The organism is Bradyrhizobium sp. WSM3983, from assembly GCF_000473045.1.
Classification (GTDB): Bacteria; Pseudomonadota; Alphaproteobacteria; order Rhizobiales; family Xanthobacteraceae; genus Bradyrhizobium.
In genome coordinates, this window is record NZ_AXAY01000032.1 from 56,859 (window position 1) to 107,134 (window position 50,276).

The window sequence follows — 50,276 nt, forward strand, 5'->3', positions numbered from 1 at the left end:
CGCATGCGCTGGCCTACAACGCACCGGCCGTGCCCGACGCGATGGCGCGGATCGCGCGCGCGATCGGTGCAGCCGATACGGCGCAGGGTCTCTACGATCTCGCCAAGCGATTAGGAGCCAAGGTCGCGCTGCGCGACATCGGCATGCCCGAGAGCGGCATCGACAAGGCGGCTGATCTCGCGGTCACCAACGCCTACTGGAATCCGCGCCCGCTCGAGCGCAACGCTATCCGCGACCTGATCGCGCGCGCCTGGGCCGGCGAGCCACCGGTCGCAACCCAAGCGGCGGCGTGACCGAGATGAAGCGCACCCTCATCCAGTCGGCGACGATCATCAGCATGGACGACCGCATCGGCGATCTCCGTGTCGGCGATGTGCTGGTGGAGAACGGGCGGATCGCCGAGGTGCGTCCCGGCATTGAAGCCGCTGATGCCGAGACCGTCGACGGTCGGGGACGCATCGTCATCCCAGGGCTGATCAACGCGCATATGCACACCTGGCAGACGGCGCTGCGCGGGTATGCTGCGAACTGGACGCTGCTCGAATATTTCCGCCGCATGCATGCCGGGCTCGCGACCCTGTTCGCCCCCGACGACGTCTACATCGCCTCCCTCGTCGGCGCGCTGAACCAGATCAATTGCGGCGCCACCACGCTGGTCGACTGGTGCCACAACAATCCGACGCCTGCTCATACCGACGCCGCCGTGCGCGGCCTGATCGAGAGCGGCATCCGTGCCGCCTTCTTCCATGGCTCGCCAAAGCCCGAGCCGAAGCCGGGCGAGCCGCACTTCTCGGAGGTGCCGCATCCTCGCCGCGAGGTCGAGCGGCTGCTGGCGGGCCCCCTCGCCGACCGCGACGGCCTGGTCACTCTCGGGCTTGCCATTCTCGGTCCGCATTATTCGACGCTCGACGTGTGCTTGCATGACTTTCGTCTGGCGCGGCAGCTTGGCCTGATCGCCTCGATGCATCAGGGTGGCGGGCCGGCGAAAACTCCCGGCGGCTGGGAGAAGCTGATCGAGGCCGGCCTCGTCGGCCCCCACGTCAACATCGTCCATGGCAACGATCTGCCCGATGATCTCCTGCAGAAGCTAATCGACCTCGGCGTCACCTTCTCGGTGACACCCGAGAACGAGATGATCCAGGGCCACGGCTTTCCGATCACCGGACGGCTGCTCGAGCGCGGCGTCCGCCCCACCATCGGCATCGATCTGGAGTCCGTGCTGGCCGGCGACCTCTTTTCCGCGGCGCGCGTTGCGCTGTCGATGCAGCGCGCGCTCGACAATGCGGAGATGCGCAAGAGCCAGGGCACGATCCCGGCGACGACCACGATTCCCGCGCGTGAGGCGCTGGCCTGGATCACCACCGAAGGCGCCCGCATGCTCGGCCGCGAGAGCCAGATCGGCTCGCTGACGCCTGGCAAACTCGCCGATCTCGTCGTCATCAACGCCGACGATCTCAACCTCTTCCCGGTCCACGATCCCGTCGCCACCGTGGTGATGCAGACGAGCCTCGCCAATATCGAGTCGGTGATGATCGGAGGCCGCTGGAAGAAGCGGAACGGACAATTGCTGACGGACGGGCTCGACCGGAAGAAGGAACTGCTCTCCCAATCCGGCCAGCGGCTGGTGCGGGGCATCGAACGACAAGGGCACGCCGCGAGGTAGCGGCCAACGGACAACAAGAAATGACTGATACAAGCAAACAGGTCGCCTTCATCGGCATCGGCAAGATGGGCCTGCCGATGTCGATTCTCGTCGCCAAGGCTGGCTTCAGCGTCACCGCATTCGACCAGAGCGCGGCGCGGCTGAACGAGGCACGCAAGCACGGTATCGCTGTCGCAAGCTCAGCGGCCGAGGCCGTCAACGGCCGGCCCGTGGTCATCACGTCGCTCCCCGACGACGCCGCCTTGCGCGCGGTGATGCTCGGCCCGAGCGGGCTGATCGGCGCGATGGCGCCGCAGGCAGTGCTGATCGAAACCAGCACGGTCAGCGCCGAAGCCTCGACCGAAGTCGATGCCGCCGCACAGGCCCGTGGAATCGCCTATCTGCGGGCGCCGGTCTCCGGCAATGCCAGCATCGTCCACACCGGCGCGCTGAGCTGCTTCGTGTCCGGCCCCAAGGACGCCTTCGAGAGCGCCAAACCGCTGTTTGCGAGTTTTACCCGCGCACAGACCTATCTCGGCGCGAGCGAGGAAGCCCGCTACGCCAAGCTTGCGGTCAACCTCATGATCGCGGTCTCGGCGGCGATGATGGCCGAGAGCCTGGCGCTGGCGCGCAAGGGCGGGATCGGCTGGCAGGACATTTTGAAAGTGCTGGACGAGAGCGCGGTCGCCTCCCCCATGGTGAAGTACAAGACCGCGCCGCTGCGCACCCGCGACTTCGAGTCCAGCTTCTCCTGCAAGCAGATGGCCAAGGACCTCGATCTCATCCTCGGCGCCGGCCATGCCGTCGGCGTGCCGCTCCAGCTCGCCGCCCAGGTGCGCGAAACCTACGGCGCGCTGGTCGCGCAAGGCGACGGCGAGACCGACTTCATCGCGACCGTCAAGCATCTCGAACGGCTGTCCGGCCTTGGCGAGCCCAAACTCTGACCGACGGAGGCGAATTTGCGTAATTTCAGCGAGACCAACATCACCGACGCCGTGCTCGAGCGCATCGCCGGCGCGGCCGATCCCCGGATCAAGCAGGTCAGCGAAGCCCTGGTGCGCCATCTCCACGCCTTCGTGCGCGAGATCCGGCCAACCCAGAAGGAATGGGAATACGGCATCGACTTCCTGACCCGCACCGGCCACATGTGCGACGACAAGCGGCAGGAGTTCATCCTGCTGTCGGACACGCTCGGCGTCTCCATGCTGGTCGACGCGATCAACCATCCGGTGCCCGAAGGCGCGACCGAGACCACCGTGCTCGGCCCGTTCTTCGTCCAGGCCGCGCCCGAGAAGCAGCACGGCGACGATATCTCAGGCCCCATGGAAGGCGATCCCATGATCGTCACCGGCTCGGTCTCGACGGTCGACGGCAAGCCGCTCGCGGGCGCCGTGGTCGATGTCTGGCACTCCGACAATGACGGCTATTACGACGTGCAGCAGCTCGACGAGATCGGCGATCTCGCGATGCGCGCCCGCTTCCACACCGACGCCAACGGCCGCTTTCATTTCTGGTCGATCAAGCCCGCGGCCTATCCGATCCCGCATGACGGCCCGGTCGGCGAGATGCTGGAGGCGCAGGGCCGTCATCCCTGGCGTCCGGCGCATGTGCATTTCATGATTTCGGCGCCGGGATTCGAGCAGCTCGTGACGCATGTGTTCGTCGCCGGCGACAAATATCTCGACAGCGACGTGGTGTTCGGCGTCAAGGACAGCCTGGTCCACGACTTCGTGCACTGCCCGGCCGGCCGTGCGCCGGATGGCCGGATGGTGGATGCCGCCTACTATCACCTCAATTATGATTTCGGCCTGAAGCAGGCCGCAAGTAACGCGCAGGCAGCGTAAGCCGAACGTCGGATCGACGGACTGACAATAGTCCGCGACAAGGATGGACGACAGGGAGAGACGATGGGACCGCGGGTCAGCAGTGCCGCTTTGGCTGAACGCCTTACAGGCGTGATCGGTCCGCGCGCGACCACCGCGCGCGGCGTGCTCGATCAGCATGGCCAGAGCGAGTCCTATTATCGTGCCCTGCCCCCCGACATCGTCGTGTTTCCGGAGACCACTGCGGAAGTCGCCGAAATCGTCAAGCTCTGCGCCGGCGCAAACATGCCGATCGTGCCGTTCGGCGCCGGCACCTCGCTCGAAGGCAATGCGTCCGCGATCGCAGGCGGCGTCTGCATCGACTTCGCGCGCATGAACAAGGTGCTGACGGTCCACGACAGCGACATGAATGTCGTGGTCCAGCCCGGCATCACCCGCAAGCAGCTCAATGCAGAGCTGCGCGGCACCGGACTTTTCTTTCCGATCGATCCCGGCGCGGATGCCTCGATTGGCGGCATGACGTCGACGCGCGCCTCCGGCACCATGGCGGTGCGGTACGGCACCATGAAGGACAACGTCATGGCGCTCGAAGTCGTGCTGGCCGACGGTCGCGTGATCCGCACTGCCCGGCGCGCCCGCAAATCCGCGGCAGGCTACGATCTGACACGGCTGTTCGTCGGCGCCGAAGGCACGCTCGGAATCATCACCGAGATCACGCTGAAACTGCATCCGCTGCCGCAGGCGATTTCGGCCGCGGTGTGCAGCTTCGACGCCCTGCACAACGCGGTCGATACCGCGATCGGCATCATCCAGGCGGCCATTCCGGTGGCGCGCGTCGAGCTGCTTGACGACGTCATGATCCGCGGGATCAACGCCTACGCCAAGCTCGGCTATCGCGAGGCGCCGACGCTGTTCTTTGAATTCCACGGATCGGAGAGCGCCGTTGCCGAGCAAGCCGAGCTGGCCCAGGCAATCGCCGCCGAGCATGGCGGCCGCGGTTTCGAATGGGCCAAGGCGCCGGAGGACCGCAGCCGGCTCTGGCACGCCCGCGACAACACGCTCTATGCCGGCCTCGGCCTCCGGCCCGGCGCGCGGGCCGTCATCACCGACGTCTGCGTGCCGATCTCGCGGCTCGCCGAATGCCTGACCGACACGCGCCGCGACGCCGACGAGCACGGCTTCACCGCGCCCATCGTCGGCCATGTCGGCGACGGCAATTTCCACATGCTGATCCTGGTCGATCCCGCCAAGCCGGAAGAGATCGACGGTGCCAAGGCGCTGCAGGCCCGCATGGTCGCCCGTGCCATCGCGATGGACGGCACCTGCACCGGCGAGCACGGCATCGGGCTCGGCAAGATCGATTATCTCACCGATGAGCTCGGCGAAGCCGTCGACATCATGCGGTCGATCAAGACCGCGCTCGATCCGGAAGGCCTGATGAACCCCGGCAAGATATTTGCGGGAGCGCGGTCATGAACACCCCCGACGAGACCACCGCGACGCCGCTGCTCGAGCTGCGCGGCATCAGCAAGACATTTCCGGGCGTCAAGGCGCTCGACGACGTGTCCTTTGCGCTCTATGCCGGCGAAGTCCACATGCTGCTCGGCGAGAACGGCGCGGGCAAGTCGAGCCTGATGAAGGTGCTGTGCGGCGCCTACAGCGCCGACGCAGGCGAGTTCTTTTACAAAGGCGAGAAGGTCACGATCGCCTCGACGGCGGACGCGCAGAAGCTCGGCATTGCCGTGATCTTCCAGGAATTCTCGCTCGTCCCCTATCTCGACATCGCCCAGAACATCTTCCTGGGCCGCGAGCCGAAGGGTCGCATCCCCGGCACCATCGACCGCCGCAAGATCCTGGCTGACGCCAAGCGCCTGCTCGACACGATCGGCTTCGACATCGATCCGTCCGTCGTCGTCAACACGCTCGGCGTCGCCCAGCAGCAGATGGTCGAGATCGCAAAAGCCATCAGCCAGAACGCGCGCATCCTGGTCATGGACGAGCCGACCGCCGCGCTGTCCGATCGCGAGACCGAGCTCTTGTTCGCGCTGATCGCGCGGCTGAAGGCCGATGGCGTCTCGATCGTCTACATCTCGCACCGCATGGCCGAGGTGTTTGCGCTCGGCGACCGCATCACGGTCCTGCGCGACGGCCGCCGCATCGACGGCGTTCGCCCGGCCGACGTCACGCCCGACCAGCTCGTCCGAATGATGGTCGGTCGCACCGTCGACATGACCTATCCGCGCAATTTTGCCGACAAGCCCGGCGAAGTGCTGCTTCACGTCAAGGGCCTGACCTCGCCGAGCGGAATCTCCGACATCAACATCGAGGTCCGCCGCGGCGAGATCGTCGGCCTCTGCGGCCTGGTCGGATCCGGCCGCACCGAGGTGGCGCGCGCGATCTTCGGCGCTGATCCGGTCGCCGCGGGCGAGATCATGTTCGACGGCAAGCCGATCTCCGGCGAGCCCGACATCGCCGCCCGCCGCGGCATCGCGCTGATCCCGGAGAGCCGCAAGAGCGAGGGTCTCGCGTTGCTGCGTTCGGTCGGCGACAATCTCGTGGTCTCGGCGCTGCGAAAGCTGTTCCCGAGCGGGCTGTTCGATCCGCGCAGCGGCCAGCGCACCGCCGACGGACTGATCCGGCAGCTCCGCATCGCCACCCCGAGCGCACGCCAGACCGTCGGCCTGCTCTCAGGCGGCAACCAGCAGAAGGTCGTGATCGGCAAATGGCTGGCGGCCGGTGCGAAGCTCTTCATCTTCGACGAGCCGACGCGCGGCATCGACGTCGGCGCCAAGTCCGAGATCTTTGCGCTGATCGACCGGCTGGTCGCCGAAGGCGCGGCGGCTCTGATGATCTCCTCCGAGCAGGTCGAGATCTGCCATGTCTGCGACCGCGCCTATGTGATGCGCGAGGGCCGCGTCGCCGGACATCTGACGCGCAACGAGCTGACCGAGGAGAACATCGTGCGATTGGGGATGCATCATGCGTGAGACCGCGGTCGTATCTCAACCCAATCCGCTGCAGCGCATTCCCGGCGTCGCCATCGTGCTCGCCGCACTGATCGTTCTGTTCGGTGCGATCGCGCCCGGTTTCCTGACCCCGGCCAACCTGTCCAACGTGCTGGTGCAGTCGACCATCCTGACCATGCTGGCGCTGCCGATGACGCTGATCATCATGACCGAGGGGCTCGACCTCTCGATGGGCGCGGTGCTGACGCTGACCTCGCTCTGCGTCGCCATCGTCTCGCTCGCGACCAAGTCGATGCTGCTCGGTCTCGGCGCCGGCGTCTTGGTCGGCGCGGCCTTCGGCACCGTCAATGGCTGGCTGGTCGCGATTTTGGGCATCCCGCCCTTCGTGGCGACGCTCGGCACGCTGGGCATGGCGCAGGGCCTGTCGCTGATCGTCTCCGACGGCCAGAGCGTGGTCGGCATTCCCCACAGCGTCCGGGACATCTACTCGGCGACGCTGCTTGGCATCCCCCTGCCGATCGTGGTGGCGCTCGCGACTTACGCAGCATTTCACGGCCTGCTCTATCACACCCGCTTCGGCAGCTACGTGTTCGCGCTCGGCGGCAATCGCGAGGCGCTCAGATATGCCGGTCTCTCGCCCAACAAGCTGCTGATCGCGGTCTACGCGCTCGGCGGCACCATGGCCGGCGTCGCAGGCCTCTTGATGACCGCCCGGATGAATTCGGGGCACCCGACCGCGGGGCTCGGGCTCGAATTCGATGCGATCGCGGCTGTCGCGGTCGGCGGCACCTCGTTCGAACGCGGCAATGGCTGGCTGCTCGGCACGCTCCTTGGCGTCATCGCCGTCGGCGTGCTGCGCAACGGGTTGAACCTGATCTCGCTGCCCTCCTCGGTGCAGGTCGCAAGCGTTGGCGTCCTCGTCATCGTCGCGCTGTTCCTCGACGGCCTCAGGAGCCGCGCATGACCGACATCACCAAGGAGGCCTTGTCGCCGCCACGTTCGTTCCTGTCCCAGGACGCGATCCAGCTGTTCTACCGCCTGCTCGCGGTTTTCCTGATCTGCGCTGTGCTGGCGGTGCTGAACGATTCCTTCCTCAGCCTCGGCAACATCCTCAACGTCCTGCGCCAGGCGAGCCTCACCTTCTTCATCGCCTCGGGCCTGACGCTGGTGGTGCTCACCGCCGGCCTCGATCTCTCGGTCGGCGCCAATGTCGCCTTGTCCGCCTGCATCGCCGGGACGGTGATCCACACCACGGGATCGCCCGTGCTCGGTATCCTGACCGGACTTGCCTGTGGTGGCATCGTCGGACTCCTCAACGGCATCATGGTGACGGCGCTGCGCATCCCCTCCTTCATCGCCACCTACGGCATGCTCTGGGTGCTAAACGGCCTGACCTATTGGTACATGGCGGGCGAGACGCTGCACGGTTTCCCGGCGGGCTTCCGCCAGATCGGCAGCGGCTATCTGTTCGGGCTGCCGATCCCGGTCTATCTGCTGCTGGTGTTCCTCGGGATCGGAACGCTGTTTGCCCAGCGCACGATCTGGGGCCAGGAAATCTATGCGATCGGCGCCAATCCGGTCGCCGCCCGCCTCTCCGGCATTCCGGTCACGCGGCGGCTTCTGCTGGTCTATGCGGTGTCCGGCACGATGGCCGGGCTCGCCTCGATCATCTTCCTGTCGCGGTTGAATTCCGCCGAGGCCGACATCGGCGAAAGCCTGACCTTGCCGGCGATCGCGGCGGTGCTGATCGGCGGCACCTCGCTGTTCGGCGGCGTCGGCACCGTGTTTGGCACCTTCGTCGGCGCGCTGATCCTGACGCTGGTGCTGAATGGCATGAACCTGCTCTCGGTCAGTGCCAATTGGCAGCCGCTGGTCACCGGCATCATCGTCATTCTCGCGGTCTGGCTCGACATGAAGACCCGCCGCCGCGCGCAATGAAGCTCTCAAGTAATCCAACAAATCAAAATGGGGATGGAGACGACATGAAACAGAGACTGGGCTATCTCGCACTGCCGCTCGTGATGGCCGCCGCGTTCACGACGCAGGCGCGCGCCGACGGCGAGACCATCGCCGTGTTCACCAAGAACCAAACCAACCCGTTTTTCCAGACGGTGCGGGTCGGCGCCGACAACATGGCGAAGACGCTGAACGCCAAGACGCTTCAGTACATCCCGACCAAGCCGGACTCGATCCCCGAGCAGCTCAGCCAAATCGAGGACGTCGTGGTGAAGAAGCCGAGCGCGATCGTCTTCACGCCGGTCGACTACAAGGCGATGGTTCCCGGCGTCGAGAAGATCAACGACGCCAAGATTCCCGTCGTCAACATCACCGACCGCTCCGCCGGCGGCAAATTCCTCTCCTTCGTCGGCGCCGACGATTACAGCCTCGGGCTCGAGACCGCGCGCTTCATGCTCAAGACCTTGGGCGGCAAGGGCAACATCGTCATCATCGAGGGCGTCAAGGGCTCGCTCACCAATGTCGACCGCGTCCGTGGCTTCAACGATGCGCTGAAGGAGAGTCCGGGCGCCAAGCTGCTGGCCTCGCAGCCCGGCAACTATCAGCGGCTCCAGGCGCTCCAGGTGATGGAGAATTTGATGCAGTCGAATTCGCAGATCGACGGCGTGCTCGCCGCCAACGACGCCATGGCGGTCGGCGCGATCGAGGCGCTCGACGGCGCCAACCGCAAGGCCCAGGTGATCGGCATCAACGGCACCAAGGAGGCGATCGATGCCATCAAGTCCGGCAAGCTGCTAGCGAGCGGCGACTACAACGGCTTTTTCCAAGGCTGCCTCGGCACCATGATGGCGGTCCGCAGCTTGCGCAACCAGCCGATCATCAATGAGATCGTGCTGAAGCCGACCGTCATCACCAAGGACAATTACCAGCCCTTCGATCAGCCGCTCGAGCAGCGCACCTGCCCGATCTTTGAGGAAGCCAGCAAGCTCGGCGCGAAGTAACCGCAGCCTGTTCTGATCAAACACCGGGACGGTTGCGATGACAGCCGTCCCCAAGACGTCCCGGAGACATCATGCTGTTTGCCATCCATGCGATCGACCGCACTGGCGCATTGCCGACGCGCCTAGCCAATTACGATGCCCACAAGACGTTCCTGAGCGACACTTCGCGCTTCGGCGTCAAGATCGTGATGTCGGGACCGCTGGTCGCTGACGACGGTGCCACGATGATCGGCAGCCTGTTCCTGATCGAGGCCCCCGGCCGCGCCGAGGTCGAGGCCTTCAATCGCGCCGATCCGTTCGCGGCGGCCGGCATTTGGGAGAAGGTCACGATCACGGGATTCCTGCGGCGGCAAGGTTGACAGACAGGGCTGACCAATCCGGTTCGCCTCTCGCCGATCGCGAAAAACCCCAGTGCGTGTGGGCACTGGGGCGTTTTCAAGGAAAATGAATTGGTAAGGCAATGACGCCTCTATAGCAGCTTGATCAGCGACGGCTTGTGAACTGGTTCACACATGCCGCGCGGGGGTGATTGGACTATTTGTCACACCCCGCTAGCTCCGCCGCTGCTTCCTCGGAAACAGGCGATCGCGGATGTAGCGCGAGGTTGCAGTTAGGCGGACCCCGCGCGGCTTCTGCCAGGCTGCGCGGTCGAGCTCCTTCTTGTCGCCGATGGCGAGCCGGCCCTTGGCGCTCTTGGCAATGAAGATCGCGTCGCTCATCTTGCGTCCCGAACGCTTGTTCTTGGCCGTCACTTCCTTCCAGAGGCTGATCCGGCCGAGCTTCAGCTTCGGCAGTTCTTCCCTGATCTCGCGCCGCAGGCAGTCCTTGTCGGATTCGCGCGCGCGCTTGCGCCCCCCGGGGAACATCCACAGGCCGTCCGACCGTCGCCTGACCAACAGAACCTTGCCGCGCTTGGCGGCAACCAGCTTGGAAGACTTCGCCATACCTGTCGCAAACCGAGAAAAGAATCTGGCTGCATCGTAACTTGTCTATTTCATTAGACAAGTTCGATGGCCGTTCCGGTCGACGCCGCCACCTGCACTTGTCCACATGCTGCGAGGCGCGGCCAATCTCTCAGATGGTCTCCGGCGCGCGACGCGCGATCAGGTCTCGTCGGATGTGGGCAATTCGGCTGCCCGCTTCCCCGCCGTCCCGATCCACGCCGCCGCCATTTCCCACGCCACCGACAGGATGATCGGCCCGATGAACAGGCCGACGATGCCGTGGGCAAGCGTGCCGCCGATCACGCCGACGAAGATCACGATGGTCGGCGTGTTGAGACCGCGTCCCATCACGAGCGGCTTCAGCATGGTGTCGATGAAGCCGACAAGGACGAAGAACACGGTGAGCACGAGCGCCGTGGTGACGTCCTTGGCGGTCCAGATCCAGATAATCACCGGCAGCAGCACGAGGAAGGCGCCGATCTGCACGATCGACAGCAGCAGCACGATGAAGGCGAGCAGGCCCGCGCTCGGCACGGCCGCAAGCTTGAAGCCGACGCCGGCCAGCAGCGCCTGCACGATGGCGACGCCGATCACGCCTTGCGCCACCGCGCGGATGGTGGCGCCGCCAAGCACGAGAAAATGCTCACTCTGCTCCGGCACGATGCGCGACAGGAAACCGCGCCCGGCCGCAACCAATCGCGGCCCGTGCGGAAACAGGAAACCGGCCACGAACACCGAGACCAGGAACTGGAGCGTGCCGAGGCTGGCATCGCCTGCGAGCACCAGAAGCGGTCCCGCCAGCGGCTGGAGATAGGGCGCCACCTCGCGCAGCACGGCGCGGATGTTGTTGTAGGCCTGGTCCCAGACCTCGTAGAGCGTCGGCCCGATCAGCGGCCACGACTTGATCTGCTCCGGTGCCGACTGGAGCGCGAGGTCGCCGGTGCCAAGCTCGTGCGCGAGCTCCTTCGCCCCCTCCACGGCACTGAGGCCGAGCCAGGTTGCGGGGCCGAGCACGATGCCGAGCGTGATCAAGGTAAGGATCGCGGCCGCGGTCTTGGGCCGCCCGCCGAGCACTTTGGAGACCCAGCTGAACGCCGGATAGAACGCCACCGCGAGCACGCCGCTCCAGGCCAGGATCGGCACGAACGGCCGGATGATCAGGAATGTCCAGATGATCAGCAGCGCCAACAGGCCGAGCCGGATCACGAGCTGGATGACGTCCTCGCCCGTCAGGAGCTGACGCAGACTTTTCACAGGCACGGCTTTCCTTGCGGCATCAACGCGGGTTCCGGCACTTCCGCGGGCTAGGGTTATTGCCAGCCAAGAGCCGGGCGTCAAGACGAGCGGGCGCGCGCCCGGCCCGTCGGGGACCGACCGCGTTGTGCTTCAAGATGAAACCGCTGTGACGAAGGCGCCCGAACGCGCCCTCAGAAGTGATAGTTGACGCCCACCGTGCCGGTCTGGATGTTCAGCTTCACATTGGCGGGCGAGGCCACCAGATTGCCCGTCGTCACCGGCTGCTCGGTGATGGCGCCGAAGCCCAGATAGTTGTACTCGGCCCGCACCGACCAGTTCGGCATGAACATCCATTCGACGCCGCCGCCGGCGAGCCAGCCGGTGCGGTTGAAGCTGCCCGAGGCTGAGCCCGCGAGCGCACCCGCCAAACCGTTATTGGCGCTGTATTTGTCGCGGGTGAAGGCCGCGCCGCCCTTGGCGTAGAGCAGGACGCGGTCGAAGGCGACGCCGAAGCGCGCGGCGACCGTCGCGATATAGTCGTTCTTCAGCGACAGGTTGAAGCCGGCGCCGCCCCCGAACGGGCCGCCGGCATTGAGCGTGACGCTGGACCAGGCGCCGGTGCCCTCGAGGCCCAGGACGAAATTGCCGATCTGGTAGTTGCCGCCGATCTGGCCGCCGACCACGCCGCCGCTGGCCGTCACCGAGCTCCAGGTCGCCGCGGGATCGGTCGGGTCGATGCCGGTCCACTTGCTCCAGGCGCCGCCGCCATGGGCGCCGACATAGAATCCGGTCCAGGTGAAGATCGGAGCCGGCGCGATCGGCGCCTTGACCACCGGCACGGGTTCGATGATGTCAGCCGCAAAGGCCGGCGTTGCCAGTGGCAACAACGCGACCGTCAAAATCAGCTTCTTGCCCATGATCTCACCCCCAATGACTTTCGCCCGTCCCGACCGCGGCGATGGGGTGAAATCTAGCTGTCCGAGCAAGGAGGCGCTTGGACCGACCGGCGGCGCGGTTTGGACTGACGGGCGCTGCGAGTATCGGGAAAGCCCAGCATAATCGCGAGCAGAGACGGGTTTGCCTAACGGCGATTAACCGGATTTCCGCCGACCGGTTTACGCCGATGCAAAGGCTCGCACCTACGCTTCCGCCAGGTCCCCAAAACACTTGCGGTGCAATGGCCAACAGCATCTGGACGATCGAAGAATTCACCTGCCCCGGTTGCAGCATGAACTACACCGCGACAAGGGAGGAGCACGCCGAGCCGCATTCAGGCCACTTCAAATGCAGCATCTGCAGCGGCGTGGTGCACAGCTGGTCCGGCAAGCATCACTTCTTCGGCTGGTCGGCGGTGAAGACCAAGCCGCCGGTGTTCGGCCGGCGATGGGCGGGGGTTGGGTGGTAGGCTGAGACGACGGCGCCAATGTCGCAACCCAGATGGAGCACAGCGAAATCCGGGGCAGCTACTGCGTCATTCCATGATTCTCGGATTACGCTTCGCTCCATCCGGGCGAACCGTCATTGCGGTCTGCGTGAGCGATGGCTTCTACGACGCTGCGGCACGGGCTACACTCCCCTCCCCGCAACTGAAGTCGATACGCAATGACCGCTCCCTTCGTTCCGCAAATCGCCCTCTATCGCGACTGGCTCGCCGAGCAGCGCGGCCTGACCTTCTCGAATTACGAGGAGATGCGGCAATGGTCGGTGCGCGATCTCGACGGCTTCTGGCGCAGCATCTGGGATTATTACGATCTGCAATCCCCGACGCCGTTTGCGGCCGTCATCACCGAGCGCAAGATGCCCGGCGCGGTGTGGTTTCCCGGCGCGCAGATGAACTATGCGCGGCAGGTATTCCGGCATGTCGACGCGGCGCACGCGGCCGGTCTGCCGGCCATCGTCAGCGGCGGCGAGGATGGCAAGCTCCACGAGACGAGCTGGCCGGAGCTGCGGCGCAAGGCGGCGGCGGTCGCGCTGCATCTGAAAGATAAGGGGATCAAGCCCGGCGACCGCATCGCGGCCTATCTGCCCAATATCCCCGAGACCATCATCGCGTTTCTCGCCAGCGCCAGCATCGGTGCGGTCTGGAGCGTCTGCGCGCCCGACATGGCCGCGCCCGCCGTGATCGACCGCTTCAAGCAGATCGAGCCAAAGGTGCTGATCGCCTGCGATGCCGTCACCTATGCCGGGCGCCGGCATGATCGCAAAGATGTCGTCGCGGAGCTGCGGCGATCACTGCCGAGCGTCACACATGTCATTTTGCACAGCGACGCCATGGCGCCCGCCGCGCCGGACGCCCTGCTCTCCGATATCACCGCAAGGACGGGGGCTGGGATCGACGCGTTCGAGCCGATGTGGCTGCCGTTCGATCATCCGCTCTGGATCGTCTATTCCAGCGGCACCACCGGCCTGCCGAAACCGATCGTGCACGGCCACGGCGGCATCGTCATCGTGGTGCTGGCGCTGCTGGGCCTGCACAACGACATCGGCTGCTCCTATCACCAAAACTCTTTCGGCGAGCGCTATCACTGGTACTCGTCGACCGGCTGGATCATGTGGAACAGCCAGGTCGGCGGCCTGCTCAGCGGCACCACCTGCTGCATCTTCGACGGCAGCCCCGGCGGCACCAAGGACAAGCCGGACTGGACCACGTCGTGGCGCTTCGTGGCGCAATCGAAAGCGACCTTCTTCGGCGCGGGCGCGGCGTTCTTTGCGAATTGCGCCAAGGCGGAGATCGATCTTGCTGCCGCCGGCGATCTGTCACGGCTGCGCTGTCTCGGCTCGACCGGCTCGCCGCTCAGCGCCGACACGCAAGCCTGGTTCAACGCGCGCTTCGCAGCGCTGTCGAAGACCAACGGCAGCGAGGCACAGGCGAATATCTGGTGGGCGAACATCTCCGGCGGCACCGATTTCGCTGGCGCCTTCATCGGTGGCAACCGCGAATTGCCGCAGACACCGGGCGCAATGCAATGCCGCCTGCTGGGTGCAGCGGTGGAAGCCTTCAACGAACAGGGCCGCGCCGTGATCGACGAGGTCGGCGAGCTCGTCTGCACTGAGCCGATGCCGTCGATGCCGCTCTATTTTTGGAACGACAAGGGCAACGCGCGCTATCTCGCCAGCTATTTCGAGACCTATCCGGACAATTTCGACGGCAGCGGGCGCGGACCGGTATGGCGGCATGGCGACTGGCTCAAGATCAATCCGGATGGATCATGCGTGATCTACGGCCGCAGCGATGCGACCATCAACCGGCACGGCCTGCGCATGGGCACGAGCGAGCTCTACTCCGCGATCGAGGCGCTGCCGGAGGTGCTCGATAGCCTCGTCGTCGACCTCGAATATCTCGGCCGCGACAGCTACATGCCGCTGTTCGTGGTGCTGCGTGAGGGTGTCGCGTTCGATGGCGCGATGCAGGCCAAGATCAACAAGGCGATCGAGGCCGGTCTATCCCGCCGCTTCCTGCCGAACGAGATCTTTGCCGTCGCAGAGATCCCGCGCACGCTGTCGGGCAAGAAGCAGGAGCTGCCGATCAAGAAGCTCTTGCTCGGCCAGCCCGTTGAGAAAGTCATCAACAAGGAAGCGATGGCCAATCCAGCCTGCCTCGACTGGTATCTCGGCTTCGCGCGCGACTATCTGGCGCGAACCGCGGCCTGAACTCGGCGAACCGGACAGGCCATGGGTGCGCCAGATCGGCCCAATTGCACCTTCGGCATTTGCACTCCGTTCACCGATCGCCGCTAGACGGGTCAGGATCCATTGCAATGAACCGCAGCCATGGCCGACCTCAACGCCGTCCTCACCAGGCTCAACGACCGTCTGCTCCGCCTCGAAGGCGAGCTGTTCGTGCTGCGCTCGCTGGCGCGCGCGACGCTGACGGCAGGTGACGATCACGCCGTACGCATGCGCAAGCTGGTCGAAGCCGCCAAAATCGCGCTCGACGACGAGGCGAAGCGCGAGCTCGACAAGCCCACGCGCAAATATGTCGACGCGGCGACAGCGCTGGTGGAGGAATTGCTGGTCGAACCGACCCCGGCGCGGCCGCTGTTCACCGTGATCGACGGCGGAAGGCGCGACTGAGCGCTGTTAGCGGAACTGCGTCGCGCCAAGCCCGGGCGCATCCGCCGCGAGTCTGCTCAGTCCGGCTTCGATGATCGCGATCTCCTCGTCAATCTTCCCGATCGGCAGACTGAAATCGTAAGCGCCTGACCTGCTCTTCAGATCGACCGCGAGCCGCTGTCTGTGCATCATCAGCTCGTCGAGCCCACGGCGGTTCTTCAGCCGCACATAGGCGTCCACGATCTGCTCAATTGCGTTCGGCATGACATCGGTCCCGGCAAAAATGCCCGCGCAGCGCACCTGCGCCGGCGGGACATTTTTGGTGTCGCGGTACGCAATACAAATCCGCGACGGATTCGTCGATACGACAGCGAGGTTGAGAACGCGTTACCGTTTGATGATTTCCGCGACGCGCGGCATGAAAAAGCCGCTGGCATTTGCGCCAGCGGCCGATGCCGGGTTCGAAAATGGATCCGGAATGAAAATATCGCCAGCCCCGGTACGAGCCATTCTAACCGCACGGGGCGATGTCGTTCTGTCGGAATTCAAACACAGGAACCGGCGCATTCACCACTTGCGATCTCACCGTGGCCGTACGGCAACGCTAGTCGGTGACGCAGAAATAGGTCCGCGGCCATCTGCGATAGGCGCTGTAGCGGTAGTACGGCCTGTAGGCATAGCCGCGATAAATCGCCGGCGGCTCCTCGCCGTAATAGGCGCCGTGGTAAAAATTGTAGGGCACCCCCTCAGTGCAGCGATAAGCGTCCCAGGTCGGGCCGATGAAGGGCGCTACGCCGATTTCGGGCGGCACCGCCGGGTATGGCCCGCCGGCGTAGGCCGGAGTTGCCGCGATCAGTGCGGCGAGAAGAAACCATGCGCTGCGCATTCGCTCGCTCCGAGCCTCGGGATCTCCCCATGGAAACACTGGGCCGGGCCGCTGTGCAATCGTGGAGTTCGTCGCAGCCCCGCAGCGGACGCATTGTTGATAACCGGCGCAAACGCCGCGCGGGTGGGTGACAGGGCGGCCTGACGTGTTATCGGGGATGACGCAGCTGCGAGACGGATCGGACACCCATGCGCATTACCCTCGTCGGCTCCCGCCATTTCGGCGTGACCACCCTGAACATGCTCCGCGAGCACGGCGTCGGGGTCGTGCGGGTCGTGGTGGCCGACGCCGATGACCGCCTGGCCGCGACCGCCAAGACCGCCGGCATCGAGGTGGTGGTGCAGGCCAATCCCAAGCTCGTGGTCGCCTCCGAGATCGCGCCCGATACCGATCTGATCATCACCGCCCACAGCCACGCCCGGATCGGCAAGGACGCGCTGGCTGCGGCGAAGCTCGGCGGGATCGGCTATCACCCCTCGCTGCTGCCGCGCCATCGCGGCAAGGCCGCGGTGGAATGGACCATCAAGGAAGGAGATCCGATCGCCGGCGGCACGATCTATCACCTGGCCGACCGCATGGACGCCGGCGCCATCGCCGCCCAGGACTGGTGCTTCGTCAGGAAGGGCGAGACCGCCCGCGAGCTCTGGGAGCGTGCGCTGGCCCCGCTCGGGCTCAAGCTGCTGGCAGACATGATCGACTACGCCAAGATCCACAAGGCATTGCCGTCGAAAGCCCAGGACGAGCAGTTCGCGACCTCGGCGCCAAGCCTCTCCTGACGTGAGTCCCTCCTGACGTTAACGATTAACGTGAAGCCGCATTGATCTTGCTTCAAAAATTGGAGCCAAGAACGCAAATAAACCATTGTTCCTACAGGAACAATTTTCGGTTTGGCATCGCAACAAATTTCCGTCACATTTCGCCCGAATAAGCGTCAGCATATCAGACAAATTCAAGGACGGAATTCATGCGTTTTGGTCGCATCGCGGCGTTCTGTGCCGCTTCAGTTATTACCACCGCTCCGGCGCTCGCCCAGACCCCGTATGACGGCAACTGGCAGGTCACCATCGTGACCAAGACCGGTTCCTGCGAGCCGAGCGCGAGCTCGATGCTGACTGTTGCCGACGGCAAGATCAGCGCACCCGGCGCTAACGTTTCCGGCACCATCGGCAGTGGGGGTCTTGTGAAAGTTTCGATCAATGGTGCATATGCCAACGGTCAACTCAGCGGCAACGCCGGATCGGGGAAGTGGAATGGAGCATCTGCAGGCATACCGTGCAGCGGGCGGTGGGAAGCATCGCGCCAATAAGCAATTCGGGACGAACCTCCTCAACCGGCGGCTGCTGATGGCGGCCGCCGTTTTGTTGGTGACAGCTGCCGCCAGCTCGGAGAGCAAGGCCCAAGCCAGCCCGTTCGCGCCCATGGCGGGCACGTGGAGCGGCGGCGGCACGGTCGTTCTCGATGACGGATCAACCGAACGGATCCGCTGTCGCGCCAAATATGCGCCGATCGGGCCGACCATGGAGCTGTCGCTGACCTGCGCCAGCGATGCCTACAAATTCAACCTGAGTGCCAACGTCCGCTCGGAAGGCAACGCCATCACCGGCAGCTGGTCCGAGGCCAGCCGCAACATCAGCGGCTCGCTCCAGGGCCGTGGCGGTGGCGGCAACTTCGAGGTGGTCGCCTCCGCCGCCAGCTTCAACGCCAACATCGCACTGAGGACGAGCGGCAACAAGCAGACGGTGACGATCCGCGCGGACAGCCAGTTCCGCGGCGCCAACATCTCGATGGTCAGATAAGACAATACGGTGACACGACAATCGATCCGGCGACCTCGCCGGGTCGATTTTTTTATGCGCCTGGCACGAACGCAGTGACCTCGATCTCGACCTTTGCGCGGTCATCCACGAGGCCGCCGATGTAAAGCAGCGTCGAAGGCGGGAAATTACGCCCGAGCGTTTCCTTCCAGGCCGCACCGATGCCGGCGCCTGCCGCCTCATATTCGCTGCGGCTGGTCAGATACCAGGTCAGGCGCACGATGTGCTCGGGGCCGGCTTCAGCCTCCGCGAGAAGCTTGATGATCCGCTTCAGCGCGGTCGCAACCTGGGCCGCCATATCAGGCTCGTAGTGGCCGGCCTCGTCGCCGCCGGTCTGCCCGGCCAGCACGACCCATCGGCCCGGCCCCTCCGCCACCACGCCATGTGAGAAACCGCGCGGTTTTTTCCATTGGGCTGGCTGCAAGATGCGCATGAGCGGAGATCTCCCGATTTTCTTGTTGATCTGTAGTTACCTTATCACGTCGCCGTGCATCGCTGCACCGGCAGATTTGGCTGTTGCAAACAGCGGCGATGTTGCCGATACCCGGCCCTCCCCCAGGATTCCTGCTTCCCGCATGAGCACGACACCGTCCAAATCCATGGCAGCCTTCTGGATGGCCGGCTGGCTGTCGCTGATGCTGATCATGGCGGTAGCCGGACGCGAAGCCACGCGCGAACTGAACGTCTTTGAGATCATGGAGGTGCGCTCGCTGGCAGGCTTCGTGCTGCTCTTGCCGATCATCTACCGCGCCGGCGGCTTCAGGGTGCTGAGGACGCAGCGCCTGCCGCAACATATCGCGCGCAACTTCGTGCACTACGTCGCCCAGCTCGGCTGGTTCTTCGCGCTGACACTGATCCCGATCGGCCAGGTGGTAGCGATAGAATTCACCATGCCGATCTGGACGGCGATCCTCGCGGCGAGCTTCCTGTCCGAGCGCATGACCCCGTGGAAGATCACGGCCATCGTGCTCGGTCTCGTCGGCGTGATCGTCATCGTCCGGCCCGCCACCGGCGAGATCAATCCGGGCCAGCTGATCGCGCTCGGCGCCGCCATGGGCTTTGGCGTCTCGATGGCGCTGGTCAAATCACTGAGCCGCACCGAAAGCGCGCTCTCGATTCTGTTCTGGATGATCGTCGTGCAATCGGTCGCAGGCTTCGTGCCGACGCTGTTGGTCTGGACCTGGCCGTCGGCCTATGTCTGGGCCTGGATGGGCGTCATTGCCGTCTGCGGCACTTTCTCGCACTACTGCCTCGCCAGCGCGATGCGCTACGCCGACGCCACCATCGTCGTTCCCATGGACTTCCTGCGGGTTCCCCTGACCGCGACCGCCGGCTGGCTGCTCTATTCCGAGCGGCTCGACGCCTGGACCGTGCTTGGCGCGGCGCTGATCCTGTGCGGCAATCTCCTGAATTTGAAGCCGGCCGCCCCGGTTGCCGCCCGCGCGCGGTGAACCACGCCGCCGTCTCACGCGACAAATCGGAGTGGTTGAGCGTGATTTGGATCACGTTGGCGGGGCATGCCATCGTGCACACTCGGTCGCAGAGCAGCGGGTTGGGTGAGTTGGGTGAACTGTCGGTTTGCTAGCGCGAAGCCGGTCGCCTTAGTGTAAATTCGACGCCAATTTGTTGCTGCCAGTCATTCGATTCTGTTGGGGATTTCAGATGCGCACTCTCACCATCATCGTTTCGCTGATGTGCATGGCGTTGTCGGTCAGTGCCGCCAAGGCCGACCGCCGCGTCGCCTTCGTCGTCGGCAACGGCGCCTACAAAAACGTCGCACAATTGCCAAACCCGCCGATCGACGCCAAGGCGATGGCGGCGACGCTGCGCAATGTCGGTTTCGAGGTAATCGAAGGGTCCAACCTCACCCGCGACCAGATGACAGAGAAGCTGCTCGACTTCGGCCGCAAGGCGCAGGGCTCCGATGTCGCGGTGTTCTATTATGCCGGTCACGGCATCGCTGTCGGCGGCAGCAACTATCTCTTGCCTGTCGATGCCGACATCAAGTCGGAGATGGATGTGAAGCTGGGGGCCGCCATCAATATCGACCTGACGCTCGACCAGACCATGGGCGACGCCAAGGTGAAGCTGGTGTTCCTCGACGCCTGCCGCGACAATCCCTTTGCCGCCAAGATCAAATCGAACTCGGCGACCCGCAGCGTCAACGTGCAAAGCGGCCTCGCCGAGATGAAGTCGGGTGAAGGCACGCTGATCGCGTTCGCGACCGGTCCCGGCCAGACCGCGCTCGATGGCCAGGAGGGCAACAACAGCCCGTTCACCCGTGCGCTGATCGACAACATCACCAAGCCCGGCGTCGAGATCCAGCAGGCGATGACCTCGGTGCGCGCCCAGGTCAACGAAGAAACCCACAAGGGTCAGCTACCCTGGGGCCACACCAATTTGATCGGCGCCGTATATCTCAACCCGGCGCAGCAGACCCAGCAGGTCGCCAACGCGGCACCGACCGCCTCGAGCAGCACGCCGGCGGCTGTTGCCAGCAGCAGCTCCGACGGTGTCGAGCTGGAATACTGGCGCTCGGTGAAGGAAACCAACAAGCCGGAAGAGCTCAACGCCTACCTCTCGGCCTATCCGAACGGCCAGTTCAAGGCGCTGGCGCTGGCGCGGCTCGCTGCGATCCAGAACGGGCCGTCGACCACGACCCGCAACCTCAATGCCGGCGTCGATCCCGCGACCTTCACCGATGACGCCAGCCAGCTCACCGAGGACCAGATCGGCCTCGACAAGGGTCAGCGCCGCGACGTGCAGCGCCGCCTCAACGGGCTCGGCTTCGACACCAAGGTCACCGGCGCATTCAACGACGAGACCCGGACAGTGCTCAGGCGCTGGCAGGCCGCCCGCGGCTATCCCTCGACCGGCTTCCTCAACAAGCTCCAGCACAAGGCCCTGCTCTCCGAGATCGTCGCCTCGACGCCGACCGCGAGCGATGACAGCGCGAAGCCGGCCCGGCGCGCCAGCGCTCCGGCCCAGAGCGCACCCGCGCCCCGCCATAGCGGTGGCGGCGATGCCGGCGCGGCCTTCATGGGCGGTGTCGTCGGCGGCATGATGGGCGGCATGTTCCGCCGCTGAGACGAGACCGAACTCTCAGAACACAAAAGCCCAGCTCGCGCCGGGCTTTTTCGTTGGTACGGCGGTGCCGCCGCATACTCCGTCAGAGGCTGGCTACTTCCCCGCAGCCTTCCGCAGCGCCTCGTTGATGCGGTCCTGCCAGCCGGGACCGCCCGCCTGGAAGAACTCCAGCACGTCCTGGTCGATCCGCAGCGTGACCTGCTCCTTGATCCCCGGCGCGACGTTCGGCTTCGGCGGCGCCACGGCGACCTTGGCGGTCACCTTCTTGAACGCTGCCTCGGCCTCCGACCGCGCATCGCCAAGCGTGCGCGGCCGTCTCGGTTGATCCGCCATCTCTCAGATTCCTTCAAACAGAGCCGTCGAAAGATACCGCTCGGCGAAGGACGGCACTATAGCCAGGATGGTTTTTCCCGCAGCTTCCGGCCGCTTGCCGATCTGAAGCGCGGCGGCGATCGCAGCACCGGACGAGATTCCGCCCGGAATACCCTCATGCCGCGCCAGCGCCCGCGACATCTCGATCGCCGCGGTCGAGTTGATCTTCACGATCTCGTCGATCACGGAGCGGTCGAGAATATCAGGCACGAAGCCCGCGCCGATGCCCTGGATCTTGTGCGGCGTGTGCTGGCCGCCTGACAGCACCGGGCTCTCCTCGGGCTCGACCGCGACCACACGCAAGGACGCCTTGCGCGGCTTCAGGACCTGACCGACGCCGGTGATGGTGCCGCCGGTGCCGACGCCGGCGACGAAGAAGTCGATGTTGCCGGCGGTGTCGTTCCAGATCTCCTCCGCCGTGGTGCGCCGATGCACCTCGGGATTGGCGAGGTTCTTGAACTGCTGCGGCATCACCGAGTTCGGCGTCGTCTTCAAGAGTTCTTCGGCCGCGGCGATCGCGCCTTTCATGCCTTGGGCTGCCGGCGTCAGCACCAGCTCGGCGCCGAGGAAGGCCAGCATTTTGCGCCGCTCGATCGACATGGATTCCGGCATCACCAGCTTGAGCCGGTAACCGCGCGACGCCGCGACAAAGGCGAGCGCGATGCCGGTATTGCCGGAGGTCGGCTCAATCAGCACGGTGTCCGGCTTGACGATGCCCGCCTTCTCCATCGCGATGATCATGGCGGCGCCGATCCGATCCTTCACGCTGGCCGCCGGATTGAAATATTCAAGCTTTGCCAAAATTGTCGCGTTCACGCCGTGCATACCCGGCAACCGTCGCAAACGTACGACCGGCGTGTCGCCAAAAGCCTCGACAATCGAGTCATAGACCCGGCCGCGGCCGGGTTGGTGCGCTGCACCCGCGGTGGACGATGCGTCCATGATGAACTCCCTCTGGCGACAATTTGCGCTTCTATCGCTGCACTTGCGCAGTTACGAACAGCTTGTGACGACACGCAAGCAACAATGCAGCACATGTTAAATACGCTGCATCGCAAAATCGCGTGAGCTCTAGTTATCAGAAAACCAACGCATTTGTGTTGCGACCTCGTCAACTGATTCTGCTTATGTTAGACCTAGTCTCGAAGCAGGAGGTCACCACGATGTCAGCAGTTGCTGAAGTGTTGTCGACCGTCGCACCAAGGCGCGATCCGCGTTGCAGCGAGTTGCCCACCTGCCCCGTCTGCGCCGACTCCATGGTCGCCGCCGAAGCTTCCGCCTACATCTCGGACCACGTGATCAGCTATCTCTGGACCTGCGACACGTGCGGCTACGGCTTCGTCACCAAGCACGCCGTCAAGCAGCGGATCGTCTGCAACTAGCGTTGTTGTTTGGGCATGATCTTGTCGGAAAACCGCTTCACACTTTTCCTCATCGTGTTCTAATCTACCGTGGGGCGATATCGCCCCTCGCCCAGTCCTCGCGCGTACGCTGATAGAACTCGTCGAACCTTCCGTGTGCGATCGCGTCCCTGATGCCCTGCATCAGGAACTGGTAGTAAGCGATATTGATTTCGGACAGCAGCATCGCCCCCAGCGTCTCGCCGGCCTTGACGAGATGGTGCAGATAGGCGCGCGCGTAATTGCGCGCCGACGGCCATGAGCTGTCGTCGTCGAGCGGGCGCGGATCGTCGGCGTGGCGCGCGTTACGCAAATTGACCTGGCCGAAACGCGTGAAGGCCACGCCGTGGCGGCCATTGCGCGTCGGCATCACGCAATCAAACATGTCGATGCCGCGCTTCACCGCCTCGAGAATGTCGTCGGGCGTACCGACGCCCATGAGGTAGCGCGGTCGGTCGGTCGGAAGTGCCGGCGCGGTCTCGTCGATCATCGCCAGCATCACCGCCTGCGGCTCGCCGACGGCAAGGCCGCCGATCGCATAGCCGTGGAAGCCGATCTCGACGAGGCCCTGCGCGCTGGCGTGGCGGAGCTGAGGGATGTCGCCGCCCTGCACGATGCCGAACAGCATATAGCCGTCGGGCGCGCTCTCGAAGGCGCGCTTGCTTCGCTCGGCCCAGCGCAGCGACAGCCGCATCGCGCGGTCGATGTCGTCGCGCTCGGCCGGCAGCCGGACGCATTCGTCCATCTGCATCGCAATGTCGGAACCGAGCAAGCGCTGCACCTCGATCGAACGTTCCGGCGACAGCTCGATCTTGGCGCCGTCGATATGCGAGCGGAAAGTGACAGCGTGCTCGCTGATCTTGCGCAGGTCCGACAGCGACATCACCTGGAAGCCGCCGGAATCCGTCAGCATCGGCCCGTTCCAGCCGGTGAACTTCTGCAGGCCACCGAGGGCGTTGATGCGCTCCGCGCCGGGCCGCAGCATCAGATGATAGGTGTTGCCGAGCACGATGTCGGCGCCGGCATCGCGCACCTCGCGCCAGTGAATGCCCTTCATGGCGCCGGCGGTGCCGACCGGCATGAAGGCCGGGGTCCGCACCACGCCATGCGGCGTGGTCAGGCGGCCGGCGCGCGCTGCGCCATCGGTGGCGAGCAGTTCGAAATGATTGGGTAGGCCTGTGTCAGGAAGACTCATGGCGGTGCTTATTGCGTGTCGGGACATGTCGATCAACCCGCCCGGACCGCGATGCCCCAGACTGGGACACCGCTGACGCGGACGTGATAGCGGTCACGCTTGATGAATAAAACGATACAGTATAGTTTAGTAGCGGGGACTGGACGGGACGCCGCGGCAAATTGCCGGTGGCCGTAGATGCGTGATCGTCAGCCACCGACCGATGCCCCTCCCAAATTGCCCCACTGACATATCCGCCCTCCCCGATGGCCGGACGAAGCGGACCGGCGCCCGCCTGGTCAGATCGCTGGCGCTCGCGTGCAGCCTGGTGCTCGCCGCCTGCACCTCGCTCCCCCGCACGCCCTATACCGCGGCCGATGCGAGTGCCTCCCGCGTGCTCGATATCGACGGCCTGCGACGCTACGCCGACGAGCCCATCACGAAGTTCAGCTTCGAGCAGGACAAGGCGACCGGGAGCAGAACCTATCTGGCACTCTCCGGCGGCGGTGCCGATGGCGCCTATGGTGTCGGCGTGCTGAACGGCTGGACCGTGGCGCGTAACCGCCCGACCTTCTCCGTCGTCTCCGGCGTGAGCACCGGCGGCCTGATTGCGCCCTTTGCGTTCCTCGGATCGCAATATGACGACACGCTCCGGGAGCTCTACACCAGCGGCATCGCCGAAAGCCTGCTGAACGATCCCAGCATCGTGCGCGTGCTGTTCGGCTCCGGCCTGTTCGGCAATACGCGGCTGCGCGAGCTCGTCGCGCGCTATGTCGGGCCGGAGATCATGGCGCAGGTCGCCCGCGAGAACGCCAAGGGCCGGCGTCTCCTGGTGGTCACCACCGATCTCGACACCCAGCGCACCGCGATCTGGGACATGGGCAAGATCGCCGCGGTCGGCACGCCCGAGGCGCTGAAACTGTTTCGCGACGTGATGGCGGCCTCCGCCAGCATTCCCCTGGTGTTTCCGCCAATCCTGATCGAGGCCGAGGGCCAGGGCCGCAAGTTTCAGGAGATGCATGTCGACGGCGGCGTGACGGCGCCCGTGCTGACGCTGCCCGAAGCTTTGCTGTTCCAGGGGCGCCTGCCGGGCAACGCGAAGATGGACATCTACATCCTCGTCAACAAGAAGATCGAACGCAACTTCGAGCTCGTCGCCAACAGCACGATCGATGTCGCCTCACGCAGCCTGTCCTCGATCACGCAATCGCAGACGCGCTCGATCATCTTCTCGACCTATGATTTCGCCCAGCGCAACCACCTCGGCTTCCATCTCTCCTACATCGAGCGCGATTATCCGGCACCGCCGTCCGAAGGGTTCGACACCGGCTATATGCGGGCGCTCTACCAATACGGATACGAGAAAGCGGCAGCCGGTCAGGCCTGGACCTCGCGGATGCCGTGAGGTCCGCGCGGCGGAACACCGTTGGTGCGAGACCGTTGACGATACGGCCAATTCGGCCAGATTGGCGATGACGCCCCGGTTGCTGCGCGTTATACAGCAATGAGCACTGGCACGACCGCGCAGGAATCATTGGGCATATCATTGGGCATGGGATTGGCTGCGGCCAAGGCAAGAACGGCAGCACCTCGGCGCGAGGCCTCGAAATCGCGCGGCGGCCGGCCGACCAAGAGTGCTGCGATCGAGCGCGATCAGCGGCTGATCGAGGTCGCCACCCGCCTGTTCCTCGACCGCGGATTTGACGCGACCTCGCTCGACGCGGTGGCGGAAGCGGCTCGCGTCAGCAAGCCGACCGTCTATTCCCGTTACGGCGACAAGCGCGGGCTGTTCACGGCTGTACTGAGGCGCGAGATCGCGCGCTGGCTGGCGCCGCTGTCGGCTGCGGCCGAGACGCAGCTCGGCAGCTCGTCCGACATTTCGGTCGAGCAGCGGCTGGTGGAAATCGGGCGCGAAATGCTTACTTTCACCTGCGGGCCCGACGCCATGGCGTTCAGCCGCATGATGACGTCACAGGCCATCAACTTCCCTGACATCGCCAAACTCGGCAAGGAAGAAGGCTGGCTCAAGGCCGTCGCTACCACCACGCGCTTCTTCGATCATCTGGCGGCGCAAGGTGCGCTTGATGTCGACGACACCACGATCGCGGCTGAAGTGTTCCTCGACGTCGTCGTCGGCCACACCCACCGCATGGCGACGTTCGGCACGCCAATGGAATTCAAAGCCGCCGAAAAGCGGATGCGTGCGGCAATCAAGCTGTTCCTGGCCGGCGCAATCGGTCCGGCTGACCGGGTGCAGGCAACGTCAAAAGACACGGCCAAAGCCCCCCAACGGCGCCGCCCCTCCCGCTGACATTTCCGTGAGACTGGCGATCTGTCCCCAGCGGACGAGGGTCTTTCCGTTGACCGAAATAAAACGATACGGTATGGTTTTGTTTATTGAGCGGTGCGGGCCACTTTTTTCACCAGCCCCAAAAGAGGACCGGACCGCTTAGATCGCCGCGACGGGTACAGCCCGCCACAGCGCTCCGCGGCCGGCCGTTGCCCACGGTCGGCCGCGATTTCTTTACGAACATCCGGCACACTTGCCAGCCGAGGGTTTGGACCATGAGCGCATCGAGATCAGGGATGTACGGGTTGGCGATTGCCCTGTCGGGGCTGCTCGTCGCAGCGCCGGCCCGCGCGATCGTCTCAGCGGACAGCACACCCACCATCCTCCACAGCGAGACAGATGGTGATGCCACGGCGGACCGCCAGGCCGTCAGCCGCGAGATCGAGCGCTTCCGCAGCACGTCGATCTCGATCAGCCAGGCCATGGCGATTGCGGAAGCCCGTCATGCCGGCGCGACCACCGCGGATATCAGCTTCGACGGCGGCTCGGGCGTGCCCGTCTACCGGGTCAAGACCCTGCACAACGACCGGATCTGGCGCCACACCATCAACGCCGCGACCGGCGAGGTCATAGGCGGCGAAGCGGCCCTCCCCCTGGCCGAGTTGGACCACGAGGATCGCAGCAACCTCGCAGCGCTCGGCACCATCAGGCACCGCCTCGCGGACGCGGTGCGCGTCGCCGAGCGGGCGGCGTCCGGCAAGGCCATCAGCGGCGGGCTGGTGCGCGAAGGCGGCCGGCTCAATTTCGCGATCGTCGTCATCAGTGGCGACGACCTCAAGGAGGTCATCCTCGAACCGCCGGGCGCTCGGGGAAAATAGCACAGGCCACAATCCCGCCCAAAGCCATTGACGGGCGCCAGACTCTCCCGCATAAGTCGCCACCATGTTCACGACCACCAAACGCACGACCAAAACCACCACGGCCTTCGGGGCCCGGGGAGGCGTGTGCGCATAGTCGTCGACTAAAACGCATCAGCTCGACCGAAGCCCCGCCCTCGAAGGTCCGGGGCTTTTTTGTTGTCTAAATCGCAATTCAATGGAGGACACAGTGAGTAACGATCCCGTCGTCGCGATTGTCGGCGTCACCGGTGCGGTGGGCGCCGAGTTCATCGCCACCATGGACAAGCGCGGCTTTCGCATCAGTCAGCTCAAGGCGCTCGCCAGCGCTCGCTCCGCCGGCAAGACGGTGTCGTTCCGCGGTCAGGACGTCGTCATCGAGGAGCTGACCGAGCGCGCCTTCGAGGGCGTCGACATCGCGCTGTTCTCCGCCGGCAGCGGCATCTCCAAGAAGTTCGCGCCGATCGCGGTCAAGGCCGGCGCCGTCGTCGTCGACAACTCCTCCGCCTTCCGGATGGACCCGAACGTTCCGCTGGTGATCCCCGAGGTCAACGGCAACCGCATCCGCGACCACAAGGGCATCATCGCCAACCCGAACTGCGCCGCGATCACCGCGCTGGTGCCGCTGTGGCCGATCCATCAGAAGAACCGCATCAAGCGCCTCATCATCTCGACCTACCAGGCCGCCTCCGGCGCCGGCGCCGCCGCGATGGAGGAGCTCGTCGAGTCCACCCGCGCCAATCTCAACGGGCAGGTCTATACGCCCAAGGTGATGCCGCACCCCTACGCCTTCAACCTCTTCAATCACAACACGGCGATCGACCCCGAGACCGGCTACAACGACGAAGAGACCAAGGTCATCAAGGAAACCCGCAAGATTTTCGAGGACGACAAGATCGCCATTGGCGTGACCTGCGTCCGCGTGCCGGTGCTGCGCGCGCATTGCGAGGCAATCACTTTCGAGTGCGAGAAGGAGATCACCGAGGACCAGGTTCGTGCCATCATGGCGCAGGCTCCGGGCGTCAAGATCATCGACGACCGCGTGAAGAACTACTTCCCGATGCCGATCGACGCCTCGGGCCAGGACGACGTCCTGGTCGGCCGCATCCGCAAGGACCTCAGCGATCCCTCCGGGCATTCGATCTCGATGTTCGTCGCGGCCGATCAGTTGCTCAAGGGCGCCGCGCTGAACGCGGTGCAGATCGCCGAGCTGTTGCCGCAGCGGGTGATGGCGTAGCCGGTATCGACGTTCCGTAGGGTGGGCAAAGCGAAGCGTGCCCACCTTTACGTCCCGTGCACTTGATGGTGGGCACGGCGCTATGCGCCTTTGCCCACCCTACGGCACTGCCCGAAACAGCAGACAGGCATCGCCGTACGAATAGAACCGGTAGCCGCTCGCAATCGCATGCGCATAGGCCTGCTTCATCGTATCCAGGCCGGCGAACGCCGACACCAGCATGAACAATGTCGACTTCGGCAAATGAAAATTCGTCATCAGGACATCGACGGCACGGAAGCGATAGCCGGGCGTGATGAAGATCGAGGTCTCGGCGGTGAACGGCTGAATCGTGCCGTCCTCGCTGGCGGCGCTTTCGAGCAGCCGCAATGACGTGGTGCCGACGGCGATGATGCGGCCGCCGTTTTCTCGCGCGGTGTTGAGCTGCTCCGCCGTCGCGGCCGAGATCGTGCCCCACTCGGCATGCATCTTGTGGCCGTCGGTATCGTCGACCTTCACCGGCAGGAAGGTCCCTGCTCCGACATGCAGCGTGATGCGGTTGACGCCGACGCCGCGCGCTTGCAGCGCCTGCTCCAGTGCCGGCGTGAAATGCAGGCCCGCGGTGGGCGCTGCGACCGCACCTTCATTGGCCGCGAACATGGTCTGGTAGTCGGCGAGATCCTGATCGTCCGGCGTGCGTTTCGAAGCGATGTAGGGCGGCAGCGGCGGGCTGCCGAGATCGGCGATCGCCTGATCAAGCGTCGGGCCGTGGAACGAGAATGACAGCGTCACCTCGCCTTCCGCACCCTTGGCCTCGACCTCGGCATCGAGATGGCCGAGCAGGCAGACCTTGCCTTCATTGCCGAAGCGGATGCGGTCGCCAGCGACAAGCTTCTTCGCGGGCTTCACCAGTGCCTGCCAGCGCGAGGCATCAAGACGCTTGATCAGGGTCGCCTCGATCTTCGGCTCGGTCTCGCGGCCGATGCGACGGCCCTTGAGCTGCGCCGCAATCACCTTGGTGTCGTTGACGACGAGCTGGTCGCCGCCCCTCAGCCATTGCGGCAGGTCGGCGATGATCCGGTCGCGCAGCGCGCCGTTCTCCACGACCAGCATCTTAGCAGAGTCGCGCGGATGCGCGGGGCGCAACGCAATGCGCTCGGGCGGCAGATCGAAATCGAAGAGGTCGGTGCGCATCCATTTCAATCCGAAGGATCAGGCGCGCGCAGCTTCAATTGCATGTATGAAATTCGCTGCGCTGTACCCTGCACTGATTGCGGCCAGATAGAGACCAAGATCTGCCGAGAGAATATGAATGCCCGCCTTGCCCGCCTCCAGAGTGACTGAATCCGTTAATCCCAAGCGCTGAAACTCTGCTCGTTCAATGGCGCTCAAACTCGGGATATAGATCTCTCTCGTCGTGGAAACAAATTGCAGAAATCGACGGAATATTTTCTCCGGAAGACCATTCCCTTCAAACTCTAACAGATTAGACGCTTCGGAGAGAGCGTTCGGCAGCACCGCAAGCTCTCGATACTCGGAGATCACATTAAGCAACAACCGGAAGTCATTGGTGGTGTAAGCACGAGTGCGCTTGTGTTTTGGAACGGCGTGCTCGTCTGCCAATCCAACAACAAGTAAGACAATCAAATTAGCATCTAAGATCAGAGTTTGACGTGCCATCAATCGTCAACGCTTGCTTTCCGCACCATCCCCTTTACTTGCCCATTCTTGTCATCAACGAGGACTGTACGATATGCCCGCCTCAACGCGGCATCCCCGGTCAGGGTTGAAAGAGCGCTTTTGGTGGAATTCCAGGGTCGAGAGAAACCAAGAGTGATCTTCCACACTTGGCTTGGATCGTCGAACTCTACCTCCTCAAGCCCAAGATTAATGGGGTCTTCGTCCTTCATGACGTCGAGCACCCAATCCTTCGCCAACTTTACCGCCTGCTGTACGTCCATCTTCGCCTCGCGCGATCGTCCTTCCAAGCCCTCGACCGAGAATAGCACCTTCAGGCCCAAAGGTCCCCACCTTCACGTCGGTCCAAGTTTCACTTCAGAGCCGGCGATGCCTTTCCATTCCAGACGCCGCGCAACTAGCGCGGCGATCCGGAGTCCCGAGGTTGGCACGAGATTCCTGAGCCGTTCCGGAATGACGACGTGCGCTTAATCAGCGTCCGCCGCCATCCGCGCCTTGACGATCTTGTCCGGGTTCTGCACTGGCTCGCCGCGCTTGATCTTGTCGACGTTCTCCATGCCCTCGGTGACCTTGCCCCACACGGTGTACTGGTTGTCGAGGAAGCGGGCGTCGTCGAACACGATGAAGAACTGGCTGTCGGCGGAGTCGGGGCTCGCCGCACGGGCCATCGAGGTCACGCCGCGCACGTGCGGCTCCTTGTTGAACTCGGCCTTCAGCTTCTGGCCCGAGCCGCCGGTGCCGGTGCCGTGCGGGCAGCCGGTCTGCGCCATGAAGCCGTCGATCACGCGATGGAACACGATGCCGTCGTAGAAGCCTTCGCGGACCAGCTCCTTGATGCGCGCGACATGGCCGGGCGCGAGGTCGGGCCGCATCTCGATGGTGACGGGGCCCTGCGTGGTCTCGAGGATCAATGTGTTTTCGGTGGCGCTCATGCTCGTCTCTCTTGCGTTGGGGGTGAAGTCTTGTCAGGTGAAGTTTTGCGGTTACGGAACTGGATCGCGAATGGACGTCCCGCGGCGGCGCCGGCCATTGTGTCGGTAAATGGCATCGGCGTGCAGCGTTGCAACGCCTCCATCACCGCGATCCGGTATTGCAGCCGGTCATTGTCGGAGGCCTCCGCGGATTCATAGGTAATCCTCGGATGGCCCAGAATGTTTCCGGCCCGGTTAAAGCTCACGACGACGGTGATGTCGATAGGGCGAGCCTTGGCCGGCGGCGGCGGCTTCCAGCAGGTCCGCAAGTGCTGGAAGATGTCCTGGATGGTGTTGACCGGCGCATCTTCTGCGGCCGCACTGGTGATGCCGAGCAGCAGCGCCGCGGCAGCGAACAGGAGCCTGTCGCCGCGGCGCGCCATCGTCCCGGCTACTTGATGTCGGAGGCGACCTGCACCTTCACCATCTTGTCGGGATCGGTGACGGTGCCGCCGGCCGAACCGGGCGGGGCCTTCTTCAGCTTGTCGACTACGTCCATGCCCTGCACGACCTCGCCGACCACGGTGTACTGGTTATCGAGGCTGCCGCCGTCGGCGAACATGATGAAAAACTGCGAGTTGGCGGTATCGACGCTGTCGCCGCGTCGGGCCATGCCGACGATGCCGCGGGCGAAGTGCACCTTGGAGAATTCCTGCTTCAGGTTCGGATATTTCGAGCCGCCGGTGCCGTTGCCGTTCTGACCGTCGCCGGTCTGGGCCATGAAGCCGTCCATCACGCGGTGGAACGGCACGTTGTTGTAGAAGCCCTCGCGCGCGAGCTGCTTGAGCCGCTCGGCGTGCTGCGGCGCAAGGTCGGTCCTGAGCTTGATGACGATGCGGCCCTTGGTGGTGTCGATGACGAGCGCGTTGGCCTTGTCGAGATTGGCCGGCAGCTGCTGCGCCATCGCCGGGACCGCGCCAATGAGCGCGACGAACATCGTGGCAAGAATTGCGAGACGACGGATCATGGAAACTCCGGATCAGGTGAGATGAAAAAGCGCGCCGTTTATCCGGCGAATTTTGCCTTGAGCTGGGACGCAACGAGCGGCGGGACGAAGGCCGAGATATCTCCGCCCATGGCGGCGATCTGGCGCACCAATGTGCCGGTAATCGGGCGGACCACTGGGGAGGCCGGCAGGAAGACGGTTTGCACATCGGGCGCCATGGCGCCGTTCATGCCGGCGAGCTGCATCTCGTAGTCGAGATCGGTGCCGTCGCGCAGACCTCGAATCATGATGGTGGCGCCGTGCTTTCGGGCTGCGCTGACCGCGAGATCGTCGTAGGTCACAGCCTCGAGCGTGCAGCCGGCCTGGGCCGCCACCGGCCCGCAGACGTCGTGGAGCATCTTGAGCCGCTCCTCGGTCGAGAACAGCGGCTTCTTGCCGGGATGGACCCCGATCGCGACCACCAGCCGGTCGCACAGGGGAACACTATTCCGGACCACGTCCAGATGGCCGTTGGTGATGGGGTCGAAGGAACCGGGGTAGAAGGCAATGCGCGGCATGGCCACGTCCTACCGCGCCCGGCCCGGCCCGGCAAGCCGGGCAGGTTCCTTGTCCGTTTCCTGCCGGTTTTTCCGCCAGTCCCCCGTTGGAAGGGCCCGGATTGTTTCGTCCTCGGGGTGTCCACGAAACAAAACGGCGCACGAACGAAACCATTTCCGGCGTCGGCGAAGACGTCCGGAAACTGCCCATGGTTACTAATCCAGCCAACGAATGACGGGCCGCGCACTGGGCGTAGCGGCCGCATCACAGGGGACCGTCAAATGATCAAGGCTCTTTCAGCGATCGCTATTGCTGCGTGTTTTGCTACCGCCCTCACCCTCCTGCCCGGTTTTGCTCCCACCGTCGAAGCCAGCGTGCCGCAGCCGCTTGCCAAGAGCGACCGGCTCGACATCAAGACCATCGGCCGCGATTGTTCGCAGCAGGCTTGGCCGAACTTCGAGGCGTCGTGCCTGCGCCGCGCCGGCACCAAGGCCGATGTCCGCGTCGCGCGCCTCGTGACGGCGGACCGCGCGCCGTAGGCGGTCTGTCAGCTTGGCGTCATAAACCTCGCGATAAACACCATGGATATTTGCGACGTCTCGTCGCAGACTGTGTGACGCTCGCGCCCGTCGGATTGACCCGATGGGCGCGGTCCCATTGAGGGGTCGCATTTGTCCAGTACGCCCGCAGTCGCTTCCGGCCATCATCCTGACCCTCTGCCGATTGCCATGACCCTGGGCGCCCTCGGGGTGGTCTATGGCGATATCGGCACCAGCCCCCTCTACGCCCTGAAGGAAGCCGCCAAGGCGGCCGCGCATGGCGGCACAGTGACTCCCGAGGCTGTCCTGGGCGTTGCCTCGCTGATCCTCTGGGCGCTGCTGCTGATCATCTCGCTGAAATATGCGCTGCTGATCCTGCGCGCGGACAACCGCGGCGAAGGCGGCATCGTCGCACTGCTGGCGCTGCTGCATGCCCGCCACGCCCAGCCCGGCACCTGGCGCGCACATCTTCTGGTGGTTGGGCTGATCGGCGCGGCGCTGCTCTACGGCGACGGCGCAATCACGCCGGCGATCTCGGTGCTCTCTGCCATCGAAGGCCTCAAGGTCGACGCGCCCTCGCTCTCGCCTGCGGTCGTGCCCATCACCATCGCCATCCTGGTCGGCCTGTTCATGATGCAGAAGCAGGGCACCGGTTTCATCGGCCGCATCTTCGGACCGGTGATGCTGGCCTGGTTCTTCGTGCTGGCCGCGCTCGGCATCCACGGCATCGTCAAGGCGCCGGCGGTCCTGGCGGCGCTCAGTCCGCTCTATGCCTTCGACTTCCTGATCCACCGGGACTTCCATATCTCCTTCGCGATCCTCGGCGCCGCCTTCCTCGCCGTGACCGGCGGCGAGGCGATGTATGCCGACATGGGGCATTTCGGCCGCCTGCCGATCCGGCTTGCCTGGTTCGCAATCTGCCTGCCGGCGCTGGTGCTGAACTATTTCGGCCAGGCCGCGCTGCTGATCACGGATCCCGGCATGATCGAGAATCCGTTCTTCCAGCTCTGCCCTGACGTCCTGCATTACGCGCTGGTCGCGTTCTCAGCCGTGGCGACCGTGATCGCCTCGCAGGCAATCATCTCCGGCGTGTTCTCGCTGACCCAGCAGTCGATCCAGCTCGGCTTCCTGCCGCGCATGCAGATCCGCCACACCACCAGCGATGCGATCGGCCAGATCTACGTGCCGCTGGTGAACTGGCTGCTCGCCGCCGCAACGCTCGGCGCGGTGCTGAGCTTCGGCACATCGGACGCGTTGGCCGGCGCCTATGGCATCGCCGTCTCGCTGCTGATGGCGATCACCACGCTGCTCGCCGCCCTGGTCGCGATCCAGTGGGGCTATTCGACTTGGCTGGTGGTGGCCGTGAACGGCTTCTTCTTCGTGATCGACGTGATCTTCTTCTCGGCCAACTCGATCAAGCTGTTCGAGGGCGGATGGTTTCCGCTGCTGCTTGCGGCCTTCGTCGCCTTCCTGATGCTGACATGGCGCAGCGGTGTGAAGCTGGTCGAGGCCGCGCGCGGCAAGCTGCGCCAGCCGGAGGAGGATCTGATCGAGACCGCGGTCAACAAGTGCAGCGCCCGGCTGCCAGGCACAGCCGTTTTCCTGGCGTCCGCGCCGAACGGCGTGCCGCTGGCGCTCACGCAGTTCGTCAAGCACAACCACGTGCTGCACGAGCGCATCATCCTCGTCACCGTGCTGATCGAGGAACTGCCGCACGTCCCCGACCAGGATCGCGCCGAGGTGATCGAGATCATCACCGGCATCACCCGCGTGATCCTGCATTACGGCTTCATGCAGAACCCGACGATCTATGAGGGACTGACGCTCGCCTGCCGCCAGGGCAAGCTGCCCGGCATCGACCTCTCCGACATCACCTATTATGTCGGCCGCGAGACCATCATCCCGAGCGAGGACATCCCGGGCATGTGGGTTTGGCGCGAAGGCCTGTTCGCATTCCTCCAGCGCAACGCCGAACGCTCGGCGGCGTTCTTCGGCGTGCCGACCAAGCAGGTCGTGGAGTTCGGCACGGAGCTGGAGATTTAGCTTGTCAGTGCGGTAGCCCGGATGGAGTGAAGCGCTATCCGGGTTTCTAACTACGCGTGAGGGAGACCCGGATTTCGCTGCGCTCCATCCGGGCTACGAGGGGTGAAGCATCACTCCCCGCTCGTCTCCCCATTCGCACCATTCCCGCTCTCGGCCTCTTCCGTGATGTGCTCGACCGAGACGACGTGCTCGTCCTCGGCGGTGTCGAACACGATCACGCCCTGGGTCGAGCGGCCGGCGATGCGGATGCCCTCGACCGGGCAGCGGATCAGCTGGCCCTTGTCGGTGACCAGCATGATTTGATCAGCATCCTCGACGGGGAAGGACGCCACCAGATTGCCGTTGCGGTTGTTGACGCTCATGGCGACGATGCCTTTGCCGCCGCGGCCCGTGGTGCGGTACTCGTAGGACGAGGTCCGCTTGCCATAGCCGTTGACGGAGACGGTCAGCACGACCTGCTCCTGCGCCGACATCTCGACATAGCGCTCCTGCGCAAGCTGGAAGCTGCCAGTGGTCTCCTCGGCCTCCGCATCCGCCGCGGGTTCCTCCGTCGCGGCCTCACCGGCGACAGCGCGGCGCATCTTCAGGTAGGCCGAGCGCTCGTCCGAGGTGGTCTCGACATGGCGCAGGATCGCCAGCGAAATCACCTTGTCGCCCTCGCCAAGTGCAATGCCACGTACGCCCATCGAGGTGCGCCCGGTGAACACGCGCACGTCGGGGACCGGGAAGCGGATGCACTGGCCGCCGGCGCCGGTCAGCAGCACGTCGTCGCGCTCGGTGCAGATCTGCACGTCGACGATCGCTTCACTGTCGTCGAGCTTCATGGCGATGATGCCGGAGCGGCGAACGTCGACGAAGTCGGAGAGCTTGTTGCGCCGGACGTTGCCGCCGGTGGTCGCGAACATCACGTCGAGGTTGGCCCAGGTCGATTCATCCTCCGGTAGCGGCATGATGGTGGTGATGCGCTCGCCCTGCTCGAGCGGCAGGATATTGATCATCGCCTTGCCGCGCGCGTTCGGCGCGGCCATCGGCAGGCGCCAGACCTTTTCCTTGTAGACCTGGCCGCGCGACGAGAAGAACAGCACCGGCGTGTGCGTGGAGGCCACGAACAGCCGGCTGACGAAATCCTCGTCGCGGGTCTGCATGCCGGCGCGGCCTTTGCCGCCGCGGCGCTGGGCGCGATAGGCCGACAGCGGCACGCGCTTGACGTAGCCAGCGTGGGAAACGGTGACGACCATGTCCTCGCGCTGGATCAGGTCCTCGTCCTCAACCTCGCCTTCCTGCTCGATGATCACGGTGCGGCGCGGCGTGGCGAATTCGGCCCTCACCTCGGCAAGCTCGGTCTTGATGATGCCCAGCACACGGTCGCGCGAGCGGAGGATGTCGAGATAATCGGCGATCTCGCCGGCGAGCTTGTCGAGTTCCTCGCGGATTTCGTCACGGCCGAGCGCGGTGAGGCGCTGAAGGCGCAGGTCGAGAATGGCCCTCGCCTGTTCCATCGACAGCCGGATCGTGCCGTCCTCGCTGATGCGGTGGCGTGGATCGTCGATCAGCGTCAGCATGTCCTCGACATCGCGAGCTGGCCAGTCGCGCGACATCAGGGTGTCGCGCGCGGTGGTCGGGTCGGGCGAAGTCCGGATGACGCGGATCATCTCATCGATATTGGCAACCGCGATCGCCAGGCCGACCAAAATATGCGCGCGATCGCGCGCCTTGGCGAGCAGGTACTTGGTGCGCCGCGTGACGACCCGCTCACGGAAGTCGACGAAGATGGCGAGCAGGTCCTTCAGATGCATGATCCGCGGACGGCCGCTGTCGAGGGCCACCATGTTGACGCCGAAACTCGTCTGAAGCGGCGTGAACCTGTAGAGCTGGTTCAGCACCACATCCGGCACCGCGTCGCGTTTCAATTCGATCACGACGCGGTAGCCGTCGCGGTCCGATTCATCGCGCAGGTCGCCGATGCCCTCGATCTTCTTTTCCTTGACCAGCTCGGCGATGCGCTCGACCATCGTCGCCTTGTTCACCTGGTAGGGAATCTCGGTGATGATGATCGCTTCGCGCTCCTTGCGGATGGTCTCGATCGCGACCTTGCCGCGCATGACAACCGAGCCGCGGCCCAGGTGATAGGCGGAGCGGATGCCCTGACGTCCGAGAATGACGCCGCCGGTCGGGAAATCCGGTCCCGGCACGATGTTGATGAGTTCGTCGATGGTCAGCGCGGGGTTATCGATCAGCGCAACGCAGGCATCGATGACCTCGCCGAGATTGTGCGGCGGGATGTTGGTCGCCATGCCGACCGCGATGCCGCCCGCGCCATTGACGAGAAGGTTCGGGAACTTGGCGGGGAGAACCGACGGCTCGGTCTCGTTGTTGTCGTAGTTCGGCTGGAAGTCGACGGTATCCTTGTCGATGTCGGCCAGCAGGGCCAGCGCCGCCTTCGTCAGCCGCGCCTCGGTGTAACGATAGGCGGCTGGGGGATCGCCGTCGACCGAGCCGAAATTGCCCTGACCGTCGATCAGCGGCACGCGCATCGAGAAGTCCTGCGCCATGCGGACCATGGCGTCGTAAATCGACTGGTCGCCGTGCGGGTGATACTTACCGATGACGTCGCCGACCACGCGGGCGGACTTGACGTACTTCTTGTCTGGCGTGTGCCCCTGCTCGTTCATCGAGTACAGGATGCGGCGATGCACCGGCTTCAGACCGTCGCGGGCATCGGGCAGCGCACGCGCCACGATCACGCTCATGGCGTAGTCGAGATACGACTTCTTCATCTCCTCGAAGATGGAGACGGGGCGAATGTCTGAGGGTTGCGCCGGCTGGTCGCCGGGCTTGTTGTCGTCGTCAGCCAAGGGGGAATCCGGTGAGATTTTATCTGGGAATCATATAGCGCATCGAGGTCCTGATAACCACCCTTGGGGGCTTCCGGGAAGCGCTTTTTCCGACTGTTTTTCCAGAGACTTACGGCCTGCGCACCACCGCCTTGGGCGAGGCCCGAACGAGCCGCCCGGAACCGCCCCTTACGCCCCGAAAAACACGCTGTGCATGATGCGCCCGGGCACCAGCGTGAACAGCCCCGCCACCACCAGCGCGCCGGTGAAGAGCAGGATCATGATGCGGCGGTGATCGGTCACGCGATGCGTGTGGGCCCGCCACACCGCCAGCGGCAGCATCACCAGCGTGAAGATCGACAGGAGGTGGATCGGGCTGAACGGCCCGGCCATGCGGATCTGGTGGATCCAGAACGACGAGGCGGCCACCACGGCCATCAGCGCCACCCAGATCCAGCCGACCGTCCGATGCGGCAGCGTGCCCTTGGGCGCGGCGAACTGGACGATGCCAAGCACGAAGGCCGCCATCGCCGCGAAGGCGTGCAGCGGGATCGCCGGAGCGGCGTCAAGCAGTGGCGCGAGGCTCATGCGGCGCATCCTCCGGCCGGGAGCGACCATGTGAACAGGATTAACATAAAGTTAATACCATTTACATTGCGGCCCGTCAAAAGCCTTGAGGCAGCACATGAGGCCAGCCCCGGAAAACCGAGCTTACCTCGCCGATTGGTAAGAAATCCTGTTGCGTCACGCGAACGGGAGCCCTGGTCACGAAGCGCTTCGCCGCTGGCAAATTTCCATCGGCTGGCAGAAGGTGTGTATGTAACTGGACTTTGGAATCCGGCCCGATTTGCGGGCCAGGTCGATCGGGCTGTCCCCGGTCGTCGCGTGGAGCGGTGAAGTGACCAACGTCCTCTTCGTCTGCAGTGCCAATCGCCTCCGCAGCCCGACCGCCGAACAAGTGTTTTCGACCTGGCCGGGGATCGAGACCGACTCGGCCGGCATCTCGAACGACGCGGACGTACCGTTGTCCACCGAGCAGGTCGAATGGGCCAACATCATCTTCGTCATGGAGAAGACCCACCGAAACAAGCTGAACCGGAAATTCCGCTCGAGCCTGAACGGCAAGCGGGTCATCTGCCTCGACATTCCGGACGACTACGAATTCATGGATCCGGTCCTGGTCCGGATGCTCGAAACCCGCGCAGGCCGTTTCCTGTCCCGCCCCGCGCCGGCTCGTCCCAGCCCTTAGAAGACCTCGCCTCAGAACGGGATGTCGTCGTCCATGTCGTTGTTGCGGCCACCACCGGTGCCTGCGGCCACGGCACGGCGCGGCGCGCTGCTGACGGGACCGGAGGAGCCGAAATCGCCGCCCGGCTCGTCGCCGAAGCTGCCGCCTCCCCCGCCACCGCCGCGGCCGTCGAGCATCGTCAGGGTCGAGTTGAAGCCCTGCAGCACGACCTCGGTGGAGTACTTCTCCACGCCGCTTTGGTCGGTCCATTTGCGGGTCTGGAGCGCGCCCTCGATGTAAACCTTGGCGCCCTTCTTGAGGTACTGCTCGGCGACCTTGCAGAGGCCTTCATTGAAGATCACGACGCGATGCCACTCGGTCTTTTCCTTGCGCTCGCCGCTATTTTTGTCGCGCCAGGTCTCGGAGGTCGCGATGCTCAGATTCGCGATTGGCCGTCCGTCCTGGGTGCGGCGGATTTCCGGATCCTTGCCGAGATTTCCAACCAGAATGACCTTGTTGACGCTTCCCGCCATCGCCGCTCTCCACTCCAAATGCCACGAATTTTGAAAGGCGCGCCCGCGCTGCCGCCTGTTGGGCCGACCCTATACGCTTGCGAGCACTGATCAGCCTGCCACACCCTCGGTTATCCCCACATATAGCATCAGCCGAACATTTGTTCCAGATTTGTTCCCACCAAAATTCAAACTGCCGGGCGGCTGCGAGCGGGAACCCGTGCCGCTCTTCACGGTGCGATGAATAGGAACCCGACGGGCCGGTCTAATCCAAGGAAAAGCGCTTAACATTCATGAAGTTAAGTGCATGCGAGTTAGCCCGCGAGTGTTGCATTCCGGAGACGGACTTTACGTCCAAGTGGGGCTACGATGACTTCGGAATTTAATTCTTATGGGCGTCGCGCCTGATTGACCGCTTCGGGGGACTTCTGAAGCGGACGACACTGGGGAGACTGCAATGAAGAAAATTCTATTCAGCACAATTGGTATCGTTGCGTTTGGCCTGTCCGCGCCCGCAAGCGCGGCGGATCTTGCGGCCCGTCCTTACACCAAGGCGCCGGCGCCGATGATCGCCACCATCTACGACTGGAGCGGCTTCTACATCGGCATCAACGGCGGCGGCGGATCGAGCCGCAATTGCTGGGACTTCGTGACGCCGGTGACAGGCACGCTGATCACCGACGGCTGCCATAACGCCACCGGCGGCACGGTGGGTGGTCAGGTCGGCTATCGCTGGCAGTCCAGCCAGTGGGTGTTTGGCTTCGAAGGCCAAGGCAACTGGGCTGACTTCAGCGGACGCAACATCAGCCCGACGGCCCTGGATCAGGAGAACCGTTCAAGGATCGATGCATTCGGCCTGATTACCGGCCAGATCGGCTATGCATGGAACAACGTCTTGGTCTACGTGAAAGGCGGCGGCGCGGTCGTGGCCGACAAGTACGACCTCGCCGTCGCACCTGGATTCGTGGGTGCAGGCGCCATCACCGGTTCGGCCCGCCAAACCCGCTGGGGCGGAACAGTTGGCGCAGGTCTCGAATTTGGCTTCGCCCCGAACTGGTCGGTTGGCGTTGAGTACGACCACATCTTCCTTGGCAATCGTAACATCGATTTCACCTTGGGCGGTGCTTTCGTCCAAACCGAACGCGTCCGCCAAGACGTCGACATGGGCCTCGTCCGCCTGAACTACCGCTGGGGCGGCCCGGTAATCGCGAAGTACTGATCCATCTGATTTCATTCGGAGATCGAAGGGCCGGCCTTGCGCCGGCCTTTTTGTTGCGGTTTCCCGATGAGAACTATAGGTCAGCGAGCGCTACAATTTGCGCCCGTTGTGACTTTTGGAAGACACAACTTGCGGCTTCATTGGTTTAAGGACGATATCAGTGGGACCATCGCGTCCGATGCCCTTCCGGCGCTCCGGTGGCCGTTGCTTCGGTCTACAACTGGACCGGCTTCTACATCGGCGCTAACGCCGGTAGCGGCTCAAGCCACAATTGCTGGGATACTACCGCTGGGGCTACAGCGCGGGCTTCGGCGTGGAATACGCCTTTGCGGAAAACTGGCCGGTCGGCGGCGAGTATGACCATCTGTTCCTCAGCCATCACGGCGGCGATCTCGCCAGCGCCATCCTGGTCCCGCCAGGACGCACCGAGCGCGGATCGGCCAGGACATCAACACCGGGCTGATCCGCGTCAATTACCGCTGGGGCGGCCCCGTCGTCGCCAAATGCTAAGCGAGCCACGAACCCCCAATGAATTTCAAAGGGACTTCAAAAAGGGACTTCAAAGGGACTTCCTCCAAGGTCCCGCTCATCTGCAGATTGCGCAAGGTCCGCAGTCGCACGTGAACGAAGGGCCGGCCTCGCGCTGGCCCTTCGCTTGTTCCGGAGGAGCTGCTGCCAGACCTGCTGCCAAGTCCCGCCAGCACGCCAACAATCCGTTGACGATTCCCAAGTCCCACTGGAAATCCGTCCTCGTTCTTCCTACGTTCGCTGACAACCTCATCGGCGCCGATCCCGGTTCCCGGCGAAGCGCGCCTTTTACGTCGGCGCGATCGCGCACCTTTGGGATTCCTTGAGGGCAACTCGGATGGATGAAGTGATCAAGGCGAAGCGCCAACAGCAGAACGCGGGCTCGAGCCTGCGCGCAATTACGATCCGTGGCGCGCGCGAGCACAACCTCAAGAACATCGACGTCGAGATTCCCCGCGATAAGCTCGTGGTGTTCACCGGCCTCTCAGGCTCCGGCAAATCCTCTCTCGCCTTCGACACCATCTATGCGGAAGGCCAGCGCCGCTATGTCGAGTCGCTGTCGGCCTATGCCCGCCAGTTCCTCGAGATGATGCAGAAGCCTGACGTCGACCAGATCGACGGCCTGTCGCCTGCGATCTCGATCGAGCAGAAGACGACGTCGAAGAACCCGCGCTCGACCGTCGGCACGGTGACCGAGATCTACGATTACATGCGCCTGCTCTGGGCGCGCGTCGGCGTGCCCTATTCGCCCGCGACGGGACTTCCGATCGAAAGCCAGACCGTCTCGCAGATGGTCGACCGCGTGCTGGCGCTGCCGGAAGGCACCCGCCTCTATCTGCTTGCGCCGGTCGTGCGCGGCCGCAAGGGCGAGTACCGCAAGGAACTCGCCGAATGGCTCAAGAAGGGCTTTCAGCGCGTCAAGATCGACGGCACCTTCTACGAGCTCGCGGAAGCGCCGACGCTCGACAAGAAATTCCCGCACGACATCGACGTCGTCGTCGACCGCATCGTGGTGCGCGCCGACATCGGCCAACGCCTCGCCGAAAGTTTTGAGACCGCGCTGAAGCTCGCCGAAGGCCTTGCAGTGATCGAGTATGCCGATGCACCGGCTGCTGCTGCGCCTGCCGAAGAGAAAGAGAAAAAGAAGACCGCAAAAATCCACGACAAGAGTGGGCCCGAGCGCATCCTGTTCTCGGAAAAATTCGCGTGCCCCGTCTCCGGCTTCACCATCCCCGAGATCGAGCCGCGCCTGTTCTCGTTCAACAACCCCTATGGCGCCTGTCCGGCCTGCGGCGGCCTCGGCGTCGAGCAGCATGTCGATGAAGACCTCGTCATCCCCGACAAGGAGCTCGCGATTGGCAAGGGCGCGATCGCGCCCTGGGCCAAATCGTCGTCGCCCTATTACACGCAGACGCTGACGGCGCTCGGCAAGCACTACAAATTCACGCTGACCACCAAATGGAAGGATCTGCCCAAGAAGACGCAGAACGCGATCCTTCATGGCTCCGGCGAGGATGAGATCAAGTTCTCCTATGAGGACGGCGTCCGTTCCTACGACACCAAGAAGCCGTTCGAAGGCGTCATCACCAACATCAACCGTCGCTATCGGGAAACCGAGAGCGAGTGGGCGCGCGAGGAGCTGGCAAAATATTTTCACGACGTGCCCTGCGGCGCCTGCAATGGCTTTCGGCTCAAGCCCGAGGCGCTTTGCGTCAAGATCGGCGGCAAGCATATCGGCGAGATCTCGGAGCTGTCCGTCAAGGGCGCCGGTGCGTGGTTCGAGACCGTGCCGGAGGCGCTGAACGCGCAGCAGAACGAGATCGCCGGCCGCATCCTCAAGGAGATCCGCGAGCGCCTCACCTTCCTGCTCGACGTCGGCCTCAACTATCTCACGCTGTCCCGCTCCTCCGGCACACTGTCTGGCGGCGAGAGCCAGCGCATCCGCCTGGCCTCGCAGATCGGCTCGGGCCTGACGGGCGTGCTCTACGTGCTGGACGAGCCTTCGATCGGCCTGCACCAGCGCGACAACGCGCGCCTGCTCGACACGCTGAAGCGGCTTCGCGATCTCGGCAACACCGTGATCGTGGTCGAGCATGACGAGGACGCGATTCTGCTGGCCGACCACGTGCTCGATATCGGTCCGGGGGCCGGCATGCATGGCGGCCACATCATCGCCGAAGGCACGCCCGCCGAGATCATGCGCAACCCGAAATCGCTGACCGGCAAATATCTCACCGGCGAACTCGAGGTCGAGGTGCCGGAGCGGCGTCCGCCGAACCATCGCCGCACCATCAAGGTGGTGAACGCCCGCGGCAATAACCTCAAGAACGTCACGGCCGAAATTCCGCTCGGCCTGTTCACCGCCGTCACCGGCGTCTCCGGCGGCGGCAAGTCGACGCTGCTGATCGACACGCTCTACAAGGCGATCGCGCGCAAGCTGAACAACGCCAGCGAAGGCGCAGCGCCGCACGACCGCATCGAGGGCCTCGAGCATATCGACAAGATCATCGACATCGACCAGTCGCCGATCGGCCGCACGCCGCGCTCCAACCCGGCGACCTACACCGGCGCCTTCACGCCGATCCGCGAATGGTTCGCAGGGCTTCCCGAGGCGAAGGCGCGCGGCTACGAGCCCGGCCGCTTCTCCTTCAACGTCAAGGGTGGCCGCTGCGAGGCATGCCAGGGCGACGGTGTCATCAAGATCGAGATGCACTTCCTGCCCGACGTCTACGTCACCTGCGACGTCTGCAAAGGCAAGCGCTACAACCGCGAGACGCTCGAAGTCCTGTTCAAGGGCAAGAGCATCGCCGACGTGCTCGACATGACCGTCGAGGAAGCTGCCGAGTTCTTCAAGGCGGTGCCGCGCGTGCGCGAGACCTTCCAGACCCTGCACCGGGTCGGCCTCGACTACATCCATGTCGGCCAACAAGCGACGACGCTCTCGGGCGGCGAAGCGCAACGCGTCAAGCTGGCAAAAGAGCTATCCAAGCGCGCCACCGGCCGCACGCTCTACATCCTGGATGAGCCGACCACCGGCCTGCACTTCCACGACGTCAAGAAGCTGCTGGAGGTGCTGCACGAGCTGGTCGCGCAAGGAAACACGGTCGTCGTCATCGAGCACAATCTCGAAGTCATCAAGACCGCCGACTGGGTCATCGACCTCGGCCCCGAAGGGGGCGACGGCGGCGGCGAGATCGTCGCCTGGGGCCCGCCGGAAGACATCGTGAAAGCGCAGCGGAGCTACACCGGCAAGTTTTTGGAACCGGTGCTGAAGAAGGCGCGCAAACCGAAGCGGCGGAGCACGAGCGAGGCGGCAGAGTAGAAGATTGGATCAAAGCCGCAGGGCGGATTAGCGAGGCGCAATCCGCCACGGCTCCTCCGGCGATACCGGTGGACGCTTCGTTAGCGCTACGAACCGCGCAGGACCTGGGGAAGAACCAACATGTCCGCTGGACTTGTGCAGACTTATCGGGCCTTCGCCCACAACAATGCTTGGGCAAACCATCGCCTCCTCACCGCCTGCGCCGGTCTAAGCCAGGCGGATTTCGAAGCCCAGCGAACCGGATTCTTCCCGAGCCTGCAGCGCACGCTGAACCACGTCTATGTGATCGACCTCTTTTACATCGATGCCCTTGAGGGTGGCTGGCTCGGACCACGAGCCTGGAAGAACGAGGTGCCATACCCCTCACTTTCCGAGTTGAAGCCCGCCCAAGCAGCACTAGACAAGCGATTGCTCGCAGTCTGCGATGCGCTGACGCCTGAGCTTCTCTGCGGCTCGATCCGGATCAACCGTGACACACGAGTCCAAACCGAGCGCCGCGATCGGCTCCTGATGCATCTCTTCCAGCATCAGATTCATCATCGCGGGCAGGCGCACGCCATGCTGTCCGAAACAGCCGTCGCCCCACCACAACTCGATGAGTTCTTCGCAGAAGGAGAAGCACCGCTTCGGGCTGCCGAGTTCGCCGATCTCGGCTGGACCGAGGAGACCGTTTGGAAATCGCGGATGTAAGCTACGCCAGGAATCCCGGTGGCACATGGTCGGTCAGCCACACGCCGTTGTCTGCGCGAAAAAACTTGAATCCCTTGGCATGCATGCCGCCGGCATCGAGGGAGCGATGCCCAGCCGAACCTACACACTCTTCCGCGACGCTATTCTCGCCGGACAGCAGGTGACCTGCGTCTACGAGGGCCGACATCGCGAGCTCTGCCCGCACATCATCGGCACCAACAAAAAAGGTGAGGAAGCCGTGCTGGCCTGGCAATTTGCCGGCGAAAGCAGCGGGCCTCTGCCGCAATGGCGATGCCTGAAGCTGGCCAATGTCAGCGCCGCCCGGGCACGCAGTGGCCGCTGGCACGAGGGCGGCTCGCATCGATCCACTCAGACTTGCGTTAGCACCATTGATCTCGACATCAATGTTCACGTGCGCAAACTGCGGTGAGCCCCTGCTAGCTGCCGACGAATTCAATAACCGCCTCTCCTCGCGCGGCGGCTTCAACAATTTGCGGCATGGCGCCCGGGAACTGGCGGCAACATGGGTCGCATCGTATCCGGCTCGACGCTTTGCATTCGCGAGTGCAAGTGGAAGCTGAGCATCGATTAGATAAAGCAAGCCATTTCGATGATCGGGTGGTCAACCTGACGGGCGGCATAGGCGAGCACTCTTGCCAGTAGCTTCGACATCTGCCACCTCTTCCTACCCAACATAGCATCTCCGACTGCCCGCAGTGCCCGCCACACCTCCATGCCCTACTCCCTCGCCATCTTCGATCTCGACGGCACCCTCGTCGACAGCTTCCCCTGGTTCCTGCGCACCATCAACGACGTGGCCGACCGCTTCGGCTTTCAGCGCGTCAGGGATGAGGACGTCGAGGGTCTGCGGCATGCGTCAACGCGCGAGATTCTCAGCCGGCTCGAAGTGCCGCTACGGAAGCTGCCGGCGATCGCGCGCTATGCGCGGCGGCTGAAGGGGGAAGCGGCCGCGGAGATTTCGCTGTTCGCGGGCGCCGAGGCGATGCTGCGGACGCTCGCAGAAAACGGCGTGCAGCTCGCGCTGGTGACGTCGGACAGCGAGGCCAATGCGCGGGCGAAGCTTGGCGTATCGGCCGCGCTGTTCTCGCATTTCGACTGCGCCGCTTCAGTATTCGGCAAGCCAGCAAAATTTCGCCGCGTGATCCGGCGCGCCGGCGTCGCCCCAGCAGAGGTGATTTCGATTGGCGACGAGGTCCGCGACATCGAGGCGGCGCGGGCGGTCGGGATTGCCTGCGGCGCGGTCAGCTGGGGTTATGCGGCACCAGCCGCGTTGCGGGCGCTTGCGCCGGATTACATGTTCGGCGGCATGCGCGACATTGCGGATACATTATGCGGAAACGTAGGCTGGATTAGCGAAGCGTAATCCACCACTGTTCGTATCCGCAGAGAAAGAGGTGGGTTACGCTGGCCGGCTGTGCTTCGCACAGCCGCCAGCTAACCCGCCTTACGAACTGTTCGAGGAGACGGTGAATGACACTCACGGATGCAGCCCGCCTCAAGCTCCTGGAGCCACCGGTCGGCAAGGTGCGCGTCGTGCTCGACACCGATACCTATAACGAGATCGATGACCAGTTCGCGCTGGTGCAGATGCTGCTGTCGCCGGAGCGTCTTGACGTCGAGGCGATCTACGCCGCGCCGTTCTTCAATGCGCGCGCGGACAGCCCCGGCCACGGCATGGAACTGAGCTATCAGGAGATCCTGCGCCTGCTGGCGCGCATGAACATCGCGCCCAGTGGCCTGGTTCACCGCGGCGTCACCGATTATGTCGGCCCCGGAAAGACGGCGAGGTCAGCCGCCGCCGTCGACGACCTCGTGGCCCGGGCGCGCGCGGGCACGTCTGACAATCCGCTCTACGTCATCGCCATCGGCGCCATCAGCAACGTCGCCTCTGCGCTGCTCGGGGCACCCGACATCATCGACCGCATCGTGGTGGTCTGGCTTGGCGGTCATGCGCTGGAATGGCCCGATACTGTCGAGTTCAATCTCAAGCAGGATGTCGGCGGCGCGCAGATGCTGCTCGACAGCGGCGTGCCGCTCGTCCTGGTGCCGTGCAAGGGCGTCACCTCGCGCCTGCACAGCACGGTGCCGGAGATCGAGCGCTACGTCGAACCGCACGGCAGCATCGGCGCGTTCCTTGCCATGCGGTTCAAGGAGTATGCGTCCGATCACATGGGCTGGGCCAAGGAGATCTGGGACATGGCGCCGGTTGGCTGGCTGCTCAATCCGGTGTGGGCACCAAGCGTGATCATCCCTGCCCCGGTTCTCACCGATCAAATGACCTGGAGCATCGACCGCCGGCGCCATCCGATCCGCTACGTGACCTATGTCGATCGCAACGCGATCCTGAAGGACTTTTTCGTGAAGCTGCGGGACTTCGCTGCGTCGCAGGTGCCGTAGGTGGGCAAAGCGTAGCGTGCCCACCACTGCGCGCCGAGGCAGCGGAACGATGGTGGGGCACGGGTGCTGCGCCGTTGCCCACCCTACGGCACTGCGCATCTTCCTACTCCGTCCTGCGCAAGAACGCCCCGAATGCGCGGGGACCGTCGCCGGTCTTGACCTCGCCGATCACCTTCAGCTCGGCGGCATCGATGATATCCAGCGTGTTGCTTTCCCAGCAGGCAACAATGATGCGCTTGCCGTCGGCGGTGGTATTGATGCCTTCGGGATAGTCGCCGACATTGATGCGCTTGACCGGCGTCAGCGTCGCGATATCGAACACGCTGACGGTGCCGCCGTACTGGTCGGTGACGAAGCCGCGGCCGAGCGTCAGCGCCACCGCATAGGGGCGCATCCCGACCGGCACGCGGCCGACTTCGCGCGCTTCTGCGATATCGATCACCGAGACGTCGTTGGAGCCGACATTGGCGGTGTAGGCGCGCTTGCCGTCGGCATCGATGGTGACACCGAACGGGCGGGTACCGACCTTGATGACCGCCTTGCGCTCGCGCGTCGCGGTGTCCACCAGCGAGACGCTGTCGTCGTCGCGGTCTGCCGAAAGCAGCAGCTTGCCATCGGGCGTCACCGCGAGCCCTGACGGCGAGGCGCCGACTGCAATGCTGGCGGTCACGCTGCGCGACGCCGCATCGATCACCCTCACCGCAGCCGCATACCAGTCGGCGAAATAGACGATCTTGCCGTCGGGCGCGACGGCAATGCCGAGTGGCCCGCCGCCGACCGCGATGCGGCCGGCGACCTGCCGCGTTGCGGCGTCCACCACCGTCACCGCCTTGGCGTCCGGGCTCGTCACATAGGCAAAGCGGCCGTCCGCGGTGACGGCGACGCCGGCCGGCTTGCCGCCGATCGGGATGGTCGCCACCGCGCGCGCTGTGGCGAGGTCAACGATCATCAGATCATCGCTGAGCTGATTGGTGACGAACGCCTCTTCGGCCGACGCGCCACTGACACAGGAGAGACTGGCGGCGAGCGCCGACAGGACCAGGACCCGCACGCTCAGCTTCCGCTCTCGATCTTCTTCTTCAGCGCTTCGAGGCCCGTCTGATAGAGCCCTTTCACCGCCTTGACCGAGGCCTCGTCACTCAGTTCCGGCGGCGGATCGTTGTTGGGAAAGCCGCGATAGAACGCGCCGGCCCATTCCAGCGTCGTGGCCTTGCCGTCGGCGCTGGGCGTCACCGTCAGCGTCGAGGAGTAGTTGTTGACCGGCAGCACCTTCACGTCGACGGCCGTGATCCGGTAGGAATAGGTCATCGCGGCGGCGTCGAACTTGTAGAGCTCCTCGTCGACGATGCCGCCACCGGTCAGCGTCAGCCGCCGCGTCGCGCCGATCTCATTGCCCTTCTCACCTTCGGTCTTGGTCACCGGCGGGAGCCAGCTCATGTCCTGGAAATTGCCGATCACCGCCCAGACCTTGGCCGCCGGTGCATTGATCTCGATGGACTCCCGCACCTTCTGCCGGGTCGGGCCATGGGCCCAAGTCGGCTCAAAACCCGCGGACAATGCCGTCCCCGCCACCGCCAGCGCCGCCACCCCGGCGATCGCCTTACCGATCGTCATCCTCATACCGTTTCCTCGCTCTTGGATCTGCGCGACTGACGCGCGCTGAGGACATCGTAACGCATTTTCGGGCCGTGGGGAGACCGCTTCGTGGCCTCCGAATGGCGGAGGCGCTGATCGCGCCCCACAATGCGTGCGGCCCAACCGGGCCCTCTCATCAGTCATCCACAAGGCGACGGGGGCAATAGTGCATCGCTCCCCGGGGAGCAACTGTGAAGTAGACCAGTGATCGGTCGACCTCAAGGCTGGCGCGTGCGCGCCACCGCCTCCGGCGGCTACGGCCTTGACGTCGTCCGCTCACCGGTCTTTAGGCCGGGCATGCGCTCGGCGGAAGCCGAGCGGGATCGCTCGCTTCGTACCGCCTGACGTCCCATTTTTCGCCGCGCGCTATCATGATGTTGAGGATCACGATCAGCTTGCG

Annotated in this window: 53 protein-coding genes and 1 pseudogene (1 of these 54 only partly in view); 32 read left to right on the forward strand and 22 right to left on the reverse strand. The window is 64.3% G+C overall.

Annotation, left to right across the window (positions count from 1 at the left end):
* The 10 genes from YUA_RS0133505 to YUA_RS0133550 form a co-directional block, all read left to right on the forward strand.
* Nucleotides 1-293: the 3' portion of a maleylacetate reductase gene (locus YUA_RS0133505; RefSeq protein WP_027534600.1), read on the forward strand. 787 nt of this gene lie to the left of the window's left edge; 293 of the gene's 1,080 nt are visible here — the last part of the coding sequence; its start codon lies off the left edge, out of view; it ends in the stop codon at nt 291-293.
* Nucleotides 294-298: 5 nt separating this feature from the next.
* Nucleotides 299-1,663 (forward strand): amidohydrolase family protein, encoded by a 1,365-nt coding sequence (locus YUA_RS0133510; protein ID WP_027534601.1) that lies wholly within the window; start codon nt 299-301, stop codon nt 1,661-1,663.
* Nucleotides 1,664-1,683: 20 nt separating this feature from the next.
* A complete protein-coding gene (locus YUA_RS0133515; RefSeq protein WP_027534602.1) occupies nt 1,684-2,586 on the forward strand; it encodes an NAD(P)-dependent oxidoreductase in 903 nt (300 codons plus the stop codon).
* Nucleotides 2,587-2,601: 15 nt separating this feature from the next.
* Entirely contained in the window at nt 2,602-3,486 is an 885-nt protein-coding gene (locus YUA_RS0133520) for an intradiol ring-cleavage dioxygenase (protein WP_027534603.1), read from the forward strand.
* Nucleotides 3,487-3,549: 63 nt separating this feature from the next.
* Nucleotides 3,550-4,941, forward strand: a complete 1,392-nt coding sequence (locus YUA_RS0133525) for an FAD-linked oxidase C-terminal domain-containing protein (RefSeq protein ID WP_027534604.1) — start codon at nt 3,550-3,552, stop codon at nt 4,939-4,941.
* The gene (locus tag YUA_RS0133530; protein WP_027534605.1) at nt 4,938-6,452 is read left to right on the forward strand and encodes a sugar ABC transporter ATP-binding protein; all 1,515 of its coding nucleotides are present in this window, start codon (nt 4,938-4,940) and stop codon (nt 6,450-6,452) included. The genes YUA_RS0133525 and YUA_RS0133530 overlap by 4 nt, the downstream gene beginning before the upstream one ends.
* Nucleotides 6,445-7,395, forward strand: coding sequence for an ABC transporter permease (locus YUA_RS0133535; protein ID WP_027534606.1), 951 nt, complete (start codon nt 6,445-6,447; stop codon nt 7,393-7,395). The genes YUA_RS0133530 and YUA_RS0133535 overlap by 8 nt, the downstream gene beginning before the upstream one ends.
* Nucleotides 7,392-8,369, forward strand: coding sequence for an ABC transporter permease (locus YUA_RS0133540; protein WP_027534607.1), 978 nt, complete (start codon nt 7,392-7,394; stop codon nt 8,367-8,369). Before YUA_RS0133535 ends, YUA_RS0133540 begins: the two co-directional genes overlap by 4 nt.
* A gap of 44 nt (nt 8,370-8,413) precedes the next feature.
* Nucleotides 8,414-9,388 carry a sugar ABC transporter substrate-binding protein gene (locus YUA_RS0133545; RefSeq protein WP_027534608.1) on the forward strand — a complete coding sequence of 325 codons (975 nt, stop codon included), beginning with the start codon at nt 8,414-8,416 and terminating at the stop codon, nt 9,386-9,388.
* Between the two features lie 71 nt (nt 9,389-9,459).
* Nucleotides 9,460-9,747, forward strand: coding sequence for a YciI family protein (locus tag YUA_RS0133550; protein WP_027534609.1), 288 nt, complete (start codon nt 9,460-9,462; stop codon nt 9,745-9,747).
* 192 nt (nt 9,748-9,939) lie between these two features.
* On the opposite strand, the gene YUA_RS0133555 is transcribed toward YUA_RS0133550, so the two are convergent.
* From YUA_RS0133555 to YUA_RS0133565, 3 genes are all read right to left on the reverse strand, one after another.
* Nucleotides 9,940-10,332: an NUDIX hydrolase gene (locus YUA_RS0133555; RefSeq protein ID WP_027534610.1), complete on the reverse strand. Its 393-nt coding sequence runs from the start codon at nt 10,330-10,332 to the stop codon at nt 9,940-9,942.
* Nucleotides 10,333-10,491: 159 nt separating this feature from the next.
* Complete coding sequence (locus tag YUA_RS45845; protein ID WP_035972438.1) at nt 10,492-11,592, reverse strand: AI-2E family transporter; 1,101 nt, start codon at nt 11,590-11,592, stop codon at nt 10,492-10,494.
* 167 nt (nt 11,593-11,759) lie between these two features.
* Nucleotides 11,760-12,485, reverse strand: a complete 726-nt coding sequence (locus tag YUA_RS0133565) for an outer membrane protein (protein WP_027534611.1) — start codon at nt 12,483-12,485, stop codon at nt 11,760-11,762.
* A 260-nt stretch (nt 12,486-12,745) separates the two neighbouring features.
* Between YUA_RS0133565 and YUA_RS0133570 the strand changes: the two genes are divergently transcribed.
* The 3 genes from YUA_RS0133570 (at nt 12,746) to YUA_RS0133580 (ending at nt 15,642) form a co-directional block, all read left to right on the forward strand.
* Nucleotides 12,746-12,973 (forward strand): hypothetical protein, encoded by a 228-nt coding sequence (locus YUA_RS0133570; RefSeq protein WP_027534612.1) that lies wholly within the window; start codon nt 12,746-12,748, stop codon nt 12,971-12,973.
* A gap of 197 nt (nt 12,974-13,170) precedes the next feature.
* Nucleotides 13,171-15,219, forward strand: coding sequence for an acetoacetate--CoA ligase (locus YUA_RS0133575; protein WP_027534613.1), 2,049 nt, complete (start codon nt 13,171-13,173; stop codon nt 15,217-15,219).
* Between the two features lie 120 nt (nt 15,220-15,339).
* On the forward strand, nt 15,340-15,642 hold the full coding sequence (locus YUA_RS0133580) for a hypothetical protein (RefSeq protein WP_027534614.1): 303 nt from the start codon (nt 15,340-15,342) through the stop codon (nt 15,640-15,642).
* A 6-nt stretch (nt 15,643-15,648) separates the two neighbouring features.
* Here the strand turns inward: YUA_RS0133580 and YUA_RS45850 are convergent, their stop codons facing one another.
* Nucleotides 15,649-15,885, reverse strand: a complete 237-nt coding sequence (locus YUA_RS45850; protein WP_035972447.1) for a hypothetical protein — start codon at nt 15,883-15,885, stop codon at nt 15,649-15,651.
* Nucleotides 15,886-16,225: 340 nt separating this feature from the next.
* On the reverse strand, nt 16,226-16,507 hold the full coding sequence (locus YUA_RS0133595) for a hypothetical protein (RefSeq protein ID WP_027534615.1): 282 nt from the start codon (nt 16,505-16,507) through the stop codon (nt 16,226-16,228).
* Nucleotides 16,508-16,695: 188 nt separating this feature from the next.
* On the opposite strand from YUA_RS0133595, the gene YUA_RS0133600 reads away from it, so the two are divergent.
* The 3 genes from YUA_RS0133600 to YUA_RS0133610 all read left to right on the forward strand — a co-directional run bounded on the left by YUA_RS0133600 (nt 16,696) and on the right by YUA_RS0133610 (nt 18,303).
* Complete coding sequence (locus YUA_RS0133600) at nt 16,696-17,283, forward strand: formyltransferase family protein (protein ID WP_027534616.1); 588 nt, start codon at nt 16,696-16,698, stop codon at nt 17,281-17,283.
* Between the two features lie 188 nt (nt 17,284-17,471).
* Entirely contained in the window at nt 17,472-17,813 is a 342-nt protein-coding gene (locus tag YUA_RS49120; RefSeq protein ID WP_084293038.1) for a hypothetical protein, read from the forward strand.
* Nucleotides 17,758-18,303, forward strand: coding sequence for a hypothetical protein (locus YUA_RS0133610; protein WP_027534617.1), 546 nt, complete (start codon nt 17,758-17,760; stop codon nt 18,301-18,303). Before YUA_RS49120 ends, YUA_RS0133610 begins: the two co-directional genes overlap by 56 nt.
* Nucleotides 18,304-18,355: 52 nt before the next feature.
* On the opposite strand, the gene YUA_RS0133615 is transcribed toward YUA_RS0133610, so the two are convergent.
* Nucleotides 18,356-18,754 (reverse strand): RidA family protein, encoded by a 399-nt coding sequence (locus tag YUA_RS0133615; RefSeq protein WP_027534618.1) that lies wholly within the window; start codon nt 18,752-18,754, stop codon nt 18,356-18,358.
* Between the two features lie 142 nt (nt 18,755-18,896).
* On the opposite strand from YUA_RS0133615, the gene YUA_RS0133620 reads away from it, so the two are divergent.
* Together YUA_RS0133620 and YUA_RS0133630 are read left to right on the forward strand one after the other, a co-directional pair.
* The gene (locus YUA_RS0133620) at nt 18,897-19,772 is read left to right on the forward strand and encodes a DMT family transporter (RefSeq protein ID WP_027534619.1); all 876 of its coding nucleotides are present in this window, start codon (nt 18,897-18,899) and stop codon (nt 19,770-19,772) included.
* A 211-nt stretch (nt 19,773-19,983) separates the two neighbouring features.
* Nucleotides 19,984-21,408: a caspase family protein gene (locus YUA_RS0133630; protein WP_027534620.1), complete on the forward strand. Its 1,425-nt coding sequence runs from the start codon at nt 19,984-19,986 to the stop codon at nt 21,406-21,408.
* A gap of 93 nt (nt 21,409-21,501) precedes the next feature.
* On the opposite strand, the gene YUA_RS0133635 is transcribed toward YUA_RS0133630, so the two are convergent.
* Entirely contained in the window at nt 21,502-21,741 is a 240-nt protein-coding gene (locus YUA_RS0133635) for a BrnA antitoxin family protein (RefSeq protein ID WP_027534621.1), read from the reverse strand.
* Nucleotides 21,742-21,744: 3 nt separating this feature from the next.
* Nucleotides 21,745-22,722, reverse strand: coding sequence for a cysteine synthase A (cysK, locus tag YUA_RS0133640; protein WP_027534622.1), 978 nt, complete (start codon nt 22,720-22,722; stop codon nt 21,745-21,747).
* Between the two features lie 221 nt (nt 22,723-22,943).
* On the opposite strand from cysK, the gene YUA_RS0133645 reads away from it, so the two are divergent.
* The gene (locus YUA_RS0133645; RefSeq protein ID WP_027534623.1) at nt 22,944-23,162 is read left to right on the forward strand and encodes a hypothetical protein; all 219 of its coding nucleotides are present in this window, start codon (nt 22,944-22,946) and stop codon (nt 23,160-23,162) included.
* 64 nt (nt 23,163-23,226) lie between these two features.
* Here the strand turns inward: YUA_RS0133645 and tgt are convergent, their stop codons facing one another.
* Nucleotides 23,227-24,375 carry a tRNA guanosine(34) transglycosylase Tgt gene (tgt, locus tag YUA_RS0133650; RefSeq protein WP_027534624.1) on the reverse strand — a complete coding sequence of 383 codons (1,149 nt, stop codon included), beginning with the start codon at nt 24,373-24,375 and terminating at the stop codon, nt 23,227-23,229.
* A 202-nt stretch (nt 24,376-24,577) separates the two neighbouring features.
* Here tgt and YUA_RS0133655 point away from each other — a divergent pair, with 202 nt between their 5' ends.
* The 4 genes from YUA_RS0133655 (at nt 24,578) to YUA_RS0133670 (ending at nt 28,777) form a co-directional block, all read left to right on the forward strand.
* Nucleotides 24,578-25,759 carry a patatin-like phospholipase family protein gene (locus YUA_RS0133655; RefSeq protein WP_051383509.1) on the forward strand — a complete coding sequence of 394 codons (1,182 nt, stop codon included), beginning with the start codon at nt 24,578-24,580 and terminating at the stop codon, nt 25,757-25,759.
* A gap of 147 nt (nt 25,760-25,906) precedes the next feature.
* Nucleotides 25,907-26,665 carry a TetR/AcrR family transcriptional regulator gene (locus YUA_RS0133660; RefSeq protein WP_027534626.1) on the forward strand — a complete coding sequence of 253 codons (759 nt, stop codon included), beginning with the start codon at nt 25,907-25,909 and terminating at the stop codon, nt 26,663-26,665.
* A gap of 275 nt (nt 26,666-26,940) precedes the next feature.
* Entirely contained in the window at nt 26,941-27,522 is a 582-nt protein-coding gene (locus YUA_RS0133665; protein WP_371259929.1) for a PepSY domain-containing protein, read from the forward strand.
* A 217-nt stretch (nt 27,523-27,739) separates the two neighbouring features.
* The gene (locus YUA_RS0133670; protein WP_027534628.1) at nt 27,740-28,777 is read left to right on the forward strand and encodes an aspartate-semialdehyde dehydrogenase; all 1,038 of its coding nucleotides are present in this window, start codon (nt 27,740-27,742) and stop codon (nt 28,775-28,777) included.
* A 99-nt stretch (nt 28,778-28,876) separates the two neighbouring features.
* Here YUA_RS0133670 and queA read toward each other — a convergent pair whose 3' ends face one another.
* The 7 genes from queA to coaD all read right to left on the reverse strand — a co-directional run bounded on the left by queA (nt 28,877) and on the right by coaD (nt 32,928).
* Nucleotides 28,877-29,950: a tRNA preQ1(34) S-adenosylmethionine ribosyltransferase-isomerase QueA gene (queA, locus tag YUA_RS0133675; RefSeq protein WP_027534629.1), complete on the reverse strand. Its 1,074-nt coding sequence runs from the start codon at nt 29,948-29,950 to the stop codon at nt 28,877-28,879.
* An 18-nt stretch (nt 29,951-29,968) separates the two neighbouring features.
* Entirely contained in the window at nt 29,969-30,436 is a 468-nt protein-coding gene (locus YUA_RS0133680; protein WP_027534630.1) for a PIN domain-containing protein, read from the reverse strand.
* On the reverse strand, nt 30,436-30,777 hold the full coding sequence (locus YUA_RS0133685) for a hypothetical protein (RefSeq protein WP_051383511.1): 342 nt from the start codon (nt 30,775-30,777) through the stop codon (nt 30,436-30,438). Before YUA_RS0133685 ends, YUA_RS0133680 begins: the two co-directional genes overlap by 1 nt.
* Before the next feature lie 144 nt (nt 30,778-30,921).
* A complete protein-coding gene (locus YUA_RS0133690) occupies nt 30,922-31,386 on the reverse strand; it encodes a peptidylprolyl isomerase (RefSeq protein WP_027534632.1) in 465 nt (154 codons plus the stop codon).
* Nucleotides 31,383-31,808, reverse strand: a complete 426-nt coding sequence (locus YUA_RS0133695; RefSeq protein ID WP_027534633.1) for a hypothetical protein — start codon at nt 31,806-31,808, stop codon at nt 31,383-31,385. The genes YUA_RS0133690 and YUA_RS0133695 overlap by 4 nt, the downstream gene beginning before the upstream one ends.
* Before the next feature lie 8 nt (nt 31,809-31,816).
* Nucleotides 31,817-32,392: a peptidylprolyl isomerase gene (locus YUA_RS0133700; protein ID WP_027534634.1), complete on the reverse strand. Its 576-nt coding sequence runs from the start codon at nt 32,390-32,392 to the stop codon at nt 31,817-31,819.
* 38 nt (nt 32,393-32,430) lie between these two features.
* Nucleotides 32,431-32,928 (reverse strand): pantetheine-phosphate adenylyltransferase, encoded by a 498-nt coding sequence (coaD, locus tag YUA_RS0133705; protein WP_027534635.1) that lies wholly within the window; start codon nt 32,926-32,928, stop codon nt 32,431-32,433.
* Nucleotides 32,929-33,189: 261 nt separating this feature from the next.
* Here coaD and YUA_RS0133710 point away from each other — a divergent pair, with 261 nt between their 5' ends.
* Nucleotides 33,190-33,447, forward strand: coding sequence for a hypothetical protein (locus YUA_RS0133710; protein ID WP_027534636.1), 258 nt, complete (start codon nt 33,190-33,192; stop codon nt 33,445-33,447).
* A gap of 189 nt (nt 33,448-33,636) precedes the next feature.
* Entirely contained in the window at nt 33,637-35,490 is a 1,854-nt protein-coding gene (locus YUA_RS0133715) for a potassium transporter Kup (protein WP_027534637.1), read from the forward strand.
* 110 nt (nt 35,491-35,600) lie between these two features.
* Here YUA_RS0133715 and gyrA read toward each other — a convergent pair whose 3' ends face one another.
* The gene (gene gyrA / locus YUA_RS0133720; protein WP_027534638.1) at nt 35,601-38,345 is read right to left on the reverse strand and encodes a DNA gyrase subunit A; all 2,745 of its coding nucleotides are present in this window, start codon (nt 38,343-38,345) and stop codon (nt 35,601-35,603) included.
* 168 nt (nt 38,346-38,513) lie between these two features.
* Nucleotides 38,514-38,912 carry a DUF2306 domain-containing protein gene (locus tag YUA_RS0133725; protein ID WP_027534639.1) on the reverse strand — a complete coding sequence of 133 codons (399 nt, stop codon included), beginning with the start codon at nt 38,910-38,912 and terminating at the stop codon, nt 38,514-38,516.
* A 310-nt stretch (nt 38,913-39,222) separates the two neighbouring features.
* On the opposite strand from YUA_RS0133725, the gene YUA_RS0133730 reads away from it, so the two are divergent.
* On the forward strand, nt 39,223-39,573 hold the full coding sequence (locus YUA_RS0133730) for a low molecular weight protein tyrosine phosphatase family protein (protein ID WP_027534640.1): 351 nt from the start codon (nt 39,223-39,225) through the stop codon (nt 39,571-39,573).
* Nucleotides 39,574-39,584: 11 nt separating this feature from the next.
* Here the strand turns inward: YUA_RS0133730 and YUA_RS0133735 are convergent, their stop codons facing one another.
* Nucleotides 39,585-40,085 carry a single-stranded DNA-binding protein gene (locus tag YUA_RS0133735; RefSeq protein WP_027534641.1) on the reverse strand — a complete coding sequence of 167 codons (501 nt, stop codon included), beginning with the start codon at nt 40,083-40,085 and terminating at the stop codon, nt 39,585-39,587.
* 436 nt (nt 40,086-40,521) lie between these two features.
* Between YUA_RS0133735 and YUA_RS0133740 the strand changes: the two genes are divergently transcribed.
* From YUA_RS0133740 to YUA_RS0133755, 4 genes are all read left to right on the forward strand, one after another.
* Complete coding sequence (locus YUA_RS0133740) at nt 40,522-41,283, forward strand: outer membrane protein (RefSeq protein WP_027534642.1); 762 nt, start codon at nt 40,522-40,524, stop codon at nt 41,281-41,283.
* Nucleotides 41,284-41,554: 271 nt separating this feature from the next.
* On the forward strand, nt 41,555-41,746 hold the full coding sequence (locus YUA_RS50475) for an outer membrane protein (protein WP_027534643.1): 192 nt from the start codon (nt 41,555-41,557) through the stop codon (nt 41,744-41,746).
* 402 nt (nt 41,747-42,148) lie between these two features.
* Nucleotides 42,149-45,133 carry an excinuclease ABC subunit UvrA gene (gene uvrA, locus YUA_RS0133750; RefSeq protein ID WP_027534644.1) on the forward strand — a complete coding sequence of 995 codons (2,985 nt, stop codon included), beginning with the start codon at nt 42,149-42,151 and terminating at the stop codon, nt 45,131-45,133.
* Between the two features lie 120 nt (nt 45,134-45,253).
* Entirely contained in the window at nt 45,254-45,823 is a 570-nt protein-coding gene (locus YUA_RS0133755; protein WP_027534645.1) for a DinB family protein, read from the forward strand.
* 1 nt (nt 45,824) lies between these two features.
* Here YUA_RS0133755 and YUA_RS52810 read toward each other — a convergent pair.
* A pseudogene (locus tag YUA_RS52810) lies at nt 45,825-45,923 on the reverse strand (RNA--NAD 2'-phosphotransferase); the annotation flags it as partial.
* Between the two features lie 633 nt (nt 45,924-46,556).
* Between YUA_RS52810 and YUA_RS0133775 the strand changes: the two are divergent.
* Complete coding sequence (locus tag YUA_RS0133775; protein ID WP_027534647.1) at nt 46,557-47,207, forward strand: HAD-IA family hydrolase; 651 nt, start codon at nt 46,557-46,559, stop codon at nt 47,205-47,207.
* A gap of 107 nt (nt 47,208-47,314) precedes the next feature.
* Complete coding sequence (locus YUA_RS0133780; protein ID WP_027534648.1) at nt 47,315-48,241, forward strand: nucleoside hydrolase; 927 nt, start codon at nt 47,315-47,317, stop codon at nt 48,239-48,241.
* A gap of 103 nt (nt 48,242-48,344) precedes the next feature.
* Here YUA_RS0133780 and YUA_RS0133785 read toward each other — a convergent pair whose 3' ends face one another.
* Nucleotides 48,345-49,292 carry a cytochrome D1 domain-containing protein gene (locus tag YUA_RS0133785; RefSeq protein WP_027534649.1) on the reverse strand — a complete coding sequence of 316 codons (948 nt, stop codon included), beginning with the start codon at nt 49,290-49,292 and terminating at the stop codon, nt 48,345-48,347.
* 2 nt (nt 49,293-49,294) lie between these two features.
* Nucleotides 49,295-49,861, reverse strand: coding sequence for an SRPBCC family protein (locus YUA_RS0133790; protein WP_027534650.1), 567 nt, complete (start codon nt 49,859-49,861; stop codon nt 49,295-49,297).
* Between the last annotated feature and the right edge of the window lie 415 nt (nt 49,862-50,276).

Excerpts from the sequence above, each read along its gene's own strand:
- YUA_RS0133510 (WP_027534601.1), top strand. The coding sequence starts at position 299 with ATGAAGCGCACCCTCATCCAGTCGGCGACGATCATCAGCATGGACGAC.
- YUA_RS0133515 (WP_027534602.1), top strand. The coding sequence starts at position 1,684 with ATGACTGATACAAGCAAACAGGTCGCCTTCATCGGCATCGGCAAGATG.
- YUA_RS0133525 (WP_027534604.1), top strand. The coding sequence starts at position 3,550 with ATGGGACCGCGGGTCAGCAGTGCCGCTTTGGCTGAACGCCTTACAGGC.
- YUA_RS0133530 (WP_027534605.1), top strand. The coding sequence starts at position 4,938 with ATGAACACCCCCGACGAGACCACCGCGACGCCGCTGCTCGAGCTGCGC.
- YUA_RS0133535 (WP_027534606.1), top strand. The coding sequence starts at position 6,445 with ATGCGTGAGACCGCGGTCGTATCTCAACCCAATCCGCTGCAGCGCATT.
- YUA_RS0133540 (WP_027534607.1), top strand. The coding sequence starts at position 7,392 with ATGACCGACATCACCAAGGAGGCCTTGTCGCCGCCACGTTCGTTCCTG.
- YUA_RS0133545 (WP_027534608.1), top strand. The coding sequence starts at position 8,414 with ATGAAACAGAGACTGGGCTATCTCGCACTGCCGCTCGTGATGGCCGCC.
- YUA_RS0133550 (WP_027534609.1), top strand. The coding sequence starts at position 9,460 with ATGCTGTTTGCCATCCATGCGATCGACCGCACTGGCGCATTGCCGACG.
- YUA_RS0133555 (WP_027534610.1), bottom strand. The coding sequence starts at position 10,332 with ATGGCGAAGTCTTCCAAGCTGGTTGCCGCCAAGCGCGGCAAGGTTCTG.
- YUA_RS0133565 (WP_027534611.1), bottom strand. The coding sequence starts at position 12,485 with ATGGGCAAGAAGCTGATTTTGACGGTCGCGTTGTTGCCACTGGCAACG.
- YUA_RS0133570 (WP_027534612.1), top strand. The coding sequence starts at position 12,746 with ATGGCCAACAGCATCTGGACGATCGAAGAATTCACCTGCCCCGGTTGC.
- YUA_RS0133575 (WP_027534613.1), top strand. The coding sequence starts at position 13,171 with ATGACCGCTCCCTTCGTTCCGCAAATCGCCCTCTATCGCGACTGGCTC.
- YUA_RS0133580 (WP_027534614.1), top strand. The coding sequence starts at position 15,340 with ATGGCCGACCTCAACGCCGTCCTCACCAGGCTCAACGACCGTCTGCTC.
- YUA_RS45850 (WP_035972447.1), bottom strand. The coding sequence starts at position 15,885 with ATGCCGAACGCAATTGAGCAGATCGTGGACGCCTATGTGCGGCTGAAG.
- YUA_RS0133595 (WP_027534615.1), bottom strand. The coding sequence starts at position 16,507 with ATGCGCAGCGCATGGTTTCTTCTCGCCGCACTGATCGCGGCAACTCCG.
- YUA_RS0133600 (WP_027534616.1), top strand. The coding sequence starts at position 16,696 with ATGCGCATTACCCTCGTCGGCTCCCGCCATTTCGGCGTGACCACCCTG.
- YUA_RS49120 (WP_084293038.1), top strand. The coding sequence starts at position 17,472 with ATGCGTTTTGGTCGCATCGCGGCGTTCTGTGCCGCTTCAGTTATTACC.
- YUA_RS0133610 (WP_027534617.1), top strand. The coding sequence starts at position 17,758 with ATGGAGCATCTGCAGGCATACCGTGCAGCGGGCGGTGGGAAGCATCGC.
- YUA_RS0133615 (WP_027534618.1), bottom strand. The coding sequence starts at position 18,754 with ATGCGCATCTTGCAGCCAGCCCAATGGAAAAAACCGCGCGGTTTCTCA.
- YUA_RS0133620 (WP_027534619.1), top strand. The coding sequence starts at position 18,897 with ATGAGCACGACACCGTCCAAATCCATGGCAGCCTTCTGGATGGCCGGC.
- YUA_RS0133630 (WP_027534620.1), top strand. The coding sequence starts at position 19,984 with ATGCGCACTCTCACCATCATCGTTTCGCTGATGTGCATGGCGTTGTCG.
- YUA_RS0133635 (WP_027534621.1), bottom strand. The coding sequence starts at position 21,741 with ATGGCGGATCAACCGAGACGGCCGCGCACGCTTGGCGATGCGCGGTCG.
- cysK (WP_027534622.1), bottom strand. The coding sequence starts at position 22,722 with ATGGACGCATCGTCCACCGCGGGTGCAGCGCACCAACCCGGCCGCGGC.
- YUA_RS0133645 (WP_027534623.1), top strand. The coding sequence starts at position 22,944 with ATGTCAGCAGTTGCTGAAGTGTTGTCGACCGTCGCACCAAGGCGCGAT.
- tgt (WP_027534624.1), bottom strand. The coding sequence starts at position 24,375 with ATGAGTCTTCCTGACACAGGCCTACCCAATCATTTCGAACTGCTCGCC.
- YUA_RS0133655 (WP_051383509.1), top strand. The coding sequence starts at position 24,578 with ATGCCCCTCCCAAATTGCCCCACTGACATATCCGCCCTCCCCGATGGC.
- YUA_RS0133660 (WP_027534626.1), top strand. The coding sequence starts at position 25,907 with ATGGGATTGGCTGCGGCCAAGGCAAGAACGGCAGCACCTCGGCGCGAG.
- YUA_RS0133665 (WP_371259929.1), top strand. The coding sequence starts at position 26,941 with ATGTACGGGTTGGCGATTGCCCTGTCGGGGCTGCTCGTCGCAGCGCCG.
- YUA_RS0133670 (WP_027534628.1), top strand. The coding sequence starts at position 27,740 with ATGGAGGACACAGTGAGTAACGATCCCGTCGTCGCGATTGTCGGCGTC.
- queA (WP_027534629.1), bottom strand. The coding sequence starts at position 29,950 with ATGCGCACCGACCTCTTCGATTTCGATCTGCCGCCCGAGCGCATTGCG.
- YUA_RS0133680 (WP_027534630.1), bottom strand. The coding sequence starts at position 30,436 with ATGGCACGTCAAACTCTGATCTTAGATGCTAATTTGATTGTCTTACTT.
- YUA_RS0133690 (WP_027534632.1), bottom strand. The coding sequence starts at position 31,386 with ATGAGCGCCACCGAAAACACATTGATCCTCGAGACCACGCAGGGCCCC.
- YUA_RS0133695 (WP_027534633.1), bottom strand. The coding sequence starts at position 31,808 with ATGGCGCGCCGCGGCGACAGGCTCCTGTTCGCTGCCGCGGCGCTGCTG.
- YUA_RS0133700 (WP_027534634.1), bottom strand. The coding sequence starts at position 32,392 with ATGATCCGTCGTCTCGCAATTCTTGCCACGATGTTCGTCGCGCTCATT.
- coaD (WP_027534635.1), bottom strand. The coding sequence starts at position 32,928 with ATGCCGCGCATTGCCTTCTACCCCGGTTCCTTCGACCCCATCACCAAC.
- YUA_RS0133710 (WP_027534636.1), top strand. The coding sequence starts at position 33,190 with ATGATCAAGGCTCTTTCAGCGATCGCTATTGCTGCGTGTTTTGCTACC.
- YUA_RS0133715 (WP_027534637.1), top strand. The coding sequence starts at position 33,637 with ATGACCCTGGGCGCCCTCGGGGTGGTCTATGGCGATATCGGCACCAGC.
- YUA_RS0133725 (WP_027534639.1), bottom strand. The coding sequence starts at position 38,912 with ATGAGCCTCGCGCCACTGCTTGACGCCGCTCCGGCGATCCCGCTGCAC.
- YUA_RS0133735 (WP_027534641.1), bottom strand. The coding sequence starts at position 40,085 with ATGGCGGGAAGCGTCAACAAGGTCATTCTGGTTGGAAATCTCGGCAAG.
- YUA_RS0133740 (WP_027534642.1), top strand. The coding sequence starts at position 40,522 with ATGAAGAAAATTCTATTCAGCACAATTGGTATCGTTGCGTTTGGCCTG.
- uvrA (WP_027534644.1), top strand. The coding sequence starts at position 42,149 with ATGGATGAAGTGATCAAGGCGAAGCGCCAACAGCAGAACGCGGGCTCG.
- YUA_RS0133755 (WP_027534645.1), top strand. The coding sequence starts at position 45,254 with ATGTCCGCTGGACTTGTGCAGACTTATCGGGCCTTCGCCCACAACAAT.
- YUA_RS0133775 (WP_027534647.1), top strand. The coding sequence starts at position 46,557 with ATGCCCTACTCCCTCGCCATCTTCGATCTCGACGGCACCCTCGTCGAC.
- YUA_RS0133780 (WP_027534648.1), top strand. The coding sequence starts at position 47,315 with ATGACACTCACGGATGCAGCCCGCCTCAAGCTCCTGGAGCCACCGGTC.
- YUA_RS0133790 (WP_027534650.1), bottom strand. The coding sequence starts at position 49,861 with ATGAGGATGACGATCGGTAAGGCGATCGCCGGGGTGGCGGCGCTGGCG.